This window comes from Prevotella heparinolytica (assembly GCF_002998535.1).
In the GTDB taxonomy this organism is placed as follows: domain Bacteria; phylum Bacteroidota; class Bacteroidia; order Bacteroidales; family Bacteroidaceae; genus Bacteroides; species Bacteroides heparinolyticus.
Genome location: NZ_CP027234.1, coordinates 990,416 through 1,048,086, shown reverse-complemented (window position 1 = coordinate 1,048,086; position 57,671 = coordinate 990,416). Strand labels below are relative to the sequence as shown.

Annotated in this window: 46 protein-coding genes, 1 pseudogene and 2 riboswitches (2 of these 49 running past the window's edge); of the genes and pseudogenes, 17 read left to right on the top strand and 30 right to left on the bottom strand. The window is 48.5% G+C overall.

All coding sequences use genetic code 11. The annotated features are described in order from the left end of the window. Positions 1–1,124, bottom strand: partial view of an outer membrane beta-barrel family protein gene (locus C3V43_RS04345; protein WP_106070459.1) — the start only. It extends 1,279 nt beyond the left edge of the window; 1,124 of the gene's 2,403 nt are visible here — the first part of the coding sequence; it begins with the start codon at positions 1,122–1,124; the stop codon falls past the left edge of the window. Positions 1,125–1,849: 725 nt separating this feature from the next. Between C3V43_RS04345 and C3V43_RS04340 the strand changes: the two genes are divergently transcribed. Beyond that, entirely contained in the window at positions 1,850–2,398 is a 549-nt protein-coding gene (locus tag C3V43_RS04340) for an occludin (protein ID WP_106070458.1), read from the top strand. A 25-nt stretch (positions 2,399–2,423) separates the two neighbouring features. After that, on the top strand, positions 2,424–3,323 hold the full coding sequence (gene rfbD, locus C3V43_RS04335; RefSeq protein ID WP_106068753.1) for a dTDP-4-dehydrorhamnose reductase: 900 nt from the start codon (positions 2,424–2,426) through the stop codon (positions 3,321–3,323). A gap of 321 nt (positions 3,324–3,644) precedes the next feature. On the opposite strand, the gene C3V43_RS04330 is transcribed toward rfbD, so the two are convergent. From C3V43_RS04330 to atpD, 9 genes are all read right to left on the bottom strand, one after another. Beyond that, positions 3,645–5,870, bottom strand: a complete 2,226-nt coding sequence (locus tag C3V43_RS04330; protein ID WP_106068752.1) for an AAA family ATPase — start codon at positions 5,868–5,870, stop codon at positions 3,645–3,647. A 168-nt stretch (positions 5,871–6,038) separates the two neighbouring features. Next, entirely contained in the window at positions 6,039–6,932 is an 894-nt protein-coding gene (locus C3V43_RS04325) for a F0F1 ATP synthase subunit gamma (protein WP_106068751.1), read from the bottom strand. Between the two features lie 18 nt (positions 6,933–6,950). Next, positions 6,951–8,537: a F0F1 ATP synthase subunit alpha gene (gene atpA, locus C3V43_RS04320; protein ID WP_106068750.1), complete on the bottom strand. Its 1,587-nt coding sequence runs from the start codon at positions 8,535–8,537 to the stop codon at positions 6,951–6,953. Positions 8,538–8,617: 80 nt separating this feature from the next. Next, entirely contained in the window at positions 8,618–9,178 is a 561-nt protein-coding gene (locus tag C3V43_RS04315) for a F0F1 ATP synthase subunit delta (protein ID WP_106068749.1), read from the bottom strand. A gap of 12 nt (positions 9,179–9,190) precedes the next feature. After that, positions 9,191–9,697: a F0F1 ATP synthase subunit B gene (atpF, locus tag C3V43_RS04310; protein WP_106068748.1), complete on the bottom strand. Its 507-nt coding sequence runs from the start codon at positions 9,695–9,697 to the stop codon at positions 9,191–9,193. A 39-nt stretch (positions 9,698–9,736) separates the two neighbouring features. After that, a complete protein-coding gene (gene atpE, locus C3V43_RS04305) occupies positions 9,737–9,994 on the bottom strand; it encodes an ATP synthase F0 subunit C (protein WP_106068747.1) in 258 nt (85 codons plus the stop codon). A gap of 42 nt (positions 9,995–10,036) precedes the next feature. Beyond that, complete coding sequence (gene atpB / locus C3V43_RS04300; protein WP_106068746.1) at positions 10,037–11,221, bottom strand: F0F1 ATP synthase subunit A; 1,185 nt, start codon at positions 11,219–11,221, stop codon at positions 10,037–10,039. 18 nt (positions 11,222–11,239) lie between these two features. Then, positions 11,240–11,482, bottom strand: coding sequence for an ATP synthase F1 subunit epsilon (gene atpC, locus C3V43_RS04295; RefSeq protein ID WP_106068745.1), 243 nt, complete (start codon positions 11,480–11,482; stop codon positions 11,240–11,242). Positions 11,483–11,559: 77 nt separating this feature from the next. Beyond that, complete coding sequence (gene atpD / locus C3V43_RS04290; protein ID WP_106068744.1) at positions 11,560–13,077, bottom strand: F0F1 ATP synthase subunit beta; 1,518 nt, start codon at positions 13,075–13,077, stop codon at positions 11,560–11,562. 856 nt (positions 13,078–13,933) lie between these two features. On the opposite strand from atpD, the gene C3V43_RS04280 reads away from it, so the two are divergent. Genes C3V43_RS04280 through C3V43_RS04270 form a run of 3 tightly spaced genes read left to right on the top strand, consistent with a single transcriptional unit; the run spans position 13,934 to position 14,803 of the window. Then, positions 13,934–14,143, top strand: coding sequence for a hypothetical protein (locus C3V43_RS04280; protein ID WP_004366574.1), 210 nt, complete (start codon positions 13,934–13,936; stop codon positions 14,141–14,143). Positions 14,144–14,155: 12 nt separating this feature from the next. Beyond that, on the top strand, positions 14,156–14,374 hold the full coding sequence (locus C3V43_RS04275) for a hypothetical protein (protein ID WP_004332867.1): 219 nt from the start codon (positions 14,156–14,158) through the stop codon (positions 14,372–14,374). 12 nt (positions 14,375–14,386) lie between these two features. Further along, the gene (locus C3V43_RS04270; protein ID WP_100020883.1) at positions 14,387–14,803 is read left to right on the top strand and encodes a PcfK-like family protein; all 417 of its coding nucleotides are present in this window, start codon (positions 14,387–14,389) and stop codon (positions 14,801–14,803) included. Here the strand turns inward: C3V43_RS04270 and istB are convergent. From istB to C3V43_RS04255, 3 genes and pseudogenes are all read right to left on the bottom strand, one after another. Continuing rightward, positions 14,800–15,585, bottom strand: coding sequence for an IS21-like element helper ATPase IstB (istB, locus tag C3V43_RS04265; RefSeq protein WP_106068743.1), 786 nt, complete (start codon positions 15,583–15,585; stop codon positions 14,800–14,802). The genes C3V43_RS04270 and istB overlap by 4 nt on opposite strands. 12 nt (positions 15,586–15,597) lie before the next feature. Continuing rightward, positions 15,598–17,167: pseudogene (gene istA / locus C3V43_RS04260) on the bottom strand (IS21 family transposase). 337 nt (positions 17,168–17,504) lie between these two features. Then, on the bottom strand, positions 17,505–19,022 hold the full coding sequence (locus C3V43_RS04255) for a DUF4301 family protein (protein ID WP_106068742.1): 1,518 nt from the start codon (positions 19,020–19,022) through the stop codon (positions 17,505–17,507). 108 nt (positions 19,023–19,130) lie between these two features. Here C3V43_RS04255 and C3V43_RS04250 point away from each other — a divergent pair, with 108 nt between their 5' ends. Then, the gene (locus tag C3V43_RS04250; RefSeq protein WP_106068741.1) at positions 19,131–21,350 is read left to right on the top strand and encodes a RelA/SpoT family protein; all 2,220 of its coding nucleotides are present in this window, start codon (positions 19,131–19,133) and stop codon (positions 21,348–21,350) included. An 84-nt stretch (positions 21,351–21,434) separates the two neighbouring features. Further along, the gene (locus tag C3V43_RS04245) at positions 21,435–21,806 is read left to right on the top strand and encodes a diacylglycerol kinase family protein (protein ID WP_106070457.1); all 372 of its coding nucleotides are present in this window, start codon (positions 21,435–21,437) and stop codon (positions 21,804–21,806) included. Here the strand turns inward: C3V43_RS04245 and C3V43_RS04240 are convergent. The 8 genes from C3V43_RS04240 to C3V43_RS04205 form a co-directional block, all read right to left on the bottom strand. Next, entirely contained in the window at positions 21,782–22,759 is a 978-nt protein-coding gene (locus tag C3V43_RS04240) for an MFS transporter (RefSeq protein WP_106068740.1), read from the bottom strand. The two genes, C3V43_RS04245 and C3V43_RS04240, sit on opposite strands and share 25 nt — an antisense overlap. Then, positions 22,740–23,561, bottom strand: a complete 822-nt coding sequence (gene panB / locus C3V43_RS04235) for a 3-methyl-2-oxobutanoate hydroxymethyltransferase (protein WP_106068739.1) — start codon at positions 23,559–23,561, stop codon at positions 22,740–22,742. The genes C3V43_RS04240 and panB overlap by 20 nt, the downstream gene beginning before the upstream one ends. A gap of 135 nt (positions 23,562–23,696) precedes the next feature. Further along, positions 23,697–24,344, bottom strand: a complete 648-nt coding sequence (locus C3V43_RS04230) for an HAD family hydrolase (RefSeq protein WP_106068738.1) — start codon at positions 24,342–24,344, stop codon at positions 23,697–23,699. Between the two features lie 94 nt (positions 24,345–24,438). Further along, the gene (locus C3V43_RS04225) at positions 24,439–26,739 is read right to left on the bottom strand and encodes an ABC transporter permease (RefSeq protein WP_129588727.1); all 2,301 of its coding nucleotides are present in this window, start codon (positions 26,737–26,739) and stop codon (positions 24,439–24,441) included. Positions 26,740–26,807: 68 nt separating this feature from the next. Continuing rightward, positions 26,808–27,491: an ABC transporter ATP-binding protein gene (locus C3V43_RS04220; protein ID WP_106068736.1), complete on the bottom strand. Its 684-nt coding sequence runs from the start codon at positions 27,489–27,491 to the stop codon at positions 26,808–26,810. Between the two features lie 60 nt (positions 27,492–27,551). Further along, positions 27,552–29,870, bottom strand: coding sequence for an ABC transporter permease (locus C3V43_RS04215; RefSeq protein WP_106068735.1), 2,319 nt, complete (start codon positions 29,868–29,870; stop codon positions 27,552–27,554). Between the two features lie 508 nt (positions 29,871–30,378). After that, on the bottom strand, positions 30,379–31,275 hold the full coding sequence (locus C3V43_RS04210) for an IS5 family transposase (protein ID WP_106068734.1): 897 nt from the start codon (positions 31,273–31,275) through the stop codon (positions 30,379–30,381). Between the two features lie 251 nt (positions 31,276–31,526). Next, positions 31,527–32,234, bottom strand: coding sequence for a tRNA1(Val) (adenine(37)-N6)-methyltransferase (locus C3V43_RS04205; protein ID WP_106070456.1), 708 nt, complete (start codon positions 32,232–32,234; stop codon positions 31,527–31,529). Positions 32,235–32,406: 172 nt separating this feature from the next. Between C3V43_RS04205 and lon the strand changes: the two genes are divergently transcribed. From lon to C3V43_RS04190, 3 genes are read left to right on the top strand one after another with little or no spacing between them, the layout of a single operon-like run. Then, positions 32,407–34,878: an endopeptidase La gene (gene lon, locus C3V43_RS04200; RefSeq protein ID WP_106068733.1), complete on the top strand. Its 2,472-nt coding sequence runs from the start codon at positions 32,407–32,409 to the stop codon at positions 34,876–34,878. Beyond that, positions 34,875–36,005, top strand: coding sequence for a tRNA guanosine(34) transglycosylase Tgt (tgt, locus tag C3V43_RS04195; protein ID WP_106068732.1), 1,131 nt, complete (start codon positions 34,875–34,877; stop codon positions 36,003–36,005). The genes lon and tgt overlap by 4 nt, the downstream gene beginning before the upstream one ends. After that, positions 36,002–37,138: an LptF/LptG family permease gene (locus tag C3V43_RS04190; RefSeq protein ID WP_106070455.1), complete on the top strand. Its 1,137-nt coding sequence runs from the start codon at positions 36,002–36,004 to the stop codon at positions 37,136–37,138. Before tgt ends, C3V43_RS04190 begins: the two co-directional genes overlap by 4 nt. Positions 37,139–37,490: 352 nt before the next feature. On the opposite strand, the gene proS is transcribed toward C3V43_RS04190, so the two are convergent. Beyond that, complete coding sequence (proS, locus tag C3V43_RS04185) at positions 37,491–38,984, bottom strand: proline--tRNA ligase (protein WP_106068731.1); 1,494 nt, start codon at positions 38,982–38,984, stop codon at positions 37,491–37,493. A 182-nt stretch (positions 38,985–39,166) separates the two neighbouring features. Between proS and C3V43_RS04180 the strand changes: the two genes are divergently transcribed. From C3V43_RS04180 to cbiB, 3 genes are read left to right on the top strand one after another with little or no spacing between them, the layout of a single operon-like run. Then, positions 39,167–40,696, top strand: a complete 1,530-nt coding sequence (locus C3V43_RS04180) for a cobyric acid synthase (RefSeq protein WP_106068730.1) — start codon at positions 39,167–39,169, stop codon at positions 40,694–40,696. Further along, positions 40,689–41,750, top strand: coding sequence for a threonine-phosphate decarboxylase (locus tag C3V43_RS04175; protein ID WP_106068729.1), 1,062 nt, complete (start codon positions 40,689–40,691; stop codon positions 41,748–41,750). The genes C3V43_RS04180 and C3V43_RS04175 overlap by 8 nt, the downstream gene beginning before the upstream one ends. Positions 41,751–41,804: 54 nt before the next feature. Further along, complete coding sequence (gene cbiB / locus C3V43_RS04170; RefSeq protein WP_106068728.1) at positions 41,805–42,770, top strand: adenosylcobinamide-phosphate synthase CbiB; 966 nt, start codon at positions 41,805–41,807, stop codon at positions 42,768–42,770. Positions 42,771–42,806: 36 nt separating this feature from the next. Here cbiB and C3V43_RS04165 read toward each other — a convergent pair whose 3' ends face one another. Next, complete coding sequence (locus C3V43_RS04165) at positions 42,807–44,495, bottom strand: putative transporter (RefSeq protein WP_106068727.1); 1,689 nt, start codon at positions 44,493–44,495, stop codon at positions 42,807–42,809. Positions 44,496–44,788: 293 nt separating this feature from the next. Then, positions 44,789–44,996: riboswitch (cobalamin riboswitch) on the bottom strand. A 443-nt stretch (positions 44,997–45,439) separates the two neighbouring features. After that, positions 45,440–45,648: riboswitch (cobalamin riboswitch) on the top strand. Between the two features lie 130 nt (positions 45,649–45,778). Between C3V43_RS04165 and C3V43_RS04160 the strand changes: the two genes are divergently transcribed. The 4 genes from C3V43_RS04160 (at position 45,779) to C3V43_RS04145 (ending at position 52,056) form a co-directional block, all read left to right on the top strand. After that, the gene (locus C3V43_RS04160) at positions 45,779–48,139 is read left to right on the top strand and encodes a TonB-dependent receptor (protein ID WP_106070454.1); all 2,361 of its coding nucleotides are present in this window, start codon (positions 45,779–45,781) and stop codon (positions 48,137–48,139) included. Between the two features lie 65 nt (positions 48,140–48,204). After that, entirely contained in the window at positions 48,205–49,497 is a 1,293-nt protein-coding gene (locus C3V43_RS04155; protein WP_106068726.1) for a DUF4374 domain-containing protein, read from the top strand. 41 nt (positions 49,498–49,538) lie between these two features. Continuing rightward, positions 49,539–50,486 carry a sirohydrochlorin cobaltochelatase gene (locus tag C3V43_RS04150; RefSeq protein WP_106068725.1) on the top strand — a complete coding sequence of 316 codons (948 nt, stop codon included), beginning with the start codon at positions 49,539–49,541 and terminating at the stop codon, positions 50,484–50,486. 64 nt (positions 50,487–50,550) lie between these two features. Then, positions 50,551–52,056: a PepSY domain-containing protein gene (locus tag C3V43_RS04145; RefSeq protein ID WP_106070453.1), complete on the top strand. Its 1,506-nt coding sequence runs from the start codon at positions 50,551–50,553 to the stop codon at positions 52,054–52,056. Here the strand turns inward: C3V43_RS04145 and C3V43_RS04140 are convergent. The 7 genes from C3V43_RS04140 to C3V43_RS04110 form a co-directional block, all read right to left on the bottom strand. Then, the gene (locus C3V43_RS04140) at positions 52,053–52,337 is read right to left on the bottom strand and encodes a hypothetical protein (protein WP_106068724.1); all 285 of its coding nucleotides are present in this window, start codon (positions 52,335–52,337) and stop codon (positions 52,053–52,055) included. The two genes, C3V43_RS04145 and C3V43_RS04140, sit on opposite strands and share 4 nt — an antisense overlap. Before the next feature lie 175 nt (positions 52,338–52,512). Further along, a complete protein-coding gene (locus tag C3V43_RS04135) occupies positions 52,513–53,055 on the bottom strand; it encodes an HU family DNA-binding protein (RefSeq protein ID WP_106068723.1) in 543 nt (180 codons plus the stop codon). 428 nt (positions 53,056–53,483) lie between these two features. Beyond that, positions 53,484–54,833, bottom strand: coding sequence for an RNA-directed DNA polymerase (locus tag C3V43_RS04130; RefSeq protein ID WP_164996215.1), 1,350 nt, complete (start codon positions 54,831–54,833; stop codon positions 53,484–53,486). Positions 54,834–54,875: 42 nt separating this feature from the next. Next, the gene (locus tag C3V43_RS14660; protein WP_129588726.1) at positions 54,876–55,274 is read right to left on the bottom strand and encodes a hypothetical protein; all 399 of its coding nucleotides are present in this window, start codon (positions 55,272–55,274) and stop codon (positions 54,876–54,878) included. After that, the gene (locus C3V43_RS04120; protein WP_106068721.1) at positions 55,262–55,666 is read right to left on the bottom strand and encodes a four helix bundle protein; all 405 of its coding nucleotides are present in this window, start codon (positions 55,664–55,666) and stop codon (positions 55,262–55,264) included. Before C3V43_RS04120 ends, C3V43_RS14660 begins: the two co-directional genes overlap by 13 nt. Before the next feature lie 19 nt (positions 55,667–55,685). After that, positions 55,686–56,228 (bottom strand): hypothetical protein, encoded by a 543-nt coding sequence (locus C3V43_RS04115; RefSeq protein ID WP_106068720.1) that lies wholly within the window; start codon positions 56,226–56,228, stop codon positions 55,686–55,688. 216 nt (positions 56,229–56,444) lie between these two features. Continuing rightward, positions 56,445–57,671: the 3' portion of a fimbrillin family protein gene (locus C3V43_RS04110; RefSeq protein ID WP_106068719.1), read on the bottom strand. It continues 1,473 nt past the right edge of the window; the window shows 1,227 of its 2,700 coding nt (coding positions 1,474–2,700); its start codon lies beyond the right edge, outside the window; the stop codon is at positions 56,445–56,447.

Genomic DNA, 57,671 nt, shown 5'->3' with positions numbered 1-57,671 from the left:
GACATATAATAAAGGTTTCCTCCATATCGGTTTCCCTTCTGCATATAATAATCATTTTGGGCATAAAGAATCCGCTCCAGCTTCATGCTTTCCATATCCCTTATTTCCGTCACGGTATTAGTGATTCCCGGCCCGAACAGTGTATTGGCATCTATGCGTCCTCCGATGGTTTGCTTCCCGCTCAGCGCATACTCTATTTGCAGGTTTCCGGACACGGTCTTGCGTTTGTCCGTGTCCTGCGTAGGGCTGTAATAGTCTTTCCCGTTCTGACGACGATGCAGACCGTAGTCCATATCGAAATGTCCGAAAGCATGATTGTAGTTGCCCGACAGGCTGAATTTTCCTTTCGTATAGCTGAAAGAGAGTTCTGTATTTTCTCTCGGGTGATTCCAATAAGAAACCCCGTTGTTGAGCGAAAAGAAAAAGCCTTCCATCTTGCTTTTCTTCATATTGATGTTGATGATGCCGCCTGAGCCTTCCGCATCATATCGGGCCGAAGGATTGTGGATGACCTCTACCGAAGCCACCGAGGACGATGGAGTGGCCCTCAGCAGAGCAACCAGCTCGTCCTTCTGCATGTACGTCTGCTTTCCGTTGAGTATGACCAATACACTGTTCTTACCTCCGATGCTGATGTTGTTTTCTCCATCGACGAAGATGCCCGGTGTTTTCTTCAGTACTTCAAGGGCGGAACTTCCGGCCGTGATGCTGCTGTTTTTGGGCGTGAAAATCATTTTCCCGCTCTCTATCTTTATCGACGGAGATTGCTTCTCGCCGATGACTACCACATCATCCAGCAGAAAACTCTCTGAGCGCAACCGGATATCGGAGATTACAGTATCATTACCCACTTTGAACGGATCGCTCAAATATTGCTTATAGCCGAGGCAACTTACATAGATTTGTATATCCCCCGCCACATCCATGCTATACTTTCCATCGGAGAAAGTGATGCCCTGCCGAATGGAAACACCGGTTTCGGGATTCATCAGCACCACCACCGCCGCATCTATCGGAATGCCGATGGAATCGGTCACTATGCCTTGTATTCGGTATTGAGCCGATGCAACTATGCTTTGCAAAACAAAAATAAAAGTGAAGAGCATCCTTCCACTCCGTTTCATGGGCCTCATCATGTATTTTACGATTTTGATTAATGAGATGCAAAGGTACGAGATGCAAGAAAGAGGATCAGTAATCCATCCCCCCTTTTACCAATAATTAACGCCGATTCGGCGAGAATGCTTGAAACAAAGACGTACAGCTATCAGCTTTCCTGTTATACGGCCGGTTATTGACATACCGCTAAAAAAGTTTCCGATGTCTGCAGAAAAACTTTGCGATGTCTGCAGAAAAAGTTCTCTTTATCAGGAAAAAAAACTCTATCGCAAGCCCTGAGATACACATCGCAAGTGCTGAGATACATATCGCAGGCGCTGAGATACATATCGCAGGCGCTGAGATACACATCGCAAGTGCTGAGATATAGAATACTTCCCGTATTCGCAAAGTTTTTCTGCAGACATCGCAAAGTTTTTCTGCAGACATCGGAACTTTTTTAGCGGACAGACACAAGTGTTTGTCATGAGAGAGTCCAATGCCTGACAACAAGGAGAAAGCAAATCTTTGCAAGCACCTCACCGCATTCATATAAAGAAATAGAAATAATACAAAGTTTTTTCCCATTGCTTCCGAAAAGAATTATCTTTGTTCAATCTGTCGTTTATCGGGCTTTCATACTATGCTTACAAGCAGTTCGGACTGCATTTACATGTGTGTACAGACACTACCAACGTTGTCTCTTCAAACTGCATGTACGACAGATGGAAACTTAATAATGAACGAATCGATGAGACGAATATTCTTTTGCATCATTGTGTTGCTTGCCGGCATATCATCAGCCGGCGCACAGAACGAGACACCTACCGATACGATAAGGGAGCTTCCACCGAATATAAAAAACTACGATGGCTTCCTGCTTGACATGGGGCTGATGAATGTATCTCCTCCCACCCTGCCTAAGTTTACGCTGGAGATTCCGGATGCAAGCAAAGATTACAGCCGAATCTTTCGTCTGAATACCGACGTGACTTACTCGCAAGGGCTTTCAAACCTGTTCTCCCTCAGCAACTCCCGCTATTTCGGGCCAAACCCTTTCGGACTGACCGGTTTCGGTTCTCCTACCGATAATTTACAGATGGGAAGCTTCGTCTTGAAAAACGGCATGCGTATCAATACTTATGGAGAATACGATAAAGATGGCCGGAAAGTATATAATCCTTCCGCTCTTCCGTGGGAAAGAAACAACTTCAAAGGTGCGTTCGAGTTGAAATCGGCCAACGGAGCGTTTGGCATACGCATCGAAGTGCAACAAGGAAGAAAAATGCCATACCCCTGATAAGCATTATATATACCACTGATTTATGAAAAAGAAGATATTGGTTATAGGTGCGAACGGTTTTACCGGCAGACACATCCTCAATGATTTCTCGCGCCGCACATCCTATCAGATAACGGGCTGCTCCCTGCATGATGACATCTGCCCTCATTCGGGGAACTATCGCTATGTCCGTATCGACATACGAGACCCCGAAGCCGTGAAACAACTTTTTCAGGACCTACAACCCGAAATCGTCATCAATACCTCCGCCCTCTCCGTACCCGACTATTGTGAGACGCATCATGAAGAAGCCGACGCCATCAACATTACCGCCACAGAGCATCTGGCAAACTGCTGCGAGATACACGGCAGTCGTCTTATCCATCTCTCCACAGATTTCGTATTCAGTGGCCGAGCAGACCGTCCCTATACGGAAGAAGATGTCCCTGCTCCCGTAAACTACTACGGCCGCACCAAGTTGGAGGGCGAGAAACGCATAGCCGCCATTTGCCGGAATTATGCCATTGTGCGTGTGGTGGTGGTATATGGTTCTGCCTTGCCCGGACAACATGGAAATGTACTCCAATTAGTGGCCGACCGACTGAGAAGCAATGAAGAAATACGCGTCGTTTCCGACCAGTGGCGCACCCCGACTTATGTTGAAGATATTGTGCAGGGAGTAGAAAAACTGATACATCATCCGCACAACGGCATCTACCATATTTGTGGAAGTGAGTGCCTGACCATAGCCGATATAGCTTACCGAGTAGCCGATGTTTTGGGGTTGGACCGCTCGCTGATTCGTCCCGTCACCACTTCGGAAATGGGAGAAAAGACACCCCGCCCACACTTCAGCGGGCTGAGCATAGAAAAAGCCCGCAAAGAGCTGGACTATCGGCCACATACATTGGACGAAGGAATAAAGCTGATGTTCAGAATGTAAGAATCTATATTTCACACTTGTACAAGTATTACCTCAATAGTTGTACAAGTGCATTTTCACGTTTATGGAAATGAAATTCAGAAGTATCCAGACAATCAGCGGGATAATCTCTCCTCTTTCCTAAATCAATATAAATCAGAAGCTTGCATGTTTAGAAGCATAAGCTTACACCGAAGAAAAATTAAGCCCACACTTTAACAACTCTAACCTCACACTTCAGCAGTTCTATGCCCACACTTCAGCATTGCTATGCCCACACTTCAAAGGAGATATGCCCACACCTTAGGAGAGATAAACCCACACCTCAAGGTAGACAGAAGCTTACAATTCCGGTTCTATCAATCCTTTTTCTTTCTGATAAGTGCGCACCATCTGCAAAATAATATCTCCGTACTTCTCCACGCTTTTCTTACCGAAATACGGAATACGCATCAACATGGCCTTATCCGAAGGAAGCAAATTACTGACTCCCAATATCGCCTTCTGCTGAATGACTGTATATACCGGTAGCCCCAGTTGTGAAGCTTCGGCATTGCGCCACGCCACCAAGCGATTGTAAAGCACCGGATGCAACACATCGGCAGGGACTTCAAGAACCGCAGTCTCACGCTTCCGTTCCCGTTTTCTTTCTCCGCCATTCTCAAACTGATGTTCTCTGCTTTCTAACGACGCTTCTCCTCTCTTTGCAACTTCCTTTCCACGAAGTTTCTTCTTTTGTGAGGCCGAATCGTCAAGGGTAAGAAGTGCTTTCTGCTTCAGGTAGTCCGTAATTTTGAATCCGTGTGTCAGAATGTGTTGCAGCAAGTCGGACTTCAAATCATACATATCTTCCAATTCTTCCAACGCATTCCGGAGCTTTTTTTTCAATTCCTTATTGTCAGACACCACACCGTTCACCAGCAGCACATCCAAAGGTTGCAACTGTTCCAAAAAATAAACGGCAGCAGCGTGTATTCGTTCGTGCAGCACCTTGTCTGTGGCATAATCTTCCGCAGCAGCAATTAGACGGGTATATTGGAGGCCGAACCGTGCGGCCACCTTCGTCACCTTTTCGTGAAAACGCTCCACTTCCTCTTTGCAGGCGGCCAACTGTTTTGGGAAAAGCTTATACAAATGCTCGTCTATCAAACGCACATATCTGCGCAAGGCTTGTTCCAAAGACTGAAAATCGAATAATCCCGACAATAAGTTCTCAAAATAAGCCTGCCGCAAAGAGTTGAAGCGCTTCTCGTCCGGTTCGTTCAGGCGCGCTTCCGTTGTAAAGGCATTTACCGCATTGTCACTGATGATGGCTTTTGCCGAAAGCGGTGCACTGAGCACCACCCCTTCCAGAGTTTTACAACGGCTCAAAGCCACATACGTCTGCCCATGCGCAAACGATGCGCTGGCATCAATCAGCGCACGTTCAAATGTCAGTCCCTGACTCTTATGGATGGTAATTGCCCAAGCCAACTTCAACGGATATTGCCGGAAAGTACCTTCAATGGCTTCGGTAATTTCTTTGGTTTCCTCATCCAACACATATCTGGCATTTGTCCACTCCTCTTCCTGAAGAGCGAAAGGCACGTCGTTTTCCTTACTGCGCACCTCTATTCCACCTGCCGAAACAGCCGTCACCTCTCCAATCATGCCATTATAATAGCGGTGCTCGCCGGAAGTATCGTTCTTTACGAACATCACCTGCGCACCGCGTTTCAACTCCAGTACCTCGTCCGTGGGATACGAATAATCGGGAAACTTCCCCTCAATCTTGGCCCGAAAAGCATAAGAGCGTCCCGGAAGTTGCGCCAATTCATGGTCGTTGATTCGTTGAGCCTGATAGTTATGAGTGACTAAACGGATATATCCATCCTCCTTCTTAGGTTCGAATCCGGGCATATAGCGACGATTCAAGGCTTCCAGCACCTGACTGTCGCAACGGTTCTCGCGGATGCGGTTCAGCAGTTCAAGAAATGCTTCGTCATTCTGCCGATATACTTTCCGTAACTCAATGGCACAATATTCCGTCTGCTTCAGAGCTTGGCTGGAAAAGAAGTAAGGGGTATCGTAATATTTGCTCAGCATCTGCCACTCTTCTTCCTTTACAACGGGAGAAAGTTGCCGAAGGTCGCCAATCATCAACAGTTGCACTCCTCCGAAAGGTTTGCTCCTGTCGCGGAAGCGTCTCAACACCGCATCCACCGAGTCGAGTAAGTCGGCACGCACCATGCTGATTTCGTCAATCACCAGCAAATCGATGCTGCGGATTATGTTTATCTTCTCTTTACCGTAGCGAAAACGGTATGTGACTTTGCCATCCGCACTGAACGAACTCTCAGGAACATAAGGGGCGAAAGGTATCTGGAAGAAAGAATGAATCGTCATCCCGCCGGCATTGATTGCGGCAATCCCCGTTGGGGCCAATACAATCATCCGTTTCGGACTTTCGGACTTCAGTTTTCTCAGAAAAGTGGTTTTACCGGTACCGGCCTTACCGGTCAGGAAAAGGTGAGTACCGGTACTTTCTATTAATTGCCATGCAAGCGCCAATTCTGAATTTTGCTCCATTGAAATGCTCTTTTTTCAACAAATCCGCTCCTTCTCGTTATCGATATCGGCGGATTTCATCTATTGTTATGCTTTCACAATAGGGCAAAGATAAAGATTATTTCATTATCCTTGTCTTTCATTGCCGCTTTTGTTTCCGGGCGCCTCTCCGTAAAAGCCGATAATCCACTACTTCAAGCTGCCGCCAACAATGTCGAGTAGTTCATTGGTTATGGCTTGCTGACGGCTTTTGTTGTACTGTTTTGTTAAATCCTGAATCAAATCATTGGCATTATCCGTTGCTGCCTGCATGGCAAGCATACGGGCGGCATGCTCGGAGGTGTTGGAGTCGAGAAGCACCGTAAATAACTTCTGGCTCAACACTTTGGGTAGAAGCTCGGCAATCAGCCCGTCAACGGAAGGTTCTACGATATAGTCATTATTGAAGCTACGGATATTCTCGGCAGCAGTATCGAGCTTTGCTTCTTCCGCCACTCGGCTAAGATCGATGGGCAGATAATTCTCGCAAAGCAATTCTTGCGTTCCCATCGACTTGAAGTGGTGGTAAATCAGCTCCACATGATCGATGTTTCTTCTCACAAACTCCTGCATCAGCTTTCCCGCCAATTCATAAGCCTCTGTATACGAAGGCTTGTCGGCCATTGACCGGTAACTGCCTTGCGGCTCGTATCCCATCTTCTTGACAGCCTCTTCTATTTTTTTCCCTACGGGATATATCAGTATGTTTTCTCTTCCCAGCGACTGATAACTTTCCAACATCCGTTCCAGCATCTTCACCACATTCGAATTGAAAGAGCCGCACAAAGAAGTATTGGACGAGAACACGACAATTGCTACCCGTTCCACGGTCCTCTTCTCCGTATAAGGCGACTCAAACGAAGCGTCCGTACGCAGGAAGTTGGTTAGAATCTCATTCAGCTTCCGTTGATAAGGCAGCATATTCTCAATCCGTCCTTGCGCTTTGTGCAATTTGGCGGAAGCCACCATCTTCATCGCCGATGTTATCTGGCGTGTACTCTTGACGGAACTTATTCTGTTTTTTACCTCTTTCAGTGAAGCCATATCTGTCTTACGATTTCATTACATAAATTGCCTTGCAACCATCTCGGCCGTTTCTTCCATCTTCTGGCAGATATCATCGTTGATGGCACCGGTTTTCAAGACATCAAGCACCTCCGCACGATAGTTCATCTCAAGCGATTCGAGAAAAGCACGTTCAAAATCGCTAACTTTATCCAAAGGAACGTTCTTCAGCAAACCGTGTGTGCCACAATAAAGAACGGCCACCTGCTTCTCTACGGGCATGGGAGCATACTGAGGTTGCACCAGCAGACGCTTGTTCTTCTGCCCTTTGTCAATGGTCAATGCAGTCACAGGATCCATGTCACCGCTAAATTTGGTAAACGCTTCCAATTCACGGTATTGCGCCTGATCAATCTTCAGCGTACCGGCCACTTTCTTCATCGCCTTTATCTGCGCGTTACCTCCTACACGACTCACCGAAATGCCGACGTCGATGGCCGGACGGTTACCCTGATTAAAAAGATTCGAGTCGAGGAATATCTGTCCGTCGGTAATGGAAATCACATTTGTAGGAATATAGGCAGAAACATCTCCGGCCTGAGTCTCGATGATGGGTAATGCGGTCAGCGAGCCGCCGCCTTTTACCTTACCTCTCAGACTGTCGGGCAGGTCGTTCATTTCACGAGCCACTTCTTCCTGACTGATAATCTTTGCAGCACGTTCCAGCAAACGAGAGTGCAGATAGAAAATATCGCCCGGATAAGCCTCGCGCCCTGACGGACGGCGCAGAATCAGAGACACCTCGCGATAGGCGACGGCCTGTTTGGACAAGTCGTCGTATACCACCAACGCATGGCGTCCCGTATCACGAAAATATTCGCCTATGGCAGCACCCGCAAAAGGAGCATAATACTGTAACGCAGCCGGGTCGCCCGCCGTAGCAGCCACTACAATGGTATAGTCCATGGCACCGTATTGGCGCAATGTGTTTACAATAGAAGCCACCGTAGAACCTTTCTGACCAATGGCTACATAGATGCAATAAACCGGGTCGCCTGCCTCAAAATTGGCACGCTGATTGATGATGGTGTCGATGGCAATCGCCGTTTTACCGGTTTGACGGTCGCCAATAATCAACTCTCGCTGTCCGCGCCCTATGGGTATCATGGCGTCTACCGCCTTCAACCCCGTCTGCAACGGCCGATTTACCGGCTGACGGAAGATGACTCCCGGCGCTTTACGCTCCAACGGCATTTCACAGAGTTCTCCTCCTACTGCCCCCTTACCGTCGAGTGGTGCTCCCAATGGGTCTATCACACGCCCCAGCATACTCTCTCCTACCATGATGGAAGCAATGCGCTTGGTACGCTTCACGACGAAACCTTCTTTTATCTTGTCCGTAGGGCCAAGCAATACAGCGCCTACATTATCTTCCTCAAGGTTCATTACAATGGCTTTGACGCCGTTATCAAACTCAAGCAACTCGTTTGCTTCGGCATTGCGTAGGCCGTAGATACGCGCCACACCGTCACTGACTTGCAACACTGTGCCAATCTCGTCCAGTTGCACGCGGGTGTCGATACCTTCGAGCTGACGTCGAAGAATATCGGATACTTCGCTTGCTTTTATATTTTCAGAAACCATGTTTTCTGTCTTTAATTGATTAGCAATGAGTACTCACCAAACAGCATTACTATGCACTGACCACTCATCGCTAACCGTTATTATACTATTCTTCTGTTTTTGTCAATAAATTGCTGCTTCACCTTTTTGAGCTGGGTGGCAATGCAGGCATCGAGACGAAAATCGTTGATGTCGAAAATAAAACCGCCTTCAATGGAAGGATCCACTTCCGTATGCAACTCCATGCTGGCATGCAGCAAGGAAGAAGCACTGTCATGAATGCGTTCCCATACAGCCCGGCTAACCGGCACGGCTGTAATCAACCTTCCTACACCGATGTGCTTGTCTTTCCGATACAAGTTCAGAAAGCTAAGACAAATATACTGGAGGAAGTTTTCACGCCGGTTCTTCAGCACCAAAGTGATGAAACGCGTAAACTCTCTTTCTGCAGGAGCATCGCCCGAAGCAGCAATACAGATAAGCGCAAACTTTTCGCGTATTGTCAGCATAGGATTATCCAACGCCACACGTAGATCGGGGTGCTTTCTGAAACTACGGTCGAGCATGCGGAATCTCTCGTATAAGGTATCTTCCGTACCCGTGCCCTTGGCATATTCCATCAATGCTTTTGCATAGCGCATCGAAATGATTCCTATATCCATTTTTCAGCCACTTTAATTGTTCTTGCTTGCCGCCAGCACTTCGTTCAACATCCGGTCAATCAGCCCCATCTGCTCATCCCTTTCATTCAGGTTTTTCCGAAGAATTTTCTCAGCAATGTCTACTGACATAACGGCTACTTGACGGCGGATATCAAGAATAGCCTCTTCCTTCTCTTGGCGTATTTGCCTTTTCGCCTCGTCCAGCTCTTTTTGGGCAACAACTTCCGCCTGCTTGTGCGCCTCGACAATAATCTTATCGCGCTCATGCATGGCCTCCCGCAAGATGCGTCCCTGTTCTTTGTTGGCAGCGGCAACCAAGGCTTCGCTCTCCGCTTTCAGTTCGGCAAGCCGAACATTTGCCTCGCGGGCCATTTCCAAAGAGTGGTCTATGTAGGCTTTACGCTCTTCCACCATATTGGTAATGATGGGAAAACCGTATTTGGCAAGCACGACAAACACCACCCCGAACGAAAGGAACATCCAAAACAGCAAACCACTATCCGGTAATAACAATGACATAATCTTTTTTTATGCTTTAGACTATTGTCCGATTATACATTATAAGAAAAACACCAACAGACATACAACCACTGCCAACAAAGCGACACCTTCAATCAAAGCTGCGGCAATAATCATATTCATACGAATATCTTTGGAAGCTTCGGGCTGTCGGGCAATGGCCTCCATGGCAGAATGACCGATCTTGCCAATACCAAATCCGGCACCTATCACGGCAATACTGGCACCTAATGCCGCACCTACCTTACTAATTCCCACACCTGCCGCAGCAGCTTGCAATAATACTGATAGTAACATAACTTTCAATTTTTAAAATGTTTATTAATCCTATATACTTTTCTATTTCATTTCTACATCTACATGTTCGGGGAGTGACGTCTCCTTCTTCTCTTCATGTCCCTCCACTTGCGCCAAGCCGATGAACACCGCGGAAAGCATGGTGAACACATAAGCTTGGATAAAAGCAACCAGCAACTCCAGAGCATTCATGAAGATATTGAACAAAACTGAAGCCACCGTCAGCGAACCGTTCAGTACCGGCCCCATGCTTGCCGAAATAAAGATAAGAGATGTCAGCACCAGCATCGCCATGTGTCCGGCAAGCATGTTGGCAAACAGACGAATCATCAGGGCAAAAGGCTTGGTGAAGATACCGAACAACTCTATCATGGGCATCATCGGGAAAGGGACTTTCAACCACCAAGGCACATCGGGCCAGAATATATCTTTCCAGTAAGCCTTTGTTCCGAATACATTGACGACAAAGAAAGTGCAAAGAGCCAGAATCATAGTAACGGCAATGTTTCCCGTCACATTGGCTCCGCCGGGAAAGAAAGGCACCAGTCCCATCAGGTTGTTGATGAATATAAAGAAGAAAGCCGTCAGAAGATAAGGAGAGAACTTACGATAGTTGGGCCCTACGCACCCCTTGATGACATCGTCGTTCACCATCATAATGAACATCTCCATGAAACCGACAAAGCCTCCGGGAACGGCACTGCCTTGAGGATGCCTGCGATACCAACGAGCCACGCTCAGGATGATGACGAGCAGCAACACACTGTTGATTATCAAAGCAAATACAACCTTGGTTATGGAGAAATCCCACGGACGAACTTCATTTCCCGCCGTGTCATGCTCCACCAATTTGCCTTCGAATCGGCTTCCCTCCGAAGCAACCGACAATCCGTCGTAGCTACCTCCGTTCTCTTCCAACCGGGCGGATGAGAAGACGTGCCATCCCGACATCCGGCTGTATACGATGACAGGCAACGGAATGGTGATATGCCTCTTGCCCCAAGTCGTGATATGCCATTCATAAGCATCGCCGATATGTCCGAAGACAATCTTTTTCACGTCCATTCCGCTTTTCTTCTCTGCCGGAACCGTCCCGTCGCCTCCGCCCTGTATGGCGGCAGTAACCGGATGATGTACGGCGATGCTATCGGCATGCATGCCGACGGAGGTCAACAACCCCATCAGCACAAACAGGCCGATAAAAAACATAGTATGCTTTTGTTTCATCCTTTTCATTCCCTTTCTTCACTCTATACAGACAGTGACTCTGTTATTGTTCATTTCAACGAAACCGCCTTGAATCAGCGATTCATGCTCCTCGCCATTCACCACATAAGTCAGTTTTCCTGCTTTCAATGACGATACAATAGGGGCATGCTGCGGCAGTATCATGAACGAACCGCCCGAACCCGGCAACGTCACGCTTTCTACCTCGCCCCCGAAAAGCTCCTTTTCGGGCGACACAATAACCAAATGCAGTCTCTTCATCTTTTTTATTTACGGGTTTGTCAATTTATGCATGTCCGATATCGGAGGAAAGTTTCATCGAACAAAAAACTCACGTTTTATTTTACTTGCTCCAGCAACTTCTTTCCTTTTTCGATGGCTTCTTCAATTGTTCCCACATTCAAGAAAGCCGGCTCGGGCAGGTAGTCCACTTCTCCGTCGAGAATCATCTTGAACCCCTTGATGGTGTCCTCAATGGAAACCATCGTACCGGGAACGCCGGTAAACTGTTCGGCCACGGCGAATGGTTGCGACAGGAAACGCTGTACTCGGCGCGCGCGGTTCACCAATGTACGGTCAGCGTCCGAGAGTTCCTCCATGCCAAGAATGGAAATGATGTCCTGCAACTCTTTGTTTCGCTGCAAAATTTGTTTCACGCGCTGCGCCACCTCATAATGCTCTTCGCCCACAATGTGGGGGTCGAGGATGCGCGACGTAGATTCCAAAGGGTCTACGGCAGGATAAATGCCGAGCTCCGTAATCTTGCGGCTCAATACCGTGGTGGCATCGAGGTGTGTAAAGGTAGTGGCAGGTGCAGGGTCGGTCAAGTCATCGGCGGGCACATATACCGCTTGCACGGAAGTGATGGAACCCTTGCGGGTGGAGGTGATGCGCTCTTGCATCGCTCCCATTTCCGTGGCCAGCGTAGGCTGATAGCCCACTGCCGAGGGCATGCGTCCCAGCAAGGCCGAAACCTCGGAGCCTGCTTGCGTAAACCGGAATATGTTGTCGATGAAGAACAAGATATCGCGCGGGCCATCCGTATCAGCTCCCATGTCGCGGAATGATTCGGCCACTGTCAGTCCCGACAATGCCACTGACTGGCGGGCACCGGGAGGTTCGTTCATCTGGCCGAATATCAAGGATACTTGCGACTTAGCCACTTCATCATAATCTATCTTCGACAAGTCCCAATTGCCTTCCTCCATACTTTTCTTAAACTCTTCTCCATAGCGGATGACACCGGATTCAATCATTTCCCTCAGCAGGTCATTGCCTTCGCGAGTACGCTCTCCCACTCCGGCAAAAACGGAAAAGCCATGTTGCTTCTTTGCAATATTATTGATGAGTTCCTGTATGAGCACTGTTTTGCCTACACCGGCTCCACCGAATAAGCCGATTTTTCCTCCCTTACTGTATGGTTCCAACAGGTCGATGACCTTGATACCCGTAAAGAGTACTTCCTGCACGGTAGTCAGCTCTTCAAATTTAGGAGGCTCACGATGGATGGGATAGGCTCCATTACGATCCAACTCTCTCATTCCGTCGATGGAGTCGCCCACCACATTCATCAGACGCCCCTTTATCTGCTCGCCTATGGGCATGGTAATGGGACCTCCCAACGGATATACTTTCATTCCTCTTTGCAGGCCATCCGTACTATCCATGGCTACGGTTCTCACTGTGTTCTCGCCAATGTGCTGCTGCACTTCTACAATCAACCTTTTTTTGTCAGGTCTTTTAATCTCCAGCGCATCATGAATACTTGGCAATTTCAGTTCCGCCTCCGTTCCTTCAAAATAAACATCTACCACAGGACCTATAACCTGTGAAATATGTCCCGCAATCTGTGACATAAGCAATCTTTTTATTCTGTTTTTCTTTAATAATACCTAACTAATGCAATGTGGTCGATTTCGTATATACACGCAGATTACTTAATGTTTATCCGTACACAAACCACATTAATATTTTCACTTATAAACGTTTACTCTTAACCGTTTGTTCTCTTCAATAGTTAAATAAACAACTTTGCAAATATAGAAACAAATTGTATCTCGTTGTTCTATACCAATGCTTTTTTTTTTTAAAATCTATCATTTAGGTCTAAGTAATTGGCTATGAACAGCCTTATGAGTTATGAAATGCAGTAGGTAATGATTTAGCGACCTATCTTCAACAGTGATATACAACGCTTTGCATAACTCGAATAACCTATTGCAAAGATAAAGGTATATCGTGAGAAAAAAGAATTTTCTCCAAATTATTTTCATAGAGCCGTCCGTTGGGGCGGCTTTTTGTTTTCCGTGTATTCCGTTTTTATGATAAGATGCAGTCTCGAAAACTGCGTTTTTTGTTTTCGCCCCGCTTCTCCGTCTGCACATCCTCCACTTATGCCCGTGTATTATGTCGGGATCGGTTGTTCGTTGTCAGCGGCAAAGGTAGTTCCGGGCTTCCACGGACAAAAAAGGTCGGGGCGGCAAGCCGTTTAGACGACAATCTCCACACTTCCATTTCATTGCAGGTAGTATTCTCGCCATAAAACCTTGTTTGTCCTAAGCCCTACCTTTTTACGCCACTGAAACGAAAACGACCGACCCGACGGAAAGACGCATAAAAAAAATGTCGGATATGCGAGAAGCAGGGAAAAAGAAAACGGAAACTCAACTCCCTCACCTCTAAAATCCGCATAAAATCAAAAAATCAGACAAGATGAAACTGAGATACAAAATATCAATTTGGGTGGTACTTGCACTCGCAGGCTCTCTCCTTTGTGGCGGAAGTGTCTGGCTTTGGCTGGCATGGATATGTGTGGGAAAACTCCTCATTCGGCTACTCCTTACCATTGCTTTGGCAATCGCCGCATACATTTTGGCTTATGCCCTCATCATCGGGACAATACTTTGGATACTCATTTCTTAAACAGACAGATATATGAAAAGAAGAAGCAAGACAATCGCACAGCAATGCAGATACTACGAAGTGGACAACATCTTCGAGTATATGGTATCGGTTTACCTCAACGGAAACATATCCACCTTTGGGGAACTATACAAGGAACTCTATCGGAAGGACAGAAAGGAATTTATACTCTATCTCTTTTCAGAAGTTGAACCTATTCATATCCAAGAAATCATTTTAGAAACCATCTAACTATATAAGACAATGAAAGGAACAGAACATTTCAAGGACGTTATCCAAAACTATTTGGAAACGAGAGCATCATACGATGAACTCTTTGCAGAGAGTTTCCGCAAGGAGAATAAAAACATAGACGAGTGCATTACCTACATCTTGACGGAAGTCCAAAGAATGGGGTGTGCAGGTCTGTCCGATGAGGAGGTATATTCCCTTGCCGTTCACTACTACGATGAGGATAACATTGAGGTGGGCAAGTCCCTCAACTGCCAAGTCGTGGTAAACCATACTATCGAACTTACAGAGGAGGAAAAAGCAGAAGCACGGAAAAAGGCTATCGAGCGATACCAAGCAGAGGAATACCGCAAACTGACCGCCAAGAAACCAAAAGCGGAGAAGCAGGTGGAACAGCAGATAGCACAACCCTCATTATTCGAGTTTTAACCCTTGAACAACAAAAGAAAAATGGAAGCAAAGGATTTACCATTCAGTTCTATGTTATGAGCCGTGTGGATGATACGGTCAAGGATGGCATCGGCAATGGTCGGGTCTCCTATCATATCATACCAGTTGGACGGGGGATACTGCGAGGTGATGATGATGGATTTCCTTTCATGCCTGTCTTCAATGATTTCAAGCAGTATGGGACGTTCCTTTGCATCAAGGGGTACGAGGAACAGGTCATCGAGGATGAGCAACTGACAGCGTTCTATCTTTTTGAGTTCTGTTTCAAGCATCCCTTTAATCTTGGCGACTTTTAGTATACCAAGCATTTTGGGTGCATTGGCATAGAGTGTTCTGATTCCTCTTTTACACGCCTCGTGGCCTAAGGCGCAAGCCAGATAGCTTTTGCCCGTACCTGAAGAACCTGTAATGAAAAGATTCTGTCCTTTGTGTACAAAGTCAAGAGTAGCAAGACGTTCCATCTGATTACGGTCCAGCCCTCTGTTTACAGCATAATCAATCTGTTCGACATAGGCCTTGTATCGGAATGCTGCATTCTTGGTAAGCCTTGTGATGGCAGCCTGGGCACGATAGTCCCATTCGCGTGCAAGGAGCATGGAAAGGAATGTATCGGCTGTCATTGACTGTGTAGTGGTCCCGGCAAGGCTTTCCCGGAAGGCCTCTGCCATACCGTGTAATTTCATTCGGTTCATCAGCTCCAATGATATGGTATTCTGATCTTGTTGCCCCGTAATAGGAGCTGTTTTATTGTTTGTTTGCATATGATATCGTTTTTATTGTCCTGACTTTTCTTTTTGGTAGTATTCACTTCCACGTATATTCTTGTGTTTCAACGGAGTGATAGGAATTGCATGAGGCTGTATTGTTCCGTCCTCATCGGGAAGGAAGTCGGCATCTTCTCCCAATCCCAGCACCTCTCGTAAGGCTTGGTAACCGTATTGCAGCTTCTGGTCTGCGCATGCGCATGCTGCGATGAGACGGTCACGGCCGTATTTCTTTTCCAGAGCCAGAATGCCCCGACATGATCTGAACGCTTTTGGGGATATTGCATGGTTCGTTCCACTTCACGAAGATAATTCAAAACGATATTATCCATTTCTGAGGCTTGCCGGAAGAGTTCATCCAGATCCTTGTCATAAGGGCCGTAGTGCCCAGGCAAGTTGTGCTCCTTTTCCATGAATAGGTATAGGGAATATCACAGCGGCCGTGTGTGGCAACAAGATTCATACCACAATAGATTTCCACCGTGTCGGCATCGTAGAGCATCGTTACGCGTCTTCCTACATATTCTCTCGGAACGCTGTAATGGTGCTTGAACAACGAAACATAAGAGTTCTTGCCAACGGTCATTACTTTCCTCTCCTTCACTATGTAACGTTGCTGGGGAAGCGGACGGAGATAGTCTTTTTCGCCACGCAGGAACATTTCCCTGCGCGACATTTCCCGACCGGCCATCACCTTCCCATTGAACTTCTGCAAGGAAACACGGATGGCGGCATTGAGCTCATCCAGACTTGTAAATGTCATTCCTTCTATTTCAAAGTAAACGGATCGGTAGAGCAGCTTCACCGCATTTTCAACCAAGGCCTTGTCCTTGGGATGGCGCACACGGGCGGGATAGACAGCGCAACCGTAGTGTTCGGCGAAGGCGGCGAAATCCTCATTGATGACAGGCTCGTTACGGTCGCTTCTCGTTACGGCAGCCTTCAAGTTGTCGGGTACAATGGCCGCAGGAACACCTTCAAAATAATACATGGCATTCTCGCACCCCCTTATCAAATCTTCCTTGCGTTGAGACCATACGGCCTCGCAGTAGGTGTAATGGCTGAACGGAAGGATGGCAACGAATACCTCGGACTTCTTCGTCTCGCCCGTCATCTCATCGACAACTTCAAGTTTGTCGCCGGCAAAATCAACATACATCTGGTCTGCGGAATAATGCTCTACATGACCGACAACCTTGATGCGAAATCTGTATTCGCGGATAATCCGCTTGAAAGATGATAGCCCATAGCCGTCAGGATACGCAGCATGATACTTCTTGAATAATTTTCTCACACTCATCCCTTTACGTGATAATTGAGATACATAATCGGGAAGCAACGCTTCCAATTCAACCCTTTTGGAAGAAGGTTCACGATGACGGAGCGATGTATTACCGAATATCTCATCCAGCTGCCTATCGGAATAAGTAAGGAGCTCTTCGATACTTTTACCGCTTGAAAGAAAATGGCGGACATACTTACGAACCGTGTTACGGGAAATACAAAACGTACAAGCCATTTCTTTGATTCCCATACCTGAGGCATAGCATCTTAAAATGCTTTTAATTCTTTTATTCATATATGTAGATTTTATGGTTAACCCGTTACACCAGGACTCGGGTGTCACAAATCTACATAAAAATCAATGGCCACTGTTACCTAAGGGGGGTATTCTTATTTGAGCCAAAAGGGTCAATTTTATTGTGCCCAAAGGGGGCAAAAACGTTTGGCCAAAAGGGTCAAAGTTGATTGGCTTTTCCACCCAGTTCACCGGATCCTAACAATAAAATCTTCTTCATCTATTTATTGGGCTATTTACAATTAATACTCAAGCATAAAAACGACGATTTACCACCTACTTTATTGCCGGATCTCGGTCAAATAGTAAATAGTAAATCGTCGCCTTGTTAACGAATTTATTGATGTTGTTCCCTCAACAAATCATTCACCATCTTTACCGGATTGAATGTAGACAAAGACACTTCCACAAATATCGTGTTCCAGTCGCTCATGGCTCCGTTCCACAATCCGGGCAGCTCCAATGCTTTCAGGTCTTTGCCATTTTTCGACTTGTAGGAAATGAAGCCCGTAGCCTTGTCTACATACTTCACGAGATCGAATTTATGACCTTTATAGTCACGCACGGCACAAACCAAATCCACCGGGTTGAAATGAGTGCCTTTCTCAAACATTTCTTTCTTTGCCGGATCATCCATGTCAATCTGCGAGCTTTCCAGAATCTGCAAAGAAACAGTACCGTCGCTGTTGTAAGCAAGGAACGGACCGCCACCGGGTTCTCCAACATTTTTCACCATGCCGCAAACACGCATCGGACGGTTCAATTTTTCTTTCAGGTAAATCACCAGTTCGGCATCTTCCAGATCCTTTATTTCCGGATTCTTGCAATAAAGCTGTTTTTGCAGGAATTGCAAGACTTCAAGGATTTGTTCATGCGTATATCTACCGCTATCCAACAGTCGCAGATAAGCAAAAGCTCTCTGTTGAAGCGTTACCAGCACACCTGCAATCAGCTTCTTATACAATACGGTATCGCCTTTCAGCCTATCCGGCACCACATTGTCGATATTCTTTATGAAGATAACATCCGCATCGAGGTCGTTCAGATTCTCGATCAAGGCACCGTGTCCCCCCGGACGGAACAACAATTTGCCGGCATCGCGGAACGGATTGTTCTCCATATCGACGGCAATGGTGTCGGTGCTCGGCTTCTGCTCCGAGAAAGTGACGTTATAGTTCACGCCATACTTTTGGGCATATGCCATAGCCTTTGCGTCCACCAACGTCCGAAACAAAGTGCGATGTTCGGGAGAAACCGTGAAATGCACATTCACTTTCCCATTCTTGTTGGCGGCATACAACGCCCCTTCCACCAGATGTTCTTCCAAAGGCGTGCGGTTTCCATCTTCATATTTGTGGAATTTCAACAGGCCTTTGGGCAAAGCGCCGTAGTTCAATCCCGCAGCTTCGAGTAGAGCGGCAACAATCGCTTTATAGTTTCCGGAAGCAAGCAAAGCAGGCACATCCTCTCCTACCGTCTTCCGGCAAGCCATATTCAAATCATCGTAGAAAGCAAAGTCTTCTATTTTCTCGAAAAACATTTTCTCAAAACTTGTTTGAGGGACATTATAATCCGCTCCAAGAAATTCAAACAGGTTCTTGAACATACGACTTGCCGCTCCCGAAGCAGGCACAAACTTAACCACCACTTTGTCAGTTTGCGTATATCCCTCCCAAGCATCCAGATATTCCTTCTGCTCGTTCGTGTCCGGAGTCAATATTCCTTTCTCGACAGAAGCGGCAGCAGATAACTTCAAGTATGGAAAACCTTTTTTGAAACAAGCCAACTGTTCAGCTATCTGTTCTTCAGAGATGCCCTTACTTTTAAGCAACTCTTTGTCTTGCGGTGTTATCATATCGTTTAGCGGTTTATTAATTCATGCCCAAAAATACAAAAAAAAGCGGAACGACGGTAAAGGTAATAAAGAAAAAACTTACCTTTGAGACATAAAATACAGACGATTATGGAAATAGATGTTTTTTTCACGAATCAAGAGAAAGTTTTACTCTTCTCCCTCTACCGGAAGCTGTTGCAGCTTTCGGGAGAAACACTCCGGAAGGGTGACTTCAAGAAACTGAAAACCCATCTTGCCAACACTATACAGAACAATCATGTGCAACGGGATATATTCGGCCTGAATCCAGTCATCAAGGACATGCAGACGGCTGTCATCGTTGCAGAAGAAATCGGCATGAAGCGGGCCTCCATCTTGGGACTCATGCTGCACGATTCCGTGCGTTGCGGTACTTGCAGCTCTCAGGAAGTGGAACAAATCTACGGTGAAGATGTGGCAGGCATCATCCGCGGCCTGATACGCGTGAACGAGCTTTACGCCAAAAGTCCCACCATCGAGTCCGAGAATTTCCGCAACCTGCTGCTTTCATTCGCCGAAGACATGCGGGTCATTCTCATCATGATTGCCGACCGCGTAAATATTATGCGGCAGATAAAGGATGTCGAGAACGACGAAGCCCGCCGCCAGGTGGCCAACGAGGCAGCCTATCTTTATGCGCCCCTTGCCCATAAGCTGGGATTATACAAACTGAAGTCGGAATTGGAAGACCTCTCGCTGAAATACACGGAAAAAGAGATTTACTATCATATAAAAGATAAGCTGAACGAAACCAAAGCTTCGCGCGACAAGTATATTGCTGCTTTCATCGCACCTGTACAAAAGAAATTGGAAAAGGCCGGACTGAAGTTCCATATCAAGGGACGCACCAAGTCCATCCATTCCATCTACCAGAAAATGAAGAAGCAGAAATGCGCTTTCGAAAATGTGTATGACCTGTTTGCCATCCGCATCATTCTGAACTCGCAACTGGAAAAAGAAAAACTGGAATGCTGGCAGGCATACTCCATTGTGACGGATATGTACCAACCCAACCCGAAGCGTCTGCGCGACTGGCTATCCGTGCCTAAAAGCAACGGATACGAATCGCTGCACATCACCGTGATGGGCCCCGAAGGGAAATGGGTGGAAGTACAAATACGCACGGAGCGCATGGACGAGATAGCTGAACGGGGACTCGCCGCCCATTGGCGCTACAAAGGAATAAAAGGCGAATCCGGACTGGACGAATGGTTGACTTCCGTACGCGAGGCATTGGAGAACTCCGACAGTAGCGGATTGGAAGCGATGGACCAGTTTAAGTTGGATTTGTATGAAGATGAGGTTTTCGTATTCACTCCGAAAGGCGATTTGTTCAAATTGGGTAAAGGTTCCACCGTACTCGACTTCGCTTTCCACATTCACACCAAATTGGGATGCAAGTGTATTGGAGCCAAAGTGAACGGTAAAAACGTACAATTGAAACAGGTGTTGCAAAGCGGCGATCAGGTGGAAATCATGACGTCGAACACACAAACTCCGAAACAAGATTGGCTGAATATCGTAACCACTTCCAAAGCCCGTACCAAGATACGCCAGGCATTGAAAGAGATGGCGGCCCGTCAGCACGCCTTTGCCAAGGAGACGTTGGAACGCAAGTTCAAGAACCGAAAAATTGAATATGACGAGGCCATCATGATGCGTCTCATCAAGCGCCTCGGTTTCAAGGTGGTGACGGATTTCTATCAGGCCATTGCCGACGAAGTGCTGGATGTGAACAACATCATAGACAAGTATCTCGAACAGCAAAAGCGGGAAAGCGATACACGAGATGAAATCAGCTATCGCAGCGCTGAAAGCTACAACCTGCAACAAACCCTGCCTGAAGAGATAGGCAGCAAAGAAGACGTGCTCGTCATCGACCAGAACCTGAAAGGGTTGGACTTCAAACTGGCACGTTGCTGCAACCCTATCTACGGAGATGAGGTTTTTGGTTTCGTCAGTGTGACAGGGGGCATCAAGATACATCGCTGCGACTGCCCCAATGCCGGTGACTTGCGCTCACGTTTCGGCTACCGTATCGTGAAAGCGCGTTGGGCCGGAAAATCACAAGGAACACAATATCCCATTACCTTGCGTGTAGTGGGACACGATGATATAGGCATCGTAACCAATATAACCTCCATCATTGCCAAAGAGATGGGCATCAGCCTGCGAAGCATCGGAATAGACTCTCATGACGGGTTATTCTCCGGAACGTTGACTATTATGGTAAGCGATACGGGACATTTGGAAACGCTTATCAAGAAGTTGAGAACAGTGAAAGGAGTGAAGCAGGTTTCGAGAAGCTGAGTTATTTCCTAATTTGCCATGATGATTTCTATCCACCATTTTCTGAAAGTAAATCAATCATTCCATCATAAACAAATCAATGTAATGAAATACGATATTAAAAAGCAACTCTACGGTTTCGGTTATGCTTGGAAAGGAATCTGGTGCTGTATAGGAAAGGAGCAGAACCTGAGTTTTCATCTGATTGCCGCAATCATCGTGGTGATTGCCGGATTCATTTTAAGCATAACCAAGATAGAGTGGACGATTGTCATTCTCTGCATCGGTGTGGTGATAGCTGCCGAATTATTCAATACAGCCATTGAACGGCTGGTCGATCTGGTCTCTCCCCAACAGCATCCCATCGCAGGAAAAGTGAAAGACATAGCCGCCGGAGCAGTGCTGGTGTGCGCTGTAACGGCAGCTATTATAGGGTTGATAATTTTTGTTCCTTATCTTACTCGTTTTTTCTTGTAGTAAGGATAAGTTAGCAGCACAAAAAAGAACAGCGCAAGGATGGCGGCAACAGAGGCGGCATGATAGATTTGCGCCTCGTTCATCAGGCGGCAAGCCACGTAAACTCCGATTAAAAAACCCGCTTCCATCGACAGATGGCAGGTAGTATTGGCTGTTCCCCGCTGACAATGATACGACAGTTTGACAAACATCTTCATCGACGGAATCACAATAAATGCCAATACAGCCAATGTCGGCAGTGCCCAATAGTTGCCTGCAAACATCAAGGGCAACAGTACCCCCGGAATAAAAGCCACCAGCAGCATATTAGTGGCAAGTACCCACGCACGCGGCAACAAAAAACGGTCTATATTACACAATGTCATTCCTATGGGAGCACGAAAAGCCACATATACCCTTGATGCGAAAAGAAAGCTTACCATGCCTATTGCCACAGAAAGATAGACCACCATGCGGAAACCGTACACTCTGTACAGCCAGATTCCCACTCCCGCACCTATCAGCATGCCCAAGCGTGCAGCCCATGCGTAGACCATATTTCCGGCACTGCGACGTGTAGAAGTGGTAATATCGATAGCCACGGTGATACCTGCTGTCGTTGCCAATCCAAAGCATGCTCCCTGAACCAGCGCCAATAACATAAGCTTCTCATAGCTGTCTACAAAAGCATAGCCTACGGTTGCAGCCAACATAACGAGCGTAGAAAAAAGAAGCACATGTTTCCTTTTATACTCATCCACCAGATAAGCATGAAAAGGCCCTACAAAAAACATGGCGGCTGCAAAATACAAAAACATGCTACCCGCCTCTCCGACGGAAACATTCAATTGCTGCCCCATCACAAAAGGAAGCAAAGGGAAAAGCATGTAGACCGATGTAAACAGCAACAGGTTGGCCGTACATATCCGCCAAAAATTCAATGTCATAAGTTTGTTAGTACTGCTCTTTCTCATTCGGGAAATCTAAGTTCTTCACATCGGATACATATTTGCTGATGGCATCCGTCATCACCGTATGCAAGTCGGCATAGCGGCGTAGGAAACGGGGACGGAAACCGTTGTTCATACCCAGCATGTCCTGTATTACCAATACCTGACCGTCTACATCGCCACCGGCACCGATACCGATAACGGGAATGGTCAGTTCGCTTGCCACACGGGCAGCCAAAGCAGCAGGAATTTTTTCCAATACCAGTCCGAAACATCCGGCCTCTTCCAGTAAGTGGGCGTCTCTCACTAACTTCTCAGCTTCCGCCTCATCCTTGGCACGAACGGTATATGTCCCATATTTATTGATGGATTGCGGCATCAAACCAAGATGTCCCATAACAGGAATACCGGCACTGAGAATACGTTTCACCGTACCGATGACCTCCTCGCCCCCCTCCAATTTAAGGGCATCGGCATGACTTTCCTTCATGATGCGGATGGCAGAGGCCAGTCCTTCCAACTCATTGCCTTGATAAGAGCCGAAAGGCATGTCAACGATAACCATGGCACGCTTCACACCGCGAACTACGGATTTACCATGATAAATCATTTGGTCGAGGGTAATGGGAAGTGTAGTCACATTGCCTGCCATTACATTGGAAGCCGAATCACCCACCAGAATAACATCAATACCGGCACCATCCACAATCTGTGCCATGGTATAGTCATAAGATGTCAACATCGATATCTTTTCGCCTCTTTGTTTCATCTCAACAAGGCGGTGCGTAGTCACTTTACGAGAATCGTCTGATATATAACCCATGATATTTACTGTTTATCGATTTACTTTTTATTGCAAATCTGCCATCACAGCATGCGCGTTTTATGATGCAACTTCTCCACGCACATACATGGCAGTGACGCTTTCGCTAATCGGGCGCAAAGGTAATTCTTTTTCCGATTACTTGTGCAATCGGGTCAATTTATCGTAAGTGAATCCAATGAAATCATCCAAAATGTGATGGCATAGCGGAGCAATCGCTTCGCGCGAGTTGGTGGTTGTCAAACCGATAACAGTGGAGCCGGAAGCTATTCCGGCTTTCAGTCCGTTGAAAGAATCTTCGAATACATACGAGTCGGCCGGATCGGTACCGAATACTTCCATACCGAGCAGGAAGCAATCGGGCGCCGGTTTCGAGGCGGCAAACAGCTCGGCAGTGAGAATACGATCGAAAAGCGTCTTTATTTCCGGATGGACACGGTAGACGGATGCCATCTTTGCTTCGTTGGAACTGGTCACTACGGCCGTTTTCACGTTGTGGCGGCGCAAGTCCTCTATAAAGTCGAGCACTCCGGGAATAAAGTCATACGACATCTCCTGCTCAAACCGGTTCAGAGATTCGGTGATTTCAGCTTGTTCTTTCATCCTGCCGTTGAAGAAAGCATCGTAGATATATACTAAGGTTTGTCCTTTCACCTTACCTTCCATATCATCCATACCCAAATACTCTTCTCCTATCCGATGCCAGAACTTGCTGTACTGTGCTTCTGTATCCACTACCACCCCATCGAAATCGAAAAGAACAGCCTTTGTTTTCGTTGCATTCATAAGTTTCTTCGTTTACTTGTTTATGTTTATGGCTATCGTTTACGGATACAAAGGTCTAAATAATCCTTGAAGGAAACAAATTTTTAACGGCTTCTTACTCATTCCTGATACTCTTTACCGGATTCTCTTTTGCAATATACCACGATTTCAACAATACGCACCCCACAATAAATGCCAATAACAAACAACCTACAATGACATAACCGGCAACCGGTAACGGCACCATATCCTTGAACCTTCCAATCCAGATTTGTCCCGTCTTATAAGCGCCGAATACGCCGAGGAGTACGGAGGGAACTGCAAGCCAAAGCACTTCTTGCGACAACAATCGCAGGATATCCGATGTCTCTGCGCCGTTCACCTTGCGAATGGCTATTTCCTTGCTGCGCAGACGGATCTCATCATTCGCGTAACCCATCAGTCCCATCATGACAATAAGAAGAATAGTGACAGAAGCCCATAGTGTGACGTTGCGGAAAATACGGACAGAAGCGGCATAATCGCTTATTGTCTGCTCGATAGATAGGAATGTAAGCTCATCTTGCGGATAGAGGTGTTTCATCTCTTCGTTCAGCTTCTGCAAGTTTTCATTGAATGGGGCTTTCAAACGGACTTCCATACAAAATCCGATACCGGAAATCCACTCTATCATCACCGGAACATCGTCATTCGGAGTGCCGGGAAAAGCAAAACTATCCAACAATCCCACTACTCTGCCATAATCGTTCACCTGTTTGCCTATCGGACTGTCCGTCCAATGCATTTTCTCACAGAACTTGCTGTTGACCAACAACTGATGCTCTCCCGTTAAATTATGCCCTTCCTTCAATCGCAAACCGATGAATGGCAGGTAGTCGCTGTCGAACCACGAGTTCCGGGGATAAAACATCTCATTTCCTTGATTGTCGAGTATCGGACGATTAGCCCCGAAACCCAGCATTGAACGCTCAGCCGAGGCTACCGCTTCCACATAGGGCAAGTTGCGGAGTTGAGTACGGAGTTGTGTACCTTCCACCTTATGCTGATAGAGATAGGCCACCCTTTGAGGATTCCAGCCACGGTCGCGCCCCACCATATAGCGATATTGCGAAAAGACCAATAACAGCATGCCCAGGATGAAAGCAGCACCTGTGAACTGCACGAAGAGCAATACCCTCTTCCATCCTCTTCGGCCGGATGCGTAATGTACAAACACTTGTGTCACAGGAATACGGGCAAAGAGCACGGCAGGCAGACATCCGCCCAATACAAATAAGATTGCCAGCACTGCCAACGGTGCATAGAGATGCTGCGGGGCGAACAGTACATCGATAGGTACTGCCGCCAGCTCCTCCATCTGCTCATAGAAAAGATAAACCAGTACTCCTGCCACCAACAAGGATATGCTTACCACAACGGCCGTTTCCGTCAGAAACATACAAAAGATGCCGCCGCTCGACGCACCACTGCATTTATGCACCCCTATCGCCTTGGCGCGTTGCGTCAGTGAGGAGATGGAAATCAGCACATAGTTCAATGTGGTGGTAAAAAGCAGCACGATGCCCAGAAAGAACATAATCCAGATTGTTTTCCGTACTTGCGCGTCATCCAGATGCACGCTGCGAATGGGGGTAATGTGAACCGACAGTTCCAAACCGCTATCCGCCGACAAATGACGGGCAATGGCGGCCGAGAGTCGTTCGTTCAGCCATCCGGCATCCTGCGGGGTGCGCAAACGGACAAAACCGTCATAATTCCCTCCGCTTTGCCATCCTGTCCCCCACTTAGTGTATTTACCGATACCGGAAAAAGAGACGATTGCTTCGGGACGTTTGCCCAACGAAGTGTTTATCGGGACATCTTTGAAGATTCCTTTGACGAGCAGAGCCACATCATTTCCCCACAAATCATACATCAGCGTTTTCCCGATAGGGTCTTCACCGCCGAACGTCCTGCGGGCAGCCGTTTCCGAAAGGAAAAGTGCATCAGGGTTCGCCAAATCCTGCGGATTGCCTTTCACCACATCGAGCCCGAGAACGAAGAAGTACGATGTATCGGCAAGTACCGTCTGCATTTCGAGGCTACGGTTGCCAAAGCGGTAGAGGTCGCCAAAGAGCGAGCAACTGACCGTGGCCCCTTGCACCCGGTCGGGAAACTCTTCTGCAATCACTCCCGGAATGGGGATAAGGGTATAGAAATCTTCTTTTCCTTCCAACACCCCGTTCTTCAACCAGCCGGTTTTCACCAAGCAGAGATTGTCCGCCTCTTTATAGAAATTATCGAAATCCAATTCAAAGGCTATCCTTGCAAAAAGGAATATAGACATCAATAACCCCAATGCCAAAGAAAAAATCTTGACGGCATTTGAACCATGTCCGCGAAGCAGGGTTTGAAAAGTGTAGTACAAATATCGCATATACGTTAATTATTTACTTGTTTCTGATACTCCTTACAGGGTTTTCCGTCCGCTCCCCTCTCCTCTTATTAGAAGCCTTGTGTCGGCACACTTGCCACCACGCTGCCGTCGAACAGATGTACCGTGCGGTGCGCAAAGCCGGCATCGTGCTGCGAGTGTGTCACCATGATAACCGTGGTGCCTTCCTTGTTCAGTTCCGTCAGCAGGTTCATCACTTCGGTGCCGTTTTTGGAATCCAGGTTACCGGTAGGCTCATCGGCGAGTATCAGTTTGGGATTGGTCACCACCGCACGGGCAATGGCCACACGTTGTTGCTGACCGCCGGAGAGCTGCTGCGGAAAGTGTTTGGCGCGGTGGCTGATGTTCATGCGTTTCAAGATATCTTCCACCATGCGTTTACGCTCACTGCCCTTTATGCCGAGATAAGTGAGAGGAAGCTCCACGTTTTCATACACATTCAGCTCGTCTATCAGGTTGAAGCTCTGGAATACGAAGCCCAGCTTACCCTTGCGCACACGGGTGCGCTCCTTCTCTTTCAAGCCGGCTACTTCTTGACCAAGGAGTTTATAACTGCCTTCCGTGGGATTGTCCAATAAGCCGAGGATGTTCAACAGAGTGGACTTGCCGCAGCCCGAAGGCCCCATAACGGCTACGAATTCTCCCTCTTTCACTTCAAGGTTTACATGGTTCAATGCTACGGTTTCTACTTCCGAAGTACGAAACACCTTACTGATGTTATTAATCTCAATCATAATATTCTAAGTTTATAGTTTGTTATTTATACCAGTAGATTCAAAGGAAAATCGCTCCCTTTATTCGCTTTTAATACTGTTCACAGGGTTTTCGTTCGCTATCTTCCACGATTTCCAAAGAACACAACCCACGATGACCGCCAGATTGACAATCAGTACCAGTGCATATACCACCCATCCCAACGGGATGTGCTCTGAGAATTGCTCCATCCAGATGCCATTGACGTAGCAAGAAGCAATCGTTCCGATGAGTACGGCCGGACCTGCCACATAGAGCACGTCGCGCGAGAGCAACTCCAATATCATGCTTGCTTCCGCACCGTTCACCTTGCGGATGGCTATCTCCTTACTGCGGCGGCGCACCTCGTCGGCGGTGTACCCCATCAACCCCATCAGCATGACGAAAAACATGGTGACGGCAGCCAACAGCGTGGCGTTACGAAACACACGGACGGCGTTATATTCGTCTTTTATCATCCTGCCATAGTCTGTAAAGTCGATGGTCTGTCCGGGAAAAGCCTCGCTTACATCCTTGTTAAGCTTCCGGAGATTCTCGGCAAAAGGCTCTTTCAGACGAACGTGTATGTAACCATAGAAAGCTTTATTGCCTCGTGCGATGAAAGGCATTTTTTCCGAAGTGAAGCCTTGTATTTGAAACTCCTTCAGCAATCCCGTCACTTTGTAGAGCCCATTTTCCATGTTTACCGTGCGCCCCACTACCTCATTGCCCCAGTGCATCATTTCGGCAAAAGTCTCGTTCACCACTACTTCGTCTTTCTCGCGAGCCATGCGGCCGGCTTTGAACGTCATACCCATCAGTTCGGGGTAGTCTTCGCGCATATAGTAGCTGGAGCGGGCAGAGAAAAGAGCCTGCCCGGTGGCGTCCTGAATCATCGAGCCACTGTATCCCCATATCGGAGTACCATGAGCACTGGACAGCGCTTCCACATAAGGCAAATCCTTAAAGAATTGATAGGCGGCATCACGTGCATCTTTTTCGTCCCAATAGGCGGTGCCCATGGCCATTCGTTCGGGGTTATACCCCATGTCTTTGGTCATGACAAACCGGTATTGTGCCACCACCACGCACATCAGCCCGCAGATAAAGGCCACCCCGGCAAACTGTACGAAAAGTAACGGGCGCTTCCATCCCTTTTTGCCTTCGGTATAGCGGTGGAACACCTGCGACACGGGGATACGGGCAAAGAGCCGACCCGGCAACAAACCGCCTACGATGAAAAGCGCAAACACCACAGCCAAGGGTACCCAGATGCGGTCGGGAGCCAGCAACAGCAGCGACAGTTTGGCCGAAGCCGTGTCTTCAACAAACTCGCGGAAGTTGAGCAACAGCAAGGCCATCAGCAGCAGAGCCGCCAGAATGATGATGCCCGTCTCCAACAAGAACATGCCGAAAATCTTGCCTCCGCTTGCACCGTTGCACTTGTGCACCCCTACCGCTTTGGCCCGATAGCTCAATGAAGAGATGGAAATCAGTACATAGTTCAGTGCGGCTATGAAGAGGATGGCAAAGCCGAGTATGCTCATGATATTACTCATCCGCTTCACTTCCGTATATCCGGCGTATGTGTCGCGAATGGGTTGCACAAAGGCTGTGTAGCCAAACAGTTTTTTATCCTCTGCCGGACGATATTTGTCTATCATGGCATCAATGCGCGCATTCACTACCGACTTGTCCGCTCCGGGACGGAAACGTATATACTCCATCCAACTGTCTCCTCCTCTCCATGAGTAATTGCCCCAATTACGACTCCATAAGGTAGGCATGGATATAACGGCTTCAGGGTTCATAGTAGCATTTTCCGGCACTGCGGCATAAGTGCCTTTCACCGTCAGGTCAAGGTCATGTCCGCACTTCAACACCTTGCCTATCGGGTTCTCATCTCCGAAAATCTTTTTGGCAAAACGATCGCTCAGGAAAATGACGTCTTTCTGCATCAGATCTTTCTCCGGATTCCCGCTCAATACTTTGATGCCCATGGTACGGAAAAAGAGTGAATCGGCGGTTACTTTCTTTTCATCAAAACGCGCGGTTCCATTATAAAGAGGATTGCTGACAAAGCCGTATCCGATACTGGTAGCCGCCTCCACCTGTTCGGGAAAGTTCTCAAGAATGGCACCTGCCACCGGACCGCAGTTCTTTTCCTGAGGCGGATACTTCTCACCGTTCGCCGTGAATATAGACCACACCTGATAAAGGTTGTCATAGTCCTGATAGCATTTGTCGAAACTTTGCTCGTAGACCACACGCGAAAAGAGCAGAATGCTCATCGTCAGGCCTAATCCCAAGGAGACGATTTTGATGATATTCGACCCTCGTCCTCGCAGCAATGTCTGAATCACGTAATGAAGTTGTTTCATCTTATTTTTCGTTTTATATTATATTTTCTGTTTTCTGCAAAAACAGAAAGCATGCCAAACATTTAGTTTACTAATTATCAAATGTTTACAATGAAAATATCGAGGGTGGAGTGTCTAATTATTAGACACTGCCGTCTAATAATTAGACAAGATAAAAAAAGCGTGCTTGCACATCACATGGCACATACGACAAAAACAACGGACTTTGTAAACCACCTCAATTAAACGATTACTATCTATTTCTCTTTCCTGTTTTCCCGCTTCGCGGCAAACGGAAAGAAAAACATTTAAAATGGTACTGATATACATATCTACACTGGAAAATCTTAGAAAGGCTGGAGTCGGGAAATCCCCGAACCAGTCTTTTCTATTTATTTAACGTTTCTCTTTCCGTTATCGTCAAAACAAAAGCCGAAAACATACTTGTATCGGCTTTTGTAGGCTGTCATGTAATTGAAATGTTGTGCAGAAAGATTTCCATTGTATTAGCATGACAAGTAGAAGTGATTTAAACTTTTCTTTTTCTCAAATATTTCCTTAGCAGAATTACCATAAATGCAATATAGTTCCATGATTCCCAATTCCTAACCGTTGTTTCAAATCGATTTAAAATAGTCCTGTAACTGTCCATCCATGCATTGGTCCTCTCAATGGCATAACGTTCAGCATACAACAGTTCGTCCACAACGGTATTATTGGGAGTCCCGTTTCTTTTATTGATGCAGATATTGGCGACTACTCCATGACAGCCAAGTACACTTCGAAGAGCTTTACAGTCAAATCCGGCATCCGCATTCAAGAAAAGACCATCTGTTCTGACTTTTGCAATCCCAAGGTCATGCATCATGGAGCGGATTACGTTTTTTATGTCATGAGTATCATGATGTTCGCCGCTTTTAGGCGAAGACATGATAACCGGTATGCCTTGCCGGTCTGTAATATAAAGAGCGTTGGTTGTCTTGCGCTTTTTTCTACCCTGATAACCAACCTCCTCTCCACCACGCATAGCTACCGTATGATTTCCGTCAAGGTCTACACTTGACATATCAAACTTTGTACGGTGCTTATTCAAAAGATGAAGCCAAAGAGACTTCCATTCACCTTTTTTACTCCATTTGTTATAATGATGGAATACCGCACCATAGGTCAGAACCTTGTCACTGAACAGGGAATCTACAGGTAAATATTTCCACTGACACCCTGTTTTCAGTTTATAAAGAATGGCATTTACGATTTCAACAAGACTACTTTGAGTTACGAAACCACGTTTGCCCACACATAAATGAGGCAATATTTCACTTTTTATTGTATCTTTGTCCAACACAGCGTACATGAGGATGTTGTTATGAATGAGTTTGCTCACCCATAATATAACAATTTTAGCTATTAGTACGCTGTTTATCATTTGATCAATTAGTTTAAATCACTTCTTAGTAAAAATCAAGAGAGCTTTTAGTAACGACAAATCAAGAGAGATATCATGAAGTATTTTTTATATACAAGACTCCTTGTACGGATGCATGAATAGTTTTGCAACCGATTCCGGCAGAACACTTTTTCTTTGTCGGTATGTGACTTTCTTTTTAATATATCTTATCCCGAATTGCAGCTTTATATGTACCCGAAACCCGGGATATGTGCAGGATAAGATTCTATCTACATTTTCAGATAAAAGTCTTTTGTCAGAGCGATATATTCTGTTGTATATTCATTATACTCTGTTTCGATGCATAGGCTTTCTTGTACACACTCTTTTTCTTGAAAGCTAAAGGCTAACAGAATGCGTCGACATGGTTTTCCGGGTTTGGTGAAAACCAGCATCCGGCGCAATGGAAAAAGGCGACTGTCCCATGCCGCATCCATCACCATCTTTTCTGCTTCTGATGGAATGATGATGCTTATCATTCCTCCTTCTGTCAATAAACGTGCCGCCTTCCGGAAGAGTGAGATGTAGTTCAATCCGCTTGCATGTCTCGCCATACATCGTTGCTTGTCAGGGCATTTCATGGCATCTACAAAATAAGGAGGGTTAGATACTATGAGATCAAATTTATTCTCCGGATTGTATGTTTGAAAATCATGGCATATTACTTTTATTCTGTCGGCCCACGGAGAACGGAATACATTTTCTGTGGCTTGTGTTACAGCGGCAAAATCGATTTCGAGGGCTATAATTCTAGCCTGCTTATTACGTTGAGCTAATTGCAAGGCAATCAAGCCTGTACCGGTTCCTACGTCCAGTACACATTTAACATCGTTCATCGGTGCCCAGGCTCCTAAAAGCACACCGTCTGTACCGACTTTCATGGCACATTTATCTTGTAAAACAGTAAATTCTTTGAACTGAAAAGACGAATTCGACATATCTATCTTCTTAAAATCCGGCTCAAAAATAATCAAAGCCTATAAAACCGCCGCAAAAATGGTACGGTTTTTGTCTTTTTAAAGAACGAATAACTTCCTGTTATGAAGAAATAGATTAACTTTGCAGGCGCTTTATTGGCCTGTCAGTATGACATAAACTAAAAAGAAAGAAATGAAGAAAAGAGATTATCTGAGTGATATCGAAAATAGAAGTGAAAACGCTTTCTCTGTAATTGCCGATTTTGAAGGGAGCGAAGAGCAATTGATGGATATTGAGGTTAAGGAAATATTGCCGATATTGCCTCTCCGGAACATGGTATTGTTTCCGGGCGTGTTTATGCCGGTATCTGTGGGGAGAAAGTCGTCTCTCAAGTTGGTACGTGAAGCCGAAAAAAGAAACTCCTACATAGCCGTAGTATGCCAGAAGATAGCCGAGACAGAGGCTCCATTGTTTGAAGATTTGCATACCGTAGGCACTATTGCCAAGATAGTCCGTGTACTTGAAATGCCGGATCAGACCACTACCGTCATTCTTCAAGGCTCCAAACGCATGGAATTGAAAGAAATCACGGATACGGTTCCCTACTTGAAAGGACGCATAGATGCATTGAACGATGAGTTACCGGACAAAAAGGATAAAGAGTTTCAGGCGTTGGTAGAGGCGTGCAAAGATTTAACCGTACGCTACATCAAATCGTCCGAGATGTTTCCGCAAGACTCTGCATTTGCCATCAAGAATATCAACAATCCCATGTTCCTTGTCAACTTCATCTGCACGAATCTTCCGCTTAAGAAAGATGAAAAGATAGAACTGTTGCATATCGACTCATTGCGAGCACGTTCTTATCGCTTGCTCGAAATACTGAATCGTGAAGTTCAGTTGGCCGAGATAAAGGAATCGATACAAATGCGCGCACGGGAAGACATAGACCAGCAGCAACGCGAATATTTCTTGCAACAACAGATTAAAACCATCCAAGATGAGCTGGGAGGCAGTGGTCAGGAGCAGGAGATTGAAGAAATGCGCAAGAAAGCAGAGACCACAAAGTGGAGTAAAGAAGTGAAGGATGTTTTCCTGAAAGAAGTAGATAAACTGGAACGGACACATTCACAATCTCCGGATTACAGCGTGCAACTGAACTATTTGCAGACAATGCTTTCTCTGCCGTGGGGCGTATATACTGCGGATAATCTGAATCTTACCAATGCCGAAAAAACGCTGAACAAAGATCATTACGGTCTGGAAAAGGTGAAAGAGCGTATTCTGGAGCATCTTGCCGTACTGAAGTTGAAAGGTGATATGAAAGCCCCCATCATCTGTCTGTATGGACCTCCGGGCGTGGGAAAAACATCTTTAGGACGTTCTATAGCAGCAGCTTTGAAACGAAAATATATCCGCATGTCCTTAGGAGGAGTACACGATGAAGCCGAGATTCGAGGGCATCGCAAGACATATATCGGAGCAATGCCGGGACGAATCATCAAAAGCTTGATAAAAGCCGGTTCTTCCAATCCGGTATTTATTTTGGACGAGATAGACAAAGTGGGAGCCGACCGTCAAGGAGACCCCTCCTCTGCCCTGCTTGAAGTACTTGATCCGGAACAAAACACAACGTTTCATGACAACTTCTTGGATGTGGATTATGACCTGTCAAAGGTTATGTTCATTGCCACAGCCAATAACCTGAATACCATTCCCGCACCATTGCTCGACCGTATGGAGCTGATTGAGGTGAGCGGATACATCACTGAAGAGAAAATAGAGATCGCCCGCCGTCATTTGGTTCCGAAAGAGTTGGAAGCCAATGGCATGAAGAAGAACGACATCAAGATTCCGAAGAATACGCTGGAGAGCATCATAGAGAATTACACTCGTGAAAGCGGTGTGCGTGAATTGGAAAAGAAAATCGGAAAGATTCTTCGCAAGTCAGCACGTCAATATGCTACGGACGGTTACTTTACGAAGGCCGAAATAAAACCGGAAGACTTATATGAATTTCTTGGGTCACCGGAATACACTCGCGACAAATATCAAGGCAATGATTATGCCGGCGTGGTAACCGGCTTGGCATGGACAGCCGTGGGTGGCGAAATTCTCTTTGTGGAAACCAGCCTGAGCCGTGGCAAGGGCGGACGTCTGACACTAACCGGAAACTTGGGAGATGTGATGAAAGAGTCTGCCATGTTGGCGCTGGAATACATTAAAGCACATGCATCCCTATTGCATCTTGAAGAAGAAATATTTGATAACTGGAATATTCATGTACATGTGCCCGAAGGAGCCATTCCGAAAGACGGTCCGTCGGCAGGTATCACGATGGCGACTTCTCTGGCGTCTGCACTTACGCAAAGAAAAGTGAAAGCCAATCTTGCAATGACAGGAGAGATAACCTTACGAGGCAAAGTGCTTCCGGTGGGCGGCATCAAAGAGAAAATCTTAGCTGCCAAGCGCGCCGGCATCAAAGAAATAATCTTAAGCGATGAGAATCGCAAGAACATAGACGAAATACAAGACATATATCTGAAAGGACTTGTTTTCCATTATGTGAAAGACATAAAAGAGGTGTTTGCCATTGCCTTGACCGATGAAAAGGTAGCCGATGCCATTGACTTGTCCATAAAAAAAGAGAAGAAAGAAGAATGACGTTCGAATTACAATATACAGACAGCAAAACGAATGCTCGTGCCGGATTGATTACGACCGACCACGGACAGATTGAAACACCAATCTTTATGCCTGTGGGTACGGTGGGGAGTGTGAAAGGCGTACACATACCCGAATTGAAAGATGACATAAAGGCGCAAATCATATTAGGCAACACGTATCATCTTTACCTGCGTCCGGGACTGGAAGTGATTGAAAAAGCCGGCGGCCTGCATAAGTTTAATGGTTTTGACCGTCCTATGCTGACGGACAGCGGTGGCTTTCAGGTGTTTTCGCTATCCGGCATTCGTAAACTACGCGAAGAAGGTGCAGAGTTCCGTTCTCATATCGACGGTAGCAAACACATCTTTACACCGGAAAAAGTGATGGATATAGAACGAACTATCGGTGCGGATATCATGATGGCTTTTGACGAATGTCCTCCCGGAGATTCCGACTATGAATATGCCAAGAAATCTTTGGGCTTGACACATCGCTGGCTGGATCGTTGTATCAAACGTTTCAATGAGACCGAGCCGAAATATGGATACCGACAATCATTATTCCCCATTGTACAAGGTTGTGTCTATAAAGACCTTCGCACACAATCTGCCGAGTTCGTGGCCTCCAAAGATGCCGATGGAAATGCCATCGGCGGATTAGCGGTAGGCGAACCCGTAGATAAGATGTACGAAATGATAGAGTTGGTGAACGGGATTCTTCCCAAAGACAAACCGCGCTATCTGATGGGAGTAGGAACACCGGTGAATATACTGGAAGGTATCGAGCGCGGAGTCGATATGTTTGACTGTGTAATGCCTACCCGCAATGGACGTAACGGCATGTTGTTTACTAAAGACGGTATCATCAACATGCGCAACAAAAAATGGGAAACAGACTTCTCTCCTATCGAAACTGACGGTGCATCATACGTAGATACTTTATATAGTAAAGCTTATTTGCGCCACTTGTTTCATGCTCAAGAATTATTGGCCATGCAAATAGCATCTATTCATAATTTGGCATTCTACTTGTGGTTGGTGGGCGAAGCTCGTAAACACATCATTGCCGGCGACTTCGCTACATGGAAACCAATGATGGTAAAACGTGTATCGACAAGATTATGAAAAAGACGCATCGGAAAATCTGGGAAGATATAAAGCTGCCGAAAGGTAAATTCTTGAAGCGGCTGGATTGGTACATCATCAAGAAGTTTCTCGGTACATACGTATTTGCCATTGCATTGATTATTTCAATTGCGGTGGTATTTGACTTTAATGAGAAGATGGACCGTTTCATGTCTCACGAAGCTCCGTGGAGTGCCATTATCTTCGACTATTATTTAAATTTCATTCCCTATTTCGCCAACCTGTTCAGTCCGCTGTTCGTATTTATTGCCGTCATCTTCTTTACTTCCAAGTTGGCCGAAAATTCCGAAATCATTGCCATGTTCTCCACGGGTATGAGTTTCAAGCGTATGTTGCGTCCGTATATGGTGTCGGCGGCCATTATTGCGGTTGTGACATTCGGTTTAGGTTCTTATGTTATTCCTAAAGGCAGTGTGATACGTATCAATTTCGAAGATAAGTATTATAAATCCCGTAAAGCAAATACGGCACGAAACATTCAGTTAGAAGTGGATACGGGAGTTATAGCCTATATCGAACGTTTTGAAGATTATAGTAAAACCGGTTATCGCTTTTCTTTGGATAAGTTCAATGACAAGCAGTTGATTTCTCATCTTACGGCACGTTCCATCACGTATGACACAACTTCCGTACATAAATGGACTGTTAAAGATTACATGATTCGCCAAATGGATGGCATGAAGGAAAGTATCACAAAAGGTGATCAAATAGATACTGTTCTTTTTATGGAACCTGCCGATTTTCTTATCATGAAGAATCAGCAGGAGATGTTGACCAGTCCTCAACTGAGCGAATACATAGATCGCCAACGGCAACGAGGGTTTGCCAACATCAAAGAGTTTGAGATAGAATACCACAAACGAGTTGCCATGTCGTTTGCTTCTTTTATTTTAACTCTGATAGGTGTCTCTTTGTCTTCAAAGAAAACAAAAGGAGGAATGGGATTGCATTTAGGAATAGGCTTGGCTCTGAGTTTTTCTTATATCCTTTTCCAGACCATTGCTTCTACCTTCGCCGTGAATGGAAATGTGCCTCCAATTATTGCAGTTTGGATTCCTAATCTGCTGTACGCTTTCATTGCGTTTTATTTGTACAGAAAAGCTCCCAAATAAGAAAGAAAGTGTCTGAATGAACTGCACCCCAAAAGTTTTGTATCTAACTTTTGGGATGCAGTTAACTTTTTGGACAGCCCCTTACTTGTTGTAGGCCTGCGCTTGTACAAGCGTAAGCCTACAACAAGTAAGGGGTATAATCAGAAAGGGATATAATCAACCGACAACCTTTCAGAAGTGCCCCGCATTTTGAATTATCTCCGGCAAAACATCTTGTGTTATATATCATAACTAAAAAAACATAAAGATACTTTGATACATCTCAATGAAGTTGTCATATATCGCGAGGCATACTACACCGGCAATGCCGGAATTTTATACTTCAAGAATAGCTTCTGAAATAAAAATCGTGTCAATAGGAACGTGCGAAAATCACACGGCAGGCCGAAGGCTTGCCCGTTACCATGCACTTGCCCGGTTCTTTGTCGCCGGGAAGAAAGGATTCGAACGGTATGCAACGAATGGTGGCTTTCGTCTCTTCCTTGATTTTCTCCTCCGTCTCGGTGGTACCATCCCAATGAGCCAGTACAAAACCGCCTTCTTCAATCTTCTGTTTGAATTCGTCGTAGCTGTCTGCACTGCTGATACGGCTGTTGCGATAGTCAAGGGCTTTTTTGTAGATGTTAGCCTGAATCTCTTCAAGCAAATTCTTTACGTATTCCTCGATCCCTTCGCACGAACACGTCTCTTTCTCCAGTGTGTCGCGACGCATAACCTCCATCGTATTGTTCTCCAAGTCGCGGCCACCCATCACGAGACGCACGGGTACACCTTTCACCTCATAATCGGCGAACTTGAAGCCCGGACGCTTATTGTCGGCATTGTCATACTTCACCGAGATGCCCATCGCCTTCAACTTAGATACGATGCCTGCCACCTTCTCGTCAATCTTTGCCAGCATCTCGGCATTCTTATAGATGGGCACGATGACTACCTGTATGGGGGCGAGATGTGGAGGCAATACCAGTCCGTTGTCGTCGGAATGGGTCATGATAAGAGCACCCATCAGCCGGGTAGAAACACCCCAAGAGGTAGCCCACACATATTCCAGCTTGTTCTCCTTATTGACGAACTGCACGTCGAATGCCTTGGCAAAGTTCTGTCCGAGGAAGTGGGACGTACCGCTTTGCAAGGCTTTGCCGTCCTGCATCATCGCCTCGATGGTATAAGTGTCCAGCGCACCGGCAAAACGTTCGTTAGCCGATTTCACACCTTTTACCACGGGCACCGCCATATACTTCTCGGCAAAGTCGGCATATACGTTCAGCATCTTTACCGCTTCGGCCTCGGCTTCTTCACGGGTGGCGTGTGCCGTATGCCCTTCCTGCCACAAGAACTCGGCAGTGCGGAGGAACAGTCGGGTACGCATTTCCCAACGGAACACGTTGGCCCATTGGTTGCACAAGATAGGCAAATCCCTGTATGAATTGATCCAATTCTTATAAGTATTCCAGATAATGGTTTCGGACGTGGGACGGATAATGAGCTCTTCTTCCAGCTTCGCGGCAGGGTCTACTACCACTCCACCACCATTCGGGTCGTTCTTCAGGCGATAATGCGTCACTACGGCGCACTCTTTGGCAAAACCTTCCACATGTTCCGCCTCGCGGCTGAGGAATGATTTCGGAATAAGTAAGGGGAAATAAGCATTGACGTGTCCCGTTTCCTTGAACATATCGTCCAGTTGACGCTGCATTTTCTCCCAGATAGCGTATCCGTAAGGCTTAATCACCATACAGCCGCGCACAGCCGATTGCTCTGCCAAATCGGCCTTTACCACCAACTCGTTATACCACTGAGAATAGTTCTCACTACGCTTGGTCAGGTCTTTCAATTCTACTGCCATTCTATTTTGTTTTTAAAGTTTTCGTTGATTTATCTAAACGGTCGGCAAAAATACATATTTTAAACGTAGTCTTCAAATTTACAATAAAGTTTATGTACTTGAGAGTCTGTTTAAAATTTCCTCATGCTCCACCTTCCCTTTCATTTCTTTCCATTATCTTTGTCCTCCCTAAACAGAAAAATATGGAGAAACTTCATCCGATCATGTTTGCCGGAACAGGCAGTGACGTAGGAAAGAGTATCATTGCCGCCGCCTTTTGCCGCATCTTTAAGCAAGATGGCTACCGGCCGGCACCGTTCAAGGCACAGAACATGGCTCTGAATTCTTATGCCACCCCCGATGGACTGGAGATAGGACGTGCACAAGCCGTGCAAGCCGAGGCTGCCGGCGTGCCTTGTCACACGGATATGAATCCGCTGTTGCTGAAACCGCAATCGGACCATACATCGCAGGTGGTGCTTAACGGCCGTCCCATAGGTAACCGCAATGCTTACGACTATTTCCGCAAAGAAGGGCGCGAAGAGCTTCGCAGTGAAGTCTGCGCTGCTTACAACCGCCTTGCCGCCCGCTATAATCCGGTGGTACTGGAAGGTGCAGGCAGTATCTCCGAAATCAATCTTCGGGATACAGACCTTGTGAATCTCCCAATGGCATTGCATGCCGGAGCCGATGTGATTCTTGTGGGCGACATCGACCGGGGGGGCGTATTTGCCAGTGTCTACGGTTCGCTGATGCTGCTTCAGCCTCACGAACGTCGGTGCATCAAGGGCATCCTTATCAATAAGTTTCGCGGAGATATCCGCTTGTTCGAGTCGGGTGTCAAGATGCTGGAGGAGCTTTGCGGCATCCCCGTAATAGGTGTGATTCCCTATTACAAAGATATCTATATTGAAGAAGAAGATAGTGTGGCATTGGCCTCCAAGTCGGTACGTGCCGAACAAGGAAAGGTGAACGTAGCCGTAATCCTGCTCCGGCATCTCAGTAATTTTACCGATTTCAACGTGCTTGAACGCGACCCACGCATACATCTGTTTTATACCAATAATGTGGATGAATTGTCCAAAGCCGATATCATTCTTTTGCCGGGCAGCAAGAGTACGCTCGACGACCTCTATGAACTGCGTCGCAACGGTGTGGCTGCCGCCATTATCCGCGCCCATCGCGAAGGAGCCACCGTCATGGGTATATGCGGCGGCTATCAAATGATGGGCCAAGAGGTGCTCGACCCAGAACACGTGGAAGGCGACATAGAACGTCTGCCCGGCCTCGGACTGCTGCCCGTAAGCACACGCATGACAGCAGAGAAGGTGACGAGACAGATACGACTCAGGGTAGCCGGAAAATGGAAAACGGAAAACGGAAAACAGAGAAGGGAGGAGGGATTTCCGCTATCGGGATATGAGATTCACATGGGAGCTACAGTCCCTGTGAAAGGGGCCTTCGCCTCGCCTCTGAACCTGCTGGAAGACGGTACTGCCGACGGATACTCCGTTGACGACACCTGCATGGGTACATACGTTCACGGCATACTCGATAATCCGGAGTTCATCGACTTGCTGTTGCACCGCTTTGCCGGCAAACTGTCTGCAACCACCGAAGCATTCGATTACCGTAAATTTAAAGAAGAACAATACGATAAGCTGGCCGACTACGTGCGCCGTCATGTCGACATGACGCTTGTCTACAAAATACTGACAGAAAACCATGATTGAAGGACACGGAGACGATTCATATAAATACAACCGCCCGATAACAGCCAATTTCAGTTCAAACATATACGGCAAAGCAGACTTGTCTGCCTTGAAAGCCCATCTGTGCGATTGCATCCGTGGAAGCGGCATGCAGACGCCGGGTGATTGCCTTTCGTCTTATCCCGAACCGGAACCCTATACCCTCGAAGCACGCCTTACCGCCCGCCATGGCCTTCCTGCCGATGCCGTATGCGTGACAAACGGCGCCACCGAAGCCATCTATCTCATTGCCCAGACTTTCAGAGGGACGCATACCGCTATCTTGCAGCCCACTTTCAGCGAGTATGCCGATGCCTGCCGCATGCACGGGCATCGGGTCGTATCGCTTTATCGGATTCCTGACGAAAAAGAGGATTACCTCTTGCCAAAAGAGGTACGCATGCTGTGGCTGTGCAATCCAAACAATCCCACGGGGGAAGTCGTCGGGAAAGAGCATCTGGCGAAACTCATCGAACACAATGGGCAAGTGTGCTTCGTCATCGACCAATCTTACGAACACTTCACATTGAAGCCCCTCTTCTCTCCGGCAGAGACGATGGCTTGGCCCAACGTGTTGTTGCTTCACTCCATGACCAAGCGTTATGCCGTGCCCGGTTTGCGCTTGGGCTATGTCACCGGAGCCTCCAACCTGCTGCATCGCTTGCGCACCAATCGCATGCCCTGGTCGGTGAACCGGATAGCCATCGAAGCCGGACTGTATCTATTGGAGCACGATGCTCCCGATGCTCCGGACGTTTCCACTTATCTGCAAGAAACGCGCCGTTTGCACGCTGCACTCCAAACTCTTGGAGGGCTTGAAGTGTGGGACACGGCAACCCACTTCATGCTGATACGCCTTCGTTCGGGCAAAGCCTCTGCCTTGAAAGATTTCCTTGCCGAAGCGCATGGCATCTTGATTCGCGATGCTTCCAATTTTGACGGACTGGACGAACGCTTCTTCCGCATAGCTACGCAAACACCCGAAGAGAACGATCGACTGGTGAAAGCGATAGAGCAATGGTTTGCCGAAGAATGAATCGATCCTGAAAAAGAGAATATAATTGAAGAAGAACCTCAATGCGTGTAGAAAATGGAAGAGTTATTGATTTTTTTAGGTATTTCCTTTAATTTGAATTTGCCTTTGCTCACAGCTTGGTTGGTCGATCGACTGTTGGGCGATCCGCTTTGGCTTCCACATCCCATAGTAGCTTTCGGCAAAGCTATCTCTTTTCTTGAGCATCGGATGAATCATGGTTCACATTTACGTCTGAAAGGAATGCTCGTCACGCTGTTTCTTGTAGTGGGTGTCTACTTGTTTACGCTGTTCCTGCTTCGCTTCAGTGCCCTCTATTCTTCGGGACTACTCCTAAGCCTACAAATCCTTTTGATATTCTATTGTCTGGCAGGCACTACCTTGATTCGTGAAGTCCGCATGGTATTCCGGGCTATGGATAGCTCTTTGGAGGAAGGAAGAACGCAAGTAGCCCGTATTGTAGGACGCGACACTTCCCGGCTCTCGGCACAAGAGGTACGTACGGCTGCCCTCGAAACGCTGGCCGAGAATCTCAGTGACGGGGTGGTAGCTCCTCTTTTCTGGTATCTGCTGCTGGGTGTTCCCGGCATGCTCGCCTATAAGATGGTGAATACATTGGACTCCATGATAGGCTATCGGAATGAACGTTACCGCCGCTTCGGCTGTTTTGCCGCCCGTCTGGACGATGTAGCCAATTACATTCCTGCCCGTCTGACCGCTTTTCTGATGGTACTTGTTGCCGGACGACTTTCTTTGCTTGCTTTCGTAGCTCGATATGGCAAGCAGCACGCCAGTCCCAACTCCGGCTATCCGGAAGCCGCTCTTGCAGGTATCTTGAACTGCCGTTTCGGAGGTCCTCACGATTATTTTGGCGAAGAAGTGTGGAAACCTTACATCGGAATCACCCCCCGAATGTTAACAACAGAAGATATGCGGCCGGCCATCCGTATCAACCGTCGCACGGAGGTTTTGATGATTCTGCTGGTATTCCTCTTCTCCACGTTGTTTTATTGGATTCATTGATGACAGATTCCCCTAAAACATTTAATTCAAACCTCCCTATCCCAATGCCAGTATCAGCATTTGCGCCGTGAGCACCCGCAAAAACATGGTCAACGGATAAACCGTGGCATATCCTACGGCAGGAGCATCGCAAGAGGTCAGTTCCGAAGAGTAGGCCAGTGCGGGCGGATTGGTATTCGAGCCGGAAAGCACACCGATGAGCGTAAAATAATTCAGCTTCCAGAAATAACGTCCCACCATACCGGCAATGAGCAGGGGGACTACTGTAATGATGGCTCCATAGGCAATCCATACATAACCTCCTTCATGGATAATGGTATCTACAAAACCTTTCCCTGCTCCGAGTCCCACGCACGCCAGAAAGAGTGAAATGCCTATTTCGCGTATCATCAGATTTGCGCTCATCGTAGTATAGGTTATCAGTTTGTAGCGCGGGCCGAAACGACTGATAAGGATGGAGACGATAAGCGGCCCTCCTGCCAGTCCCAGTTTCACGGGTTGCGGAATGCCGGGAAACATGAAGGGGATGCTTCCCAATATACAACCCAGTGCAATGCCCAAAAAGATGGGAATCAGATTTGGGTGGTTCAGGCGCTTCAGCGAGTTGCCCAGCACCTTCTCGGCATGCCCCATTGCAAGCTCGCTGCCCACAACCGTCACCCGGTCGCCCATCTGTAATTGCAGGTTCGGAGCAGCCACCAAGTCGACGCCCGAACGGTTCACACGCGTGATGCTGGCTCCGAAATTCTTGCGTATCTTCAGTTGCGCCAGCGACTTCCCGTTCAGTTCGGGCTTCGTGATAAGAAAACGGCGGGATATCAGTTTCTTGTCCACCTTCTCCCACTCCACCGTGATTCTTTTGCCCAGAAAGGCAATAATGGCCTCCACATCCTTGGGGTCGGCAATGAAGAGAATCTCATCCCCTACATGCAACACGGTGTCGGCACTTGCCAGTTCCGCTTCTCCGTTGCCTCCGTGATGGCGTATGCGGGAGATGACAAACGCGCGGTTCAGCAACGGTTTTGCCTCTTTTATCTTCTTGCCGTCTATGGCTTCATTGCGTATCTCCACAGAGACGGGGCTGACCGTCAGCTCCTGCTGATGTCCCAACCCGCACTCCGCTTCCGCCTCTTCCCTGCCCGCATCTATGCGAAACAGATATTTCAGCGCCAGCAGTGACAGGATGCACCCTATGACACCCAACGGATAGGCCACGGCATAGCCCAAAGCTATTTCGGGCGCATCTACTCCGGTCAGGTCGCTGTTGGCTTGTTGGGCGGCGCCCAGACCGGGAGTATTCGTCACTGCTCCGGACAGGATGCCGACCATTGTGGTAATGGGTATATCCGTAAGAAAATGAAGCAGGACGGTAGTCAGCACGCTGACGAAAACAGCCAGCACCGCCAGCATGTTCAGCGTAAGCCCACCTTTCCTGAAGGCGGAGAAAAAACCGGGTCCCACTTGCAGGCCGATGGAATATACAAAGAGAATCAGCCCGAATTCTTTCAGAAAGTGTAGCAGATGTTCGTTCAAATTCAAATTGAAATGTCCGAAAACAATGCCTACAAACAATATCCAAGTGACACCCAACGAAATGCCCGCCACTTTCACCTTTCCCAATATAATGCCGAAAGCGATGACAAGCGACAAAACAAGAACGGAATGTGCCACTCCGCCTCCCCAAAGATTGGGATAACCTTCAAAAAGATTCCTTAATAATTCCATAGTTGCTACATTGGTTATATAAATGGTAAAACAATCAATAATCGGGCTTTGAGATCTTTTTAAAAGTATCCCCACAGAAATCACTTCTCCGGGGATACGCACTTTACACATTGAAACAGCTATTTATATGGGCATATTGCCGTGTTTTAGCTTAGTCCGATACAACTGCCGGCACATACATGCCCCGACAATGCACTGCGTCATAGGCATACCTTGTCACAAGCATACCTCTTCCAGATCCGAATGTCGACTATTTGTTTTTTACGCGCTGTCTTCCTAATCCCACGAGCAAAGGCAGCATTTAACGAATGGCAGGTCTTCTGACTGACTCCTAATCTTGAAGCCTTCCCGATACATACAGCGCACGTATCAGTGGCAAAGGTTCTTTTCAAGATTTCAACAGAGCTTCACAGCAGCGGGACTGTCCGGGATTTGCACCCGATTCCCTTTTAATCCGAATGACGGAAACGTTCATCCGAAACCAATTCAGGCACAAAGATAATGGAAATCGGAAGCAATACAAAAAAACGGCCGTTTTTTTTCGAAAGCGACCGGCTCGTCTCATCGACAAAGGTTCCTTCATGCGTGTTTTTATCTATTTTATTTTACAAAACAGACGGAAACCCCGATGGCTTTCCAACACAACTTATTTCAGTCACTGAGTGAATGTGATTCAGTCGGCGACTGAAACCATTTGAGTCAGGGACTGAAACCATTTCAGTCGCCGACTGATTCCACCCCCTCTCAGAAGTACTTCTGAGAGGGGTAAAAGAAGAAACAGGAAAGACATAAAGCATCGACACGTCATGATAAAAAAACATGACTCATAGAGCATCTGTCGTAAAGCTATACAGGGCTATCCTGAAATCATGCCAAGAGCACCGCAATCAGAAGAAAGCATTAGTGAATTAAAAAAGAAAGCATCCGATAGTGTTTTTTTTCTTATCTTTGCTGCCGATTTTGGTTCGCATCCTCCATTCCATAAGAGAGAAATGCGATGAAAAGGGAATCAGGTGCAAATCCTGAACAGACCCGCTGCTGTAAGTCCTTTCGATATCTTTGAGTATTCTGCAAGCCACTGTCTTCAAAAAAGGGATGGGAAGGCATTCAAAGAGGGACAAGTCAGAAGACCTGCCAAGACGATATGGTTTTTGTGCTTTCGGGGGAATAAAGCCGCAAAACATCGAGTCGAGGTATTCCTACCTATATCGATACAAGGAATCTTTCTCTTTGTTTTTCTTCTCTCCGTGAAAGCAAGTTTACGAATGCTTAAAGGAATCGGAATGAGAATTACCGCATATCTGTCATTGATACTCATCATGCTGCTGCCTGCATATATGGCGGCGCAGAATAAAGCCACCCTGTCCGGGAAAGTTGCAGACCGGAACGGAACCCCCATCGCTCAAGCCACCATTGCCATCGAGGGAACAACGTCCGGAACTTATACGGACGACCGCGGCAGGTATTCACTGCAAGTGCCTCCGGGGAGACATACATTTGTCGTCTCTTTTTTGGGCTACCGCACCGTGAAGCAGTCGCTCGACATCCGGCAGGACAAAAGGCTCAATTTCACATTGCAGGAAAGTGCCGTGGCGCTGAACACCGTAGAAGTCTATGGCAAAACCCAAACGCAAAAAATCAAGGAAGGGGCTTTCACCGTCAATGCGCTCGACGTGAAATCAACGGTAAATTCGTTGAATAACCTTAATAATCTGGTGAACCGTACAACAGGCATCAAGGTCAGAGAGGAAGGCGGGGTCGGTTCGGATTTCGACCTCTCCATCAACGGGATGTCCGGCAATTCCATTCGCTATTTCTTGGACGGAATGCCGTTGGATGCAAAAGGAAGCGGTGTTTCATTGGCAAATTTGCCGGTCAATATCATCGACAGAATCGAAATATACAAAGGAGTGGTTCCGGCAGTTTTAGGAACCGACGCGTTGGGTGGCGCCATCCATATCATCACGAAGCAGGAAAAGAAACATTTTCTGGACGCTTCTTACAGCATCGGCTCTTTCCATAGCCACCGAGCCGATCTGAACGCGCAAATTGTAGAACCGAAGACGGGGCTTATCATCAGGTCCACCGTGGGTGTGAACTATTCGAAGAACGATTATCGGATGAAAAACGTAGAGATGCGCGACGAAAGCGGAGAAAACTTCATCATCGGCAACCCCAAACGTTTTCACGACGCCTACTTCTCTCTGTGGGGACAGATAGAAGCCGGAGTAACCGGAAAAAAATGGGCTGACGAGTTCTTCGTTTCCGCCTCTTACTCCAAAACAGACAAGGAATTGCAAACCGGCTCCGTACAGAATAAGGTGTACGGAATGGCCGAAAGAAAATCGGATGCATGGAACATAGCGGCACGCTACCGCAAACAACACTTCATCCTGAGAAACATGCAGTTGAGCGCCTCCCTCTCTCGCACTTGGGATCATTCTCTGACCGTCGACACCGCCTACCGCAAGTATTACTGGGATGGCGGCTACATCGTGACCCAGCGCAACGAGATTATGGGCAAACAACCTTCCATGCGCCATTACAAAAGACCTCTGACCATTGTGCGTACCAACCTCGATTATCGGCTGAACGACCGCCATAACCTAAACCTCAACTATCACCTGATCCGAATCGGAAACGACCGGTACGACGAAACGGACGAAGAATTCAAACCTTCAAACGATGTCGTGACCAAACACATCATAGCCCTTTCTTACAACCAACTGCTGTTTGATGGAAAAATGAGCAATGTGTTCTTTGTAAAAGATTATATCAACCACCCGAACATCCGACAGACCGACCAGCCCAGTGTCACAGGTTCCGGAAAAGTGCAAGGCGCCACCACCCGGAACTATATAGGTTACGGAGCCGGAACAAGGTATACCGTGGCCGAACCTTTGTCCGTCAAAGCATCCTACGAACACAGCGTAAGGTTGCCGGTGGCCCGCGAACTGCTTGGAAACGGCACTACCATCTATGCCAACGTAGCTTTGAAACCCGAAAGCAGCGACAACCTCAATGTCGCACTTTTCGGCACATGGCATCCCTATGCCGGACATACGGTTTATTACGAAGCCGGCGCTTTTCTGCGAAACGTAAACAACTATATCCAAACCACCATAACCGAAAAAGAGGGAACGATGCAATACACCAACGTTCCGGCAGTACATATCAAAGGGCTGGAAGGAGAAGTGCGCTATGACTGGCAGTCCAAGCTCCGGCTCGCCGCCAATATCAGCTATCAGGACGCACGCGATCAGCAAAAGCTGAAGAGCGACGGGAAACCCTCGGCCACCTACAACAACCGTGTGCCCAACCGCCCGTGGCTGTTCGGCAGCGCCGAAGCCTCTTATACTTTCAGCAATCCCTTGTTGCCTCACGGCAAGCTGCGCCTGAACTGTACTTATCAGTGGGTGCATTGGTATTTCCTTACTTGGGAAGCCTACGGAAGTCACGAAAACAAAGCCCGTATCCCCACCCAGCATATTTGTAACGCCGACGTCACTTACTCATGGAATCGCGGACGCTACAACATAGCCTTGGAATGCAGCAACTTCCTGAACCAGACAGCCTACGACAATTACAAGCTGCAAAAACCGGGACGAGCCTTTATGGCCAAGTTCAGGCTCTTCATCGAGTGATGCGGACAAACCATACCGAGCAGATAAATCAATAAATCGTTTAAACCAATAAAACAGTAAACAGTATGAAAAAGATCAGATTCTCACTTCTTGCCTTTATGGCAGCCGTGACAGTATTCTCATTCACAGCTTGCTCTGACGACAAACCGGAAGCCACTCCCGATGTACCGACAATCGACGAAGGAAAATATCACTTCGACCTCTTCGTCACTGTCGATAAACATGGCGGCATGAGCAGCAAAAACACGACGATTGTCAACAGCACTGCTTCGCTGGCTGCCGACAAGGGTGTCATCACCATCAAAAGAGAGGGAGCCGAACTCAACGACTTCTCCATGGAGTCCATCTCCAAAGGAAAATACTATTACCAGATTCCTTCCACTGCCGACCGCTTCGTGAAGTATCAAATCAAGAACAACTCCGTTCAAACCGTCAAAGAGCGTCCGTTCAAGACCAATACCTACAAAGTACGCTCATATACGCACGCGTGGCTGAACGACAACACACTCGTCATCATGTCCGCCAACGGAAAAGCCGACAAAATCATCTGGACCAAACTGAATACCGACGACATGAGCATATCGGGCGAAGGCACGCTGAAGCTCTCTCTGCCCGCATCCATTTTGGAGGGGGAAGAAACCAAGAAGTTCACCACATCGGGCATTCTTACCTATAATGAAAAGGCAGGCAAACTCTACTATTTCTACTTCGGAAAAAACGGAGCTTCAGGGGCAAGCGGCAAAGCCACCACAAACTTCTATACCGCCGTTCTCAATCCCGAAACAATGGCCGTAGAAAGCAACAAGATGAACACCAAAGCACACGAAATGGCAGGAAGCGCCTACGGAGAGCTGATGCAGAACTGCGTGATGTATGATGAAAACGGCAACCTCTATCTGGCTGCATTCAATAACATCGGCAAAGTGGAAGAGGGTTGTTTGCTGCGTATCAAGAAAGGCGAAAGCGACATCGACCCTACATACAACGGCTATAAGAACACGGAAGGCAAACTGCTCACCGTTCAATATCTGGGAGGCAACAAAGCATTGGCGTATGTCCGCAACGACTCTCAAGGCACGAAAATCGACTCTTACAGCCATTATTACGTGATTGTGAACCTCTCCACCGGACAAAGCGAACGCCTGAAATACAACGGAAAAGAAATTGCATATAGCGGCGGCCGCTTCTCGCAGCGTTCCGTTATCTTCAACAACAAGGCCTACATCGGCGTGAACACGAAGGACGACGCCAACTCCATCATCTACATTTACGACATCAAGACCGGCAGTGTAGAAAAAGGTGCGGAAGTAGACGGAAGCTTCTTCTTCGATATGATACGTGTCATCGAGAACGATTGACTCTCTTTTAACATCACCCTGACAACAGTCTGTTCAATCCTATGAAACATAGTGTAATCACTCTATTTCTCAGTGCACTCTCCCTCCTCTGCCATGCGCACGAGGGAGACCACTACGAACACAGCGACATGCTGGCAAGCATGAAACCCGGCGAAAAGGCCGCCCTGCTCATGGTTCATTTCGGCACTACGCACGACGACACGCGCGCACTTACCATCGATGCCATCAACGCCCAAGCGCAAGCGGCGTTTCCCGAACCGGCATTCCGCGAAGCATATACATCGCGCATCATCATCCGCCGCCTCAAGGAACGCGGAATCGAAAAGAACACGCCTTTGGACGCGCTGTTGAAATTGCGTGCAGAAGGCTATACCCACGTCATCGTACAAAGCACCAACATCATCGACGGAGTTGAAATGGAATCGCTCCGCCGCGATGTGGAAACCGTGTTGCCATTCTTTAAGGAGATACGGGTAGGCACTCCCCTGCTCTATTCCGTAGAAGATGCCGAAAAGGTGGTGGAAATATTGGGACGCCGCCTCAAGGCAACGCTTCCCGAAAAGGAAGCCGCCAAAGAGCACTTCGTTCTTGTAGGCCACGGCACTTACACTCCCAGTACCGCCGCTTACAGCCAGATAGACTATATGCTGAAAGCCGGCGGACTGACAAATTTCCATGTGGGCACCATCGAAGGATACCCCACTTTCCGCACCGTGCTGGCACAACTGAAGGCGGCAAAAGCCAAACGCGTGACCCTCGTTCCCTTCATGTTCGTTGCAGGCGACCATGCCAAGAACGACATTGCCGGCGAGTGGAAAGAAATGCTCGAAAAAGAAGGCTTCACCGTCAATGTACGTCTCGAAGGCTTGGGACAAATGCCCGAGATACAAGAGACATTCATCGGGCACATCCGTTTCGGGCTGAAGCACCGCATGCCCGGCATCATGGAAAAGAAAGCGGCCTATGCTGCCGGAAAGGATGTGGAATAATACCTGGCATCAGGTATTCAAAGTTTCCGAATCATCTTGTACCTTTGCAAAAAATCCGGCCGAAATGAATATGATTACCCGACTGATGTACACCATTCACAGGCTGCTGGGCACTTTGCTCTGCATCCTGTTCCTTATATGGTTCGTCTCCGCCTTTGTGATGATGTACCACCGTTTTCCCCGTGTCAGTGCCAAAGAGAAATTGCTCAGGCTGGAGCAACTTTCGGCAACCGCCGATTCGTTGCCCGACATCGCGTCCGTCATGGCACGCCTCCCCCACGGAGAGAAAGTAAAGAAGCTCACGCTGGAACGCTCTTTGGGACAAACCGTTTTCCACATCCGCACCGATAAAGGCACCCGCCGTCTGCTGCCTGCTCCCTCCGACTCCTTGCAGCCAACGGACTACGGACACATTTGCCGTACAGCTTCCTTGTGGTGCGACGCCCCCATTGCCCGCATCGACACCTTGCAGTCGTTAGATCAGTGGATACCCTTCGGCGAATTGAAAAAAGAGATGCCCATCTATAAGATACACTTTGCCGATGATGGCCGCACACAGCTATATCTGAGTTCCCGAAACGGCGAAGTGCTGCAATTGTCCGACAAAAGCCAACGTTTCTGGGCATGGTTGGGAGCCATTCCCCATTGGGTGTACTTCACCCGGCTCAGACAAAACGCCGAACTATGGAGCAAGACGGTCATCTGGTTATCGGGACTGGGCTGCCTGATGCTCGTTGCCGGCATCTGGGGCACGGCAGACGTATGGCGCAAAACACGCCGCAACCGTCGTCGGCTCTTTTCCCCCTACCGCAAAAGGTGGTATCACTGGCATTACGTCAGCGGCATCTTTTTCGGCGTCTTCGTCCTTACGTTTACCTTTAGCGGCATGATGTCCGTGGCCGACATTCCCGAATGGATTCATAAGCCTGCCTTCAAAGGCAATCCCGTGCATGCGCTTCGTGCCCGTGCTCCTAAACCTGAGGCCTATCCGCTCGATTACCGGACGCTCATCGCCGTCCATCCCGAAACAAAGCAGATAGAATGGAGCAATTTTCGCGACCATCCTTATTATATTATAAGAAACGAAACCACGGAGCAATACATCGACGCAACCGACACGCTGCCGCACCCCCTTCTGCTTACCGAAAAAGAAATCCGAAACGGAGTGGAGAGCATATATGCCGCCGACAGCATTTTCCGGCATCACCCTGCGCAAATGCGCATGACACGGCTCGAGCGGTTCGAGACCTACTACCGCGACATGACCGGCATGTATCGCGAGCGTCCCCAACTGCCTGTATGGAAAGTGGCTGTAAACGATCCCGACCGGAGCGTCTACTACATCCACCCCGAAACCGGCATTGTCCGCTACGTCGACACCTCCTCGCGCTGGCGATACTGGTGCTATACCGCTTTGCACCGCATGCGTCTGCCGGGGCTGAACTCCAACGCCACCTTGCGCAAAACCGTGCTCTGGATATTGCTGCTCGGAGGCACGGCAGTTTCCGTCACGGGCATGGCACTGAGTGTGAATTATGTGCGAAGAAAATACCGTGCGTTCAGACGTTAAAAGCGGTGATTAGCGGTTAGCGCTGCCGTCGCCTCCACCAGCCTGTACCTGCGGCACACTTCCAGTATGATTCTCTGCGGGATGCCCGCCACCATCGGCCGTGTCGTTCCGTCTTCGCCGGTCACGTGCCGCAACGGCAGTTGAGGGTATATGGCGTGCAATATCAAGGCCGAGCGGTCGTATGCCGTGGGTGCCCCGCCCCTCATGTCGATGTTTATAAGGCAACTCTTGCGGAACTCCGCCGCTTCCTGCATTCTTTTGCTGATTCGATAAGATTTCATGGATAATGGTGTGGTTAGTGGGGAAGAGGTCAAGGGCACGGGCCACATGGTCGTCATGGGTTCTCCTATTAAACGCGTCGTATTTTATTTCCCATATGGTTTTCCGTGCCCCATATCCCGATTTGGGGTGTTATTCTTTTCCGGCGTCTGATCTCCGACGTCTAAAATCCAAAGATTAGCCTAACGGGTTCTCCCCTTGCCCGCCGGAGCCGCTGCCTCCACCCGAGCCGCTTCCCGAGCCGCTGCCACTGCCGCCCGGTGCAGGCGCCGACAGTCCTTTGGCCTTGCGGTAGTCGGCCATCGAAGCATAGTTGATTTTGTTTTCCAGCACGCCGCCGTCCTCGAAGCGGAGGTCGCGGATGATGCTGTCGCGAAGCTCTTTGGCGGGGACAAACATCACGCGGGGCGACTTGATCATCGTTCCCACATTGAAATCCTCTATTTTCTTCGTGCCCGCACTCTTAAAGGTGATGCGGAACGTGCCCAACCCCGGCACGTTCACCGTGTGCCCCTGCTGGAGCTGTTGCGGGATGAAAGCCGCCAGCAGCTCCATGGCCGACTCCAGTTCGATGGGCGCCGTGGTGGTGTTTGCTGTTGCGGCACGGGTCAGGGCTTTGGGCGACAAAGGCCTTGCACTGTTGGGAACGGCATACCACTTTGCCGGTTCGTCTTTCTTCATCGGGTGCTTCTTCTGCACCAATTTGTAACTGATACTCATACTGATAAAAGTTTTAATTAATAATTAATTGATAATAACTCACAATCGGCGTGTAAACGCCCTTTCTTCTTAATTCGTTCAAACGACCGCAAGGAAGGCGCTCGTCTCACCGCAGTCTCATCGCCCGCCTCACCGCAGTCTCATCGCCCGCCTCACCGCAGTCTCATCGCCCGTCTCACCGCAGTCTCATCGCTCGTCTCACCGCAGTCTCATCGCCCGCCTCACCGCAGTCTCATCGCCCGCCTCACCGCAGTCTCATCGCCCGCCTCACCGCAGTCTCATCGCCCGTCTCACCGCAGTCTCATCGCCCGCCTCACCGCAGTCTCATCGCCCGCCTCACCGCAGTCTCATCGCTCGTCTCACCGCAGTCTCATCGCCCGCCTCACCGCAGTCTCATCGCCCGCCTCACCGCAGTCTCGTCACCCGTCTCACCGCAGTCTCGTCACCGGCCCCGATAGCATCAAGTCCCGTTCCGCCCTTTCCTCCCGTGTCAGGCCCGGCATCCGGCGGTCGTCCGCCCGCACCGGTTTCCGTGTGCGGCCGAACCGTTTTTTCAGCACTATCTTCCGATAGTCGCCCTCGATGCGGAAGAACCTCTTCAGCGGCGACTTCCCGAAGAGCCTTTCCGCCAGCCTGTGCGCCCTGAACTGCCGCAGGTAGCCGCAATACGAGTTCGCTACCGACAGCATCCGCTCCAGCTCGTGGGGCGGCGGCGTCTTGGCGTCCTTGCAGCGACCCTCCACTTCGGCCAGCCGTTCGCGCATCAGGCGCACGGTGCGTTTCGACGGATAGCGGCGGTGGGGCTTCACGCAGGCACCCAGAAAGCGTATCCCCCTCGTGCAGGGTTGCAGCTCCGTCTTGTGCGGGTGCAGCTCCAGCCGCAGCTCGTTGCGCAGGAACGTGCGCAGCAACGGCACAAGGCCCAGCAAGCGGCTCCGGTGGCGGCCCACGATGTAGAAGTCGTCCACATACCGCCCGTAGTGCCGGCAGCCCAACCTACGCTTCACATACTCGTCCAGCCGTCCAAGGAAGATGTTGCTGAAGAGCTGCGAGGTCAGGTCGCCTATGGGCAGCCCCGTGCCCGGCGCCGAGCTGAACAGGCTTTTCGACGGCGGCAGGCCTTCGCGCTCTTCCGGCCGGCCGTGCATCAGGCAGTCCGCCGTGGGGTCTCTGAAGAGGATGCTCCGCAGCAGGAAGTCCGTCAGTCCGGGGTCGGGCATGCGTCGTTCGTCCCGTTTGCGGGCAAAGCGTTTCAGGTCGTCCGTGATGATGTCATACAGCAGCTTCTTGTCTATGCTCATGAAGTAGCCCTTCAGGTCCATCTTCAGGATGTAGGCCTTCCGGCGGTAGTTGTCCGTGCAGCTGCGTATATGGTGCTCTATCCGCTCTATTCCCATGCGTGTGCCCTTCTTCTTGCGGCACGAATAGCTGTCGTATATCATCCGCTTGTCGAACAACGGCGCCAGATAGCCCGCCAGCAGGTGGTGCACCACCCTGTCGCGGAACTGCGAGGCAAACACCTCCCGCTTCACCGGCCGGTGCACGATGAAGCAGATGCACGGCTTGGGCCGGTACGTCCTGTCGCGTATCTCCTCATACAGTTCTATCAGGTTGTGCTCCAAGTCCATCTCGAAAGCCAACTGTCCGCGCGTGTTCCGTTTGTTCTTCCGCGCCTCGAAGTAAGCCCTGAAAAGGTCTGTCAGCAGATGCCCCTCGTGCCTCTTCGCCTGTTTCTCTCCCGTCTTGTTTTTCCGGCGCGGATTGCGCGGATGCTTCATTTCTCCAGTCTCTCTCATCTCCTGTTCACTAATCGTTAACCGTTAATCGCCGACCACCGCCCTCTTCCTGCAAAGGTTGGTAAATTCTTGGGCCGCCCTCACCCCGAAGCCGTTGCTCCGATTGTTGTTGTTCAGCGGGTTCACGTTGCCCGGGTTGAAGTTCAGGTTCCTCCCGTTGTTCGTGTTGTTCGGCCCCGCCGTCCAATAGTAGGCGTTGCTCCCCACGTTGTAGGGCACTGCGGAATTGTTGTTCCGATAGCCCGAAGCGGGGAAAAAAGAGTGACCGCTCTCTAAATGCCGGGGGGAATCCGTGGCCCGGAAGCCCCTCGTCAGATTTGGTTTGTCATTACTGCCGGATGCACGGCGCGGAACCCGGCCTGCAGCCTTGCCCGCCGCGACTTTCTTACTCCGGCAGTGGGTCACTGAATTTACCGGACACACTCTGCGGAACCCCTTTGTATGGAGTAACCCGCCGACTCCGGTCCGTTCTTCTTTGTTGCATACCCGTGCCACGCCGCAAGCTGCTTCGACAGGTTTTCCGCCTGTTCGCTCATCCTTGCATACAGTCTCACGCTGATGTGGTGCAGGTCGTACAGCAGGCGCAGGCGCACCTTCGTGCTCACTGTCAGCTCGCGTGCCGCCTCTATGTGCCGGCATTTGTCCGTGGTGGCGTTGGCCTTGTATATCAGCACTATCATCTCCATCAGTTCGTTCTTCAAGGTCTCCACCAACGTGAACTTCACGTCGCGCGGCACGTGCCCCATCTCGCGGTATATGCATTGCAGCAAGTCGTAGGCCGCTTTATACACGGGCAGGTGGTCGTAGTTTGCCATAATCTTCCGCCTTTCGCCCTCAGCCTTCGGCCAGCCTTTTTTTCAGCTCGGCCACAAACAGCATGCACTCCATCGGCGTGCGTCCGGCCAAGTCGAAGAGGCGGAGGCGTTCGGCAACCACCCTCTCGGCCGGCATCACTGCCGTTGCCTCACCCTCTTTCCTTTCCCCGCCGTCGCTTCCCCCCTCCTTTGGGGCAGGAACCGGGGCGGGGGTTTTGGGGGCCGCCCGGGGCGGTTGCAGGGGCAGGGCCTTTTTCCATGCCTCGAAGCCCTGCGGGTCGATGCGCGCCGGCGCTTTCAGCACCAGCCTCTCTTCCGTCTCTTCCACCCGTTCCAGCCCGCCGATGAATTTTGCGTCTCCGCTCTGCGGGAAGCCCACCGACACCATCTCGCCGCCAACAACCTTCAGAAACCTTTTTGTCGTCTTCAGCGGGTGCACCTGCGTGCACAGCGCATAGGCCGAACATTCGTAGGCTTTGCGGAAAAGCCCCTCGCGATACAGGATGATGCGGCCGGTGTTGTCACGCTCCGCATCCATAAAGTCACGACTTGTATATCCCATAATAGTTACGTATGAAGTGAAAAACTAAAAATAATTTTCGACCGGCTTCGCCGGTATGTGTGCTCCTGCGGCTGCAAGCCGCAGGAGAATAAAACAAATGAAACAAATGAAACCGACACGGTCGCTTCGCTCCCTTTTTATTCTTGGGCCGCCCTCACCCCGAAGCCGTAGCTCCGACTGCGCTGTACAGCGGGTACACGAAGCCCGGGTTGAAGCTCAGGCCCTCCCGTTGCTCGCGTTGTACGGCCCCGCCGTCCAACAGAAGGCGTAGCTCCCCACGTAGAAGGGCACTGCGGAATTGTAGTCCCGACAGCCCGAAGCGGGGAAAAAGACGGTTTGGGTCTTACTTGGGTCGCAATAGAAGTTCCAACCCTTGTTCCAAGGTCCTTGCACATTGAATTGGCCGGGAGTACTTGTATTGCTTCCGGTTGTAGTGAAGCCGGTGTAGACATTACTCGGAGGCATTTTGTAACCTGCGGGGCAAGGGTCGTAGATAGTCTTTACAACAGGGTTGTCGTTGCCGGTGTAAACGGTGTTGTCCGCACTCCAAAGGTTGGCGTATTTATAATCCATGTAATAATTCGTACAGAACGTATTAGGGTTGATGATACCCGATTTGATGCAATCATTGTATGAGAAACCGCTTATCGGGGGAAGCTGGTTGGTCTTAACATTCCCATCGGCATCATACCAGGTCTTATTGATGCTGTACGAGCTTCCATTTATTCCTTCCAATGCCCCCACGAACGGGTCTTTGCGTCCAAACTGGTAATAGGTACTGTTGCCAATCTCTGTAATGGTATGCGCTTTCTGTTTCACTGTGATGGTTTGTGTCGCCGCCGGCGTGTATCCTGCCGTAGGCTTCTGCTTGAAGCGTACTTGTACGGTGCGTTCGGCGTAGGTCTCCTCCTCCTTTCCGTCGCACCAACCGAGGTTGACGGTCATAATCTTATAATGTTTACCCTGGTGGTTGGTTATTTCCTTGTCGGGTGTGGCTGTTCCCGTTGTTCCGGGCTTGTAGTCCGTCACCCAGATGTGCCAGCTCCACAGCACGGTGTTCGATGCGTTGCGCACCGCCACCACGGCGTTGCCTTGGTGAATGGTGGCCTGCCCCACAGTAAACTCGAGGTAGTGCCCGTCGGAAGAGAGGGCCACGTTCGTAACAAGGTTCGGCTCGTCCTGCCAGATGAGCGTGCAGTTATCGGGAGTGCAGTTTGCATTGTTGTAAATATACGGGGAGGTAATACCTGCTCCTCGGTGGTTGATAAACGGCTTCAGCACATTGCCTCCGCTTGCCGTAGATGTGTAAGCGGAAGTGTTGTTGCCCGTGCCGGGCACCTTGACGTAATCCACGGCATTTCCGTACACCAGCGGCAATTTATACCTCCCGGCGGCGTTCACTATGTAGCAGTTGGCCGTACGCATGGGGGCGATGTTTCCTTG

Bases quoted from the DNA above. Each gene is read 5' to 3' on its own strand.
- C3V43_RS04340 (WP_106070458.1), top strand. From the start codon at position 1,850: ATGAGACGAATATTCTTTTGCATCATTGTGTTGCTTGCCGGCATATCA.
- rfbD (WP_106068753.1), top strand. From the start codon at position 2,424: ATGAAAAAGAAGATATTGGTTATAGGTGCGAACGGTTTTACCGGCAGA.
- C3V43_RS04330 (WP_106068752.1), bottom strand. From the start codon at position 5,870: ATGGAGCAAAATTCAGAATTGGCGCTTGCATGGCAATTAATAGAAAGT.
- C3V43_RS04325 (WP_106068751.1), bottom strand. From the start codon at position 6,932: ATGGCTTCACTGAAAGAGGTAAAAAACAGAATAAGTTCCGTCAAGAGT.
- atpA (WP_106068750.1), bottom strand. From the start codon at position 8,537: ATGGTTTCTGAAAATATAAAAGCAAGCGAAGTATCCGATATTCTTCGA.
- C3V43_RS04315 (WP_106068749.1), bottom strand. From the start codon at position 9,178: ATGGATATAGGAATCATTTCGATGCGCTATGCAAAAGCATTGATGGAA.
- atpF (WP_106068748.1), bottom strand. From the start codon at position 9,697: ATGTCATTGTTATTACCGGATAGTGGTTTGCTGTTTTGGATGTTCCTT.
- atpE (WP_106068747.1), bottom strand. From the start codon at position 9,994: ATGTTACTATCAGTATTATTGCAAGCTGCTGCGGCAGGTGTGGGAATT.
- atpB (WP_106068746.1), bottom strand. From the start codon at position 11,221: ATGAAACAAAAGCATACTATGTTTTTTATCGGCCTGTTTGTGCTGATG.
- atpC (WP_106068745.1), bottom strand. From the start codon at position 11,482: ATGAAGAGACTGCATTTGGTTATTGTGTCGCCCGAAAAGGAGCTTTTC.
- atpD (WP_106068744.1), bottom strand. From the start codon at position 13,077: ATGTCACAGATTGCGGGACATATTTCACAGGTTATAGGTCCTGTGGTA.
- C3V43_RS04280 (WP_004366574.1), top strand. From the start codon at position 13,934: ATGAAACTGAGATACAAAATATCAATTTGGGTGGTACTTGCACTCGCA.
- C3V43_RS04275 (WP_004332867.1), top strand. From the start codon at position 14,156: ATGAAAAGAAGAAGCAAGACAATCGCACAGCAATGCAGATACTACGAA.
- C3V43_RS04270 (WP_100020883.1), top strand. From the start codon at position 14,387: ATGAAAGGAACAGAACATTTCAAGGACGTTATCCAAAACTATTTGGAA.
- istB (WP_106068743.1), bottom strand. From the start codon at position 15,585: ATGCAAACAAACAATAAAACAGCTCCTATTACGGGGCAACAAGATCAG.
- C3V43_RS04255 (WP_106068742.1), bottom strand. From the start codon at position 19,022: ATGATAACACCGCAAGACAAAGAGTTGCTTAAAAGTAAGGGCATCTCT.
- C3V43_RS04250 (WP_106068741.1), top strand. From the start codon at position 19,131: ATGGAAATAGATGTTTTTTTCACGAATCAAGAGAAAGTTTTACTCTTC.
- C3V43_RS04245 (WP_106070457.1), top strand. From the start codon at position 21,435: ATGAAATACGATATTAAAAAGCAACTCTACGGTTTCGGTTATGCTTGG.
- C3V43_RS04240 (WP_106068740.1), bottom strand. From the start codon at position 22,759: ATGAGAAAGAGCAGTACTAACAAACTTATGACATTGAATTTTTGGCGG.
- C3V43_RS04230 (WP_106068738.1), bottom strand. From the start codon at position 24,344: ATGAATGCAACGAAAACAAAGGCTGTTCTTTTCGATTTCGATGGGGTG.
- C3V43_RS04225 (WP_129588727.1), bottom strand. From the start codon at position 26,739: ATGCGATATTTGTACTACACTTTTCAAACCCTGCTTCGCGGACATGGT.
- C3V43_RS04220 (WP_106068736.1), bottom strand. From the start codon at position 27,491: ATGATTGAGATTAATAACATCAGTAAGGTGTTTCGTACTTCGGAAGTA.
- C3V43_RS04215 (WP_106068735.1), bottom strand. From the start codon at position 29,870: ATGAAACAACTTCATTACGTGATTCAGACATTGCTGCGAGGACGAGGG.
- C3V43_RS04210 (WP_106068734.1), bottom strand. From the start codon at position 31,275: ATGATAAACAGCGTACTAATAGCTAAAATTGTTATATTATGGGTGAGC.
- C3V43_RS04205 (WP_106070456.1), bottom strand. From the start codon at position 32,234: ATGTCGAATTCGTCTTTTCAGTTCAAAGAATTTACTGTTTTACAAGAT.
- lon (WP_106068733.1), top strand. From the start codon at position 32,407: ATGAAGAAAAGAGATTATCTGAGTGATATCGAAAATAGAAGTGAAAAC.
- tgt (WP_106068732.1), top strand. From the start codon at position 34,875: ATGACGTTCGAATTACAATATACAGACAGCAAAACGAATGCTCGTGCC.
- C3V43_RS04190 (WP_106070455.1), top strand. From the start codon at position 36,002: ATGAAAAAGACGCATCGGAAAATCTGGGAAGATATAAAGCTGCCGAAA.
- proS (WP_106068731.1), bottom strand. From the start codon at position 38,984: ATGGCAGTAGAATTGAAAGACCTGACCAAGCGTAGTGAGAACTATTCT.
- C3V43_RS04180 (WP_106068730.1), top strand. From the start codon at position 39,167: ATGGAGAAACTTCATCCGATCATGTTTGCCGGAACAGGCAGTGACGTA.
- C3V43_RS04175 (WP_106068729.1), top strand. From the start codon at position 40,689: ATGATTGAAGGACACGGAGACGATTCATATAAATACAACCGCCCGATA.
- cbiB (WP_106068728.1), top strand. From the start codon at position 41,805: ATGGAAGAGTTATTGATTTTTTTAGGTATTTCCTTTAATTTGAATTTG.
- C3V43_RS04165 (WP_106068727.1), bottom strand. From the start codon at position 44,495: ATGGAATTATTAAGGAATCTTTTTGAAGGTTATCCCAATCTTTGGGGA.
- C3V43_RS04160 (WP_106070454.1), top strand. From the start codon at position 45,779: ATGAGAATTACCGCATATCTGTCATTGATACTCATCATGCTGCTGCCT.
- C3V43_RS04155 (WP_106068726.1), top strand. From the start codon at position 48,205: ATGAAAAAGATCAGATTCTCACTTCTTGCCTTTATGGCAGCCGTGACA.
- C3V43_RS04150 (WP_106068725.1), top strand. From the start codon at position 49,539: ATGAAACATAGTGTAATCACTCTATTTCTCAGTGCACTCTCCCTCCTC.
- C3V43_RS04145 (WP_106070453.1), top strand. From the start codon at position 50,551: ATGAATATGATTACCCGACTGATGTACACCATTCACAGGCTGCTGGGC.
- C3V43_RS04140 (WP_106068724.1), bottom strand. From the start codon at position 52,337: ATGAAATCTTATCGAATCAGCAAAAGAATGCAGGAAGCGGCGGAGTTC.
- C3V43_RS04135 (WP_106068723.1), bottom strand. From the start codon at position 53,055: ATGAGTATCAGTTACAAATTGGTGCAGAAGAAGCACCCGATGAAGAAA.
- C3V43_RS04130 (WP_164996215.1), bottom strand. From the start codon at position 54,833: ATGAAGCATCCGCGCAATCCGCGCCGGAAAAACAAGACGGGAGAGAAA.
- C3V43_RS04120 (WP_106068721.1), bottom strand. From the start codon at position 55,666: ATGGCAAACTACGACCACCTGCCCGTGTATAAAGCGGCCTACGACTTG.
- C3V43_RS04115 (WP_106068720.1), bottom strand. From the start codon at position 56,228: ATGGGATATACAAGTCGTGACTTTATGGATGCGGAGCGTGACAACACC.